The organism is Flavobacterium sp. H122, from assembly GCF_004959765.1.
GTDB lineage: Bacteria > Bacteroidota > Bacteroidia > Flavobacteriales > Flavobacteriaceae > Flavobacterium.
In genome coordinates, this window is record NZ_SJZD01000002.1 from 346,030 (window position 1) to 403,700 (window position 57,671).

51 protein-coding genes and 2 tRNA genes (1 of these 53 running past the window's edge) are annotated in these 57,671 nt (G+C 35.1%); 31 read left to right on the forward strand and 22 right to left on the reverse strand.

Annotated elements, in window-relative coordinates; translation table 11 throughout:
* The 14 genes from sprA to EZM65_RS05120 all read left to right on the forward strand — a co-directional run.
* Positions 1–5,294 carry the 3' portion of a cell surface protein SprA gene (gene sprA, locus EZM65_RS05055; RefSeq protein ID WP_136667458.1) on the forward strand. 1,954 nt of this gene lie to the left of the window's left edge, so 5,294 of the gene's 7,248 nt are visible here — the last part of the coding sequence; its start codon lies off the left edge, out of view; it ends in the stop codon at positions 5,292–5,294.
* A 68-nt stretch (positions 5,295–5,362) separates the two neighbouring features.
* Positions 5,363–5,743 (forward strand): glycine cleavage system protein GcvH, encoded by a 381-nt coding sequence (gene gcvH, locus EZM65_RS05060; RefSeq protein ID WP_136667459.1) that lies wholly within the window; start codon positions 5,363–5,365, stop codon positions 5,741–5,743.
* On the forward strand, positions 5,715–6,104 hold the full coding sequence (locus tag EZM65_RS05065; protein WP_136667460.1) for a VanZ family protein: 390 nt from the start codon (positions 5,715–5,717) through the stop codon (positions 6,102–6,104). Before gcvH ends, EZM65_RS05065 begins: the two co-directional genes overlap by 29 nt.
* 56 nt (positions 6,105–6,160) lie before the next feature.
* On the forward strand, positions 6,161–6,904 hold the full coding sequence (gene deoC, locus EZM65_RS05070) for a deoxyribose-phosphate aldolase (protein WP_136667461.1): 744 nt from the start codon (positions 6,161–6,163) through the stop codon (positions 6,902–6,904).
* 15 nt (positions 6,905–6,919) lie between these two features.
* Positions 6,920–9,019 (forward strand): gliding motility protein RemB, encoded by a 2,100-nt coding sequence (locus EZM65_RS05075; RefSeq protein WP_136667462.1) that lies wholly within the window; start codon positions 6,920–6,922, stop codon positions 9,017–9,019.
* A 52-nt stretch (positions 9,020–9,071) separates the two neighbouring features.
* Entirely contained in the window at positions 9,072–9,488 is a 417-nt protein-coding gene (locus tag EZM65_RS05080) for a hypothetical protein (protein WP_136667463.1), read from the forward strand.
* Positions 9,489–9,653: 165 nt separating this feature from the next.
* Entirely contained in the window at positions 9,654–10,556 is a 903-nt protein-coding gene (gene cyoE, locus EZM65_RS05085; protein WP_136667464.1) for a heme o synthase, read from the forward strand.
* Positions 10,557–11,138 carry a cytochrome c oxidase subunit 3 gene (locus EZM65_RS05090; protein ID WP_136667465.1) on the forward strand — a complete coding sequence of 194 codons (582 nt, stop codon included), beginning with the start codon at positions 10,557–10,559 and terminating at the stop codon, positions 11,136–11,138.
* Positions 11,139–11,178: 40 nt separating this feature from the next.
* Positions 11,179–12,156, forward strand: a complete 978-nt coding sequence (locus EZM65_RS05095; RefSeq protein ID WP_136667466.1) for a cytochrome c oxidase subunit 3 — start codon at positions 11,179–11,181, stop codon at positions 12,154–12,156.
* 19 nt (positions 12,157–12,175) lie between these two features.
* Positions 12,176–12,526, forward strand: coding sequence for a cytochrome C oxidase subunit IV family protein (locus EZM65_RS05100; RefSeq protein ID WP_136667467.1), 351 nt, complete (start codon positions 12,176–12,178; stop codon positions 12,524–12,526).
* Between the two features lie 75 nt (positions 12,527–12,601).
* Positions 12,602–13,276, forward strand: coding sequence for a hypothetical protein (locus tag EZM65_RS05105; protein ID WP_136667468.1), 675 nt, complete (start codon positions 12,602–12,604; stop codon positions 13,274–13,276).
* A gap of 1 nt (position 13,277) precedes the next feature.
* The gene (locus EZM65_RS05110) at positions 13,278–13,961 is read left to right on the forward strand and encodes an SCO family protein (protein ID WP_136667469.1); all 684 of its coding nucleotides are present in this window, start codon (positions 13,278–13,280) and stop codon (positions 13,959–13,961) included.
* Positions 13,961–14,503, forward strand: a complete 543-nt coding sequence (locus EZM65_RS05115) for a DUF420 domain-containing protein (RefSeq protein WP_136667470.1) — start codon at positions 13,961–13,963, stop codon at positions 14,501–14,503. Before EZM65_RS05110 ends, EZM65_RS05115 begins: the two co-directional genes overlap by 1 nt.
* Positions 14,493–14,729, forward strand: a complete 237-nt coding sequence (locus EZM65_RS05120) for a hypothetical protein (RefSeq protein WP_136667471.1) — start codon at positions 14,493–14,495, stop codon at positions 14,727–14,729. Before EZM65_RS05115 ends, EZM65_RS05120 begins: the two co-directional genes overlap by 11 nt.
* A gap of 5 nt (positions 14,730–14,734) precedes the next feature.
* Here EZM65_RS05120 and EZM65_RS05125 read toward each other — a convergent pair whose 3' ends face one another.
* The gene (locus EZM65_RS05125) at positions 14,735–16,045 is read right to left on the reverse strand and encodes a DUF4403 family protein (RefSeq protein ID WP_371682987.1); all 1,311 of its coding nucleotides are present in this window, start codon (positions 16,043–16,045) and stop codon (positions 14,735–14,737) included.
* A gap of 193 nt (positions 16,046–16,238) precedes the next feature.
* Here EZM65_RS05125 and EZM65_RS05130 point away from each other — a divergent pair, with 193 nt between their 5' ends.
* From EZM65_RS05130 to tsaB, 3 genes are all read left to right on the forward strand, one after another.
* Positions 16,239–17,561 carry a TolC family protein gene (locus EZM65_RS05130; protein WP_136667473.1) on the forward strand — a complete coding sequence of 441 codons (1,323 nt, stop codon included), beginning with the start codon at positions 16,239–16,241 and terminating at the stop codon, positions 17,559–17,561.
* Positions 17,562–17,567: 6 nt separating this feature from the next.
* Complete coding sequence (locus EZM65_RS05135; protein WP_136667474.1) at positions 17,568–18,893, forward strand: efflux RND transporter periplasmic adaptor subunit; 1,326 nt, start codon at positions 17,568–17,570, stop codon at positions 18,891–18,893.
* Positions 18,894–18,985: 92 nt separating this feature from the next.
* Entirely contained in the window at positions 18,986–19,648 is a 663-nt protein-coding gene (gene tsaB / locus EZM65_RS05140) for a tRNA (adenosine(37)-N6)-threonylcarbamoyltransferase complex dimerization subunit type 1 TsaB (RefSeq protein ID WP_136667475.1), read from the forward strand.
* A gap of 1 nt (position 19,649) precedes the next feature.
* Here tsaB and EZM65_RS05145 read toward each other — a convergent pair whose 3' ends face one another.
* The 4 genes from EZM65_RS05145 to EZM65_RS05160 all read right to left on the reverse strand — a co-directional run bounded on the left by EZM65_RS05145 (position 19,650) and on the right by EZM65_RS05160 (position 22,066).
* The gene (locus EZM65_RS05145) at positions 19,650–20,399 is read right to left on the reverse strand and encodes a mechanosensitive ion channel family protein (protein WP_136667476.1); all 750 of its coding nucleotides are present in this window, start codon (positions 20,397–20,399) and stop codon (positions 19,650–19,652) included.
* A gap of 110 nt (positions 20,400–20,509) precedes the next feature.
* Positions 20,510–20,860: a hypothetical protein gene (locus EZM65_RS05150; protein WP_136667477.1), complete on the reverse strand. Its 351-nt coding sequence runs from the start codon at positions 20,858–20,860 to the stop codon at positions 20,510–20,512.
* 49 nt (positions 20,861–20,909) lie between these two features.
* A complete protein-coding gene (locus EZM65_RS05155; RefSeq protein WP_136667478.1) occupies positions 20,910–21,110 on the reverse strand; it encodes a dodecin family protein in 201 nt (66 codons plus the stop codon).
* Between the two features lie 62 nt (positions 21,111–21,172).
* Entirely contained in the window at positions 21,173–22,066 is an 894-nt protein-coding gene (locus tag EZM65_RS05160) for a NifU family protein (protein WP_136667479.1), read from the reverse strand.
* Positions 22,067–22,236: 170 nt separating this feature from the next.
* Between EZM65_RS05160 and EZM65_RS05165 the strand changes: the two genes are divergently transcribed.
* Both EZM65_RS05165 and EZM65_RS05170 read left to right on the forward strand, forming a co-directional pair.
* Positions 22,237–23,226, forward strand: a complete 990-nt coding sequence (locus tag EZM65_RS05165) for a type IX secretion system membrane protein PorP/SprF (RefSeq protein WP_136667480.1) — start codon at positions 22,237–22,239, stop codon at positions 23,224–23,226.
* Between the two features lie 41 nt (positions 23,227–23,267).
* On the forward strand, positions 23,268–23,786 hold the full coding sequence (locus EZM65_RS05170) for a gamma carbonic anhydrase family protein (RefSeq protein ID WP_136667481.1): 519 nt from the start codon (positions 23,268–23,270) through the stop codon (positions 23,784–23,786).
* Here EZM65_RS05170 and murI read toward each other — a convergent pair.
* From murI to EZM65_RS05210, 8 genes are all read right to left on the reverse strand, one after another.
* The gene (gene murI / locus EZM65_RS05175; RefSeq protein ID WP_136667482.1) at positions 23,783–24,562 is read right to left on the reverse strand and encodes a glutamate racemase; all 780 of its coding nucleotides are present in this window, start codon (positions 24,560–24,562) and stop codon (positions 23,783–23,785) included. The genes EZM65_RS05170 and murI overlap by 4 nt on opposite strands.
* A gap of 69 nt (positions 24,563–24,631) precedes the next feature.
* Positions 24,632–25,129 (reverse strand): OmpH family outer membrane protein, encoded by a 498-nt coding sequence (locus tag EZM65_RS05180; RefSeq protein ID WP_169051637.1) that lies wholly within the window; start codon positions 25,127–25,129, stop codon positions 24,632–24,634.
* 26 nt (positions 25,130–25,155) lie between these two features.
* On the reverse strand, positions 25,156–26,184 hold the full coding sequence (locus EZM65_RS05185; protein ID WP_136667484.1) for an OmpH family outer membrane protein: 1,029 nt from the start codon (positions 26,182–26,184) through the stop codon (positions 25,156–25,158).
* A gap of 40 nt (positions 26,185–26,224) precedes the next feature.
* Positions 26,225–28,966, reverse strand: a complete 2,742-nt coding sequence (locus tag EZM65_RS05190; protein WP_136667485.1) for an outer membrane protein assembly factor — start codon at positions 28,964–28,966, stop codon at positions 26,225–26,227.
* A complete protein-coding gene (locus EZM65_RS05195; protein ID WP_136667486.1) occupies positions 28,899–29,639 on the reverse strand; it encodes an isoprenyl transferase in 741 nt (246 codons plus the stop codon). Before EZM65_RS05195 ends, EZM65_RS05190 begins: the two co-directional genes overlap by 68 nt.
* On the reverse strand, positions 29,640–30,323 hold the full coding sequence (locus EZM65_RS05200) for a DUF6089 family protein (protein ID WP_136667487.1): 684 nt from the start codon (positions 30,321–30,323) through the stop codon (positions 29,640–29,642).
* A gap of 129 nt (positions 30,324–30,452) precedes the next feature.
* Positions 30,453–31,337, reverse strand: coding sequence for an NAD kinase (locus EZM65_RS05205; RefSeq protein ID WP_136667488.1), 885 nt, complete (start codon positions 31,335–31,337; stop codon positions 30,453–30,455).
* Positions 31,337–31,996, reverse strand: coding sequence for a CBS domain-containing protein (locus tag EZM65_RS05210; protein WP_136667489.1), 660 nt, complete (start codon positions 31,994–31,996; stop codon positions 31,337–31,339). The genes EZM65_RS05205 and EZM65_RS05210 overlap by 1 nt, the downstream gene beginning before the upstream one ends.
* A 143-nt stretch (positions 31,997–32,139) precedes the next feature.
* On the opposite strand from EZM65_RS05210, the gene EZM65_RS05215 reads away from it, so the two are divergent.
* From EZM65_RS05215 to clpX, 6 genes are all read left to right on the forward strand, one after another.
* Entirely contained in the window at positions 32,140–32,865 is a 726-nt protein-coding gene (locus EZM65_RS05215) for a pyridoxine 5'-phosphate synthase (RefSeq protein ID WP_136667490.1), read from the forward strand.
* Positions 32,866–33,639, forward strand: coding sequence for an alpha/beta fold hydrolase (locus EZM65_RS05220; RefSeq protein ID WP_211196194.1), 774 nt, complete (start codon positions 32,866–32,868; stop codon positions 33,637–33,639).
* A gap of 18 nt (positions 33,640–33,657) precedes the next feature.
* A complete protein-coding gene (locus tag EZM65_RS05225) occupies positions 33,658–33,996 on the forward strand; it encodes a phage holin family protein (RefSeq protein ID WP_136667491.1) in 339 nt (112 codons plus the stop codon).
* A 95-nt stretch (positions 33,997–34,091) separates the two neighbouring features.
* On the forward strand, positions 34,092–35,420 hold the full coding sequence (gene tig / locus EZM65_RS05230) for a trigger factor (RefSeq protein WP_136667492.1): 1,329 nt from the start codon (positions 34,092–34,094) through the stop codon (positions 35,418–35,420).
* A 153-nt stretch (positions 35,421–35,573) separates the two neighbouring features.
* Positions 35,574–36,230 (forward strand): ATP-dependent Clp endopeptidase proteolytic subunit ClpP, encoded by a 657-nt coding sequence (clpP, locus tag EZM65_RS05235; protein ID WP_136667493.1) that lies wholly within the window; start codon positions 35,574–35,576, stop codon positions 36,228–36,230.
* A 71-nt stretch (positions 36,231–36,301) separates the two neighbouring features.
* Positions 36,302–37,534, forward strand: coding sequence for an ATP-dependent Clp protease ATP-binding subunit ClpX (gene clpX, locus EZM65_RS05240; RefSeq protein ID WP_136667494.1), 1,233 nt, complete (start codon positions 36,302–36,304; stop codon positions 37,532–37,534).
* 57 nt (positions 37,535–37,591) lie between these two features.
* Here clpX and EZM65_RS05245 read toward each other — a convergent pair whose 3' ends face one another.
* Both EZM65_RS05245 and EZM65_RS05250 read right to left on the reverse strand, forming a co-directional pair.
* The gene (locus tag EZM65_RS05245; RefSeq protein ID WP_136667495.1) at positions 37,592–39,169 is read right to left on the reverse strand and encodes an OmpA family protein; all 1,578 of its coding nucleotides are present in this window, start codon (positions 39,167–39,169) and stop codon (positions 37,592–37,594) included.
* A gap of 190 nt (positions 39,170–39,359) precedes the next feature.
* Positions 39,360–40,877 (reverse strand): GH3 auxin-responsive promoter family protein, encoded by a 1,518-nt coding sequence (locus EZM65_RS05250; protein WP_136667496.1) that lies wholly within the window; start codon positions 40,875–40,877, stop codon positions 39,360–39,362.
* An 89-nt stretch (positions 40,878–40,966) separates the two neighbouring features.
* Between EZM65_RS05250 and EZM65_RS05255 the strand changes: the two genes are divergently transcribed.
* On the forward strand, positions 40,967–41,761 hold the full coding sequence (locus tag EZM65_RS05255; protein ID WP_136667497.1) for a DUF2797 domain-containing protein: 795 nt from the start codon (positions 40,967–40,969) through the stop codon (positions 41,759–41,761).
* Between the two features lie 105 nt (positions 41,762–41,866).
* On the opposite strand, the gene EZM65_RS05260 is transcribed toward EZM65_RS05255, so the two are convergent.
* Positions 41,867–44,491, reverse strand: coding sequence for an AsmA-like C-terminal region-containing protein (locus tag EZM65_RS05260; RefSeq protein ID WP_136667498.1), 2,625 nt, complete (start codon positions 44,489–44,491; stop codon positions 41,867–41,869).
* An 82-nt stretch (positions 44,492–44,573) separates the two neighbouring features.
* Positions 44,574–46,340: a signal peptide peptidase SppA gene (sppA, locus tag EZM65_RS05265; RefSeq protein ID WP_136667499.1), complete on the reverse strand. Its 1,767-nt coding sequence runs from the start codon at positions 46,338–46,340 to the stop codon at positions 44,574–44,576.
* A 121-nt stretch (positions 46,341–46,461) separates the two neighbouring features.
* Here sppA and folK point away from each other — a divergent pair, with 121 nt between their 5' ends.
* The gene (folK, locus tag EZM65_RS05270) at positions 46,462–47,598 is read left to right on the forward strand and encodes a 2-amino-4-hydroxy-6-hydroxymethyldihydropteridine diphosphokinase (RefSeq protein ID WP_136667500.1); all 1,137 of its coding nucleotides are present in this window, start codon (positions 46,462–46,464) and stop codon (positions 47,596–47,598) included.
* Here the strand turns inward: folK and EZM65_RS05275 are convergent.
* Genes EZM65_RS05275 through EZM65_RS05290 form a run of 4 tightly spaced genes read right to left on the reverse strand, consistent with a single transcriptional unit; the run spans position 47,595 to position 50,581 of the window.
* Positions 47,595–48,557, reverse strand: coding sequence for a hypothetical protein (locus EZM65_RS05275; RefSeq protein WP_136667501.1), 963 nt, complete (start codon positions 48,555–48,557; stop codon positions 47,595–47,597). The genes folK and EZM65_RS05275 overlap by 4 nt on opposite strands.
* Before the next feature lie 28 nt (positions 48,558–48,585).
* Entirely contained in the window at positions 48,586–49,119 is a 534-nt protein-coding gene (locus EZM65_RS05280; RefSeq protein WP_136667502.1) for an RNA methyltransferase, read from the reverse strand.
* 14 nt (positions 49,120–49,133) lie between these two features.
* Complete coding sequence (locus EZM65_RS05285) at positions 49,134–50,009, reverse strand: hypothetical protein (RefSeq protein WP_169051638.1); 876 nt, start codon at positions 50,007–50,009, stop codon at positions 49,134–49,136.
* 50 nt (positions 50,010–50,059) lie between these two features.
* On the reverse strand, positions 50,060–50,581 hold the full coding sequence (locus EZM65_RS05290) for a DUF1573 domain-containing protein (RefSeq protein WP_136667504.1): 522 nt from the start codon (positions 50,579–50,581) through the stop codon (positions 50,060–50,062).
* Between the two features lie 99 nt (positions 50,582–50,680).
* Here EZM65_RS05290 and mutS point away from each other — a divergent pair, with 99 nt between their 5' ends.
* The 4 genes from mutS (at position 50,681) to EZM65_RS05310 (ending at position 56,944) form a co-directional block, all read left to right on the forward strand.
* Entirely contained in the window at positions 50,681–53,284 is a 2,604-nt protein-coding gene (gene mutS, locus EZM65_RS05295) for a DNA mismatch repair protein MutS (protein ID WP_136667505.1), read from the forward strand.
* Between the two features lie 137 nt (positions 53,285–53,421).
* Positions 53,422–53,494 (forward strand) — tRNA-Gly (locus EZM65_RS05300).
* Between the two features lie 22 nt (positions 53,495–53,516).
* Positions 53,517–53,601, forward strand: a tRNA-Leu gene (locus EZM65_RS05305).
* Positions 53,602–54,130: 529 nt separating this feature from the next.
* The gene (locus tag EZM65_RS05310) at positions 54,131–56,944 is read left to right on the forward strand and encodes a pitrilysin family protein (RefSeq protein ID WP_136667506.1); all 2,814 of its coding nucleotides are present in this window, start codon (positions 54,131–54,133) and stop codon (positions 56,942–56,944) included.
* A 113-nt stretch (positions 56,945–57,057) separates the two neighbouring features.
* Here the strand turns inward: EZM65_RS05310 and EZM65_RS05315 are convergent, their stop codons facing one another.
* Positions 57,058–57,645: a hypothetical protein gene (locus EZM65_RS05315; protein ID WP_136667507.1), complete on the reverse strand. Its 588-nt coding sequence runs from the start codon at positions 57,643–57,645 to the stop codon at positions 57,058–57,060.
* Positions 57,646–57,671 lie beyond the last annotated feature (26 nt).

Genomic DNA, 57,671 nt, shown 5'->3' on the forward strand with positions numbered 1-57,671 from the left:
CTAAATATAATGCTAACCAAAGAAACTTTGTTTTTACAAGTTTATATAAAAAAACACAGGCTGCAGCTCTTCAGGACAGTGAGAAAAATAAGTTCCAGTTAAAAGGGCGTTTCAAATCTTCCGGAGGTGAGGGTATTTCACTGGGAGCCTCAAATGTGCCCAGAGGTTCTGTGGTTGTAACTGCAGGAGGCAGAGTGCTTCAGGAAGGAGTTGATTACAGTGTAAATTATCAAACAGGTCGTGTTCAGATTTTGGATCCGTCATTACAGGCATCAGGAACTCCTATACAGGTCTCTGTTGAAAACAATTCTGTTTTTGGTCAGCAAACAAGAAGATTTATCGGATTAAATCTTGAGCATAAATTTTCTGATAAATTTCAGATTGGCGGTACTTTATTGAATATGTCTGAAAGACCGTTCACACAAAAAACAAATTACGGTCAGGAATCGGTGAACAATACCATTTTTGGAGCAAATGTAAATTATTCTACAGAAGTACCATTTTTAACCAGATTGGCAAATAAACTCCCAAATGTGGATACAGATGTGCCTTCGAACCTTTCATTCAGAGGAGAAGTAGCCTTTTTGAAACCCGGAGCTTCAAAAAATGACAGGTTTGAAGGAGAGTCAACTGTTTATGTTGATGATTTTGAAGGGTCGCAGTCAACAATTGATATGCGTTCCCCTTTAAGCTGGACTTTATCCAGTGTGCCTGCCGATTTTCAGGATGCTACTGATCCGGATTTAAGCTACGGCTATAAAAGAGCGAAATTATCATGGTATACTATTGACCCAATATTTTATACAGGTCAGCGTCCGGCTGGAATAGATAACAATGATATTTCCACATACGACGGACGTAGAATTTATTTAAACGAACTATATCCTAATACCAATGTAGCGGCAGGTGAGCCAACGGTAATCAACACACTGGATTTAACGTATTATCCAAAAGAGAGAGGGCCTTTCAATTTTAATCCGGCAGCAACTAATAATCAAATGCCGATACCACAGGATTCATTTGGCGGGATTATGCGTTCTATCAATACGACAAATTTCGAACAGTCCAATGTTGAATATATTCAGTTTTGGGTTTTGGATCCTTATCATAATAATCCTAATGTTTCACCGACAAATTCAGGTAAACTGACTATACATCTTGGTGAAGTTTCAGAGGATATATTAAAAGACGGAAAGAAACAATATGAAAACGGTTTACCGGCTCCTGGGTCAAATACTAAAACATATCAGACAGATTGGGGTAAAGTTCCGGCAAATCAATCGCTTATTTATGCTTTTGATGCAGATAATGCCAACCGTAATGTTCAGGATGTTGGTTTAAACGGTCTTAATGATATTGAAGAGAATACTCAATTTCCGGATTTTTCAGGTGATGACCCTGCTCAGGATAATTATCAGTATTATTTGAATGCCTCGGGTACGATTACTGAACGGTATAAAAAATATAACGGTACTGAGAAAAATTCACCAACAGATGTTTCTGATAATAACAGAGGGAATACCACCACTCCTGATGTTGAGGACATAAACCGCGACAATACAATGAATACTATTGAAGGTTATTATGAATTTTCATTAGATATTAAACCAAATGTAAAGGAAGGCGATCCTTATGTAGTTAGTGTAATGACAACAACACCTCCTAATAAACTGCCTAATGGAGACAATCCGGAGGTAAGATGGATACAGTACAAAATTCCAATTAGTGACGGTGTGCCTGTAGGAGGAATTTCTGATTTTCGTTCAATCCGTTTTATGCGTATGTTAATGCATGGCTTTAATGATCAAGTTACATTGCGTTTTGGAGCGCTTGATCTGGTTCGGGGTGAATGGAGAAGGTATCTTAGCCAGCTAAATCCATCAATTCCTGCAGTAAAAACAGGTTTTGATGTCCAAGGTGTCAATCTGGAAGAAAATTCTGATCGCAGACCTGTTAGATATGTAATGCCACCGGGAGTGCAGCGTGAACAAATTAATAATAACAACACGGTTGTAAATCAAAATGAGCAATCGCTGGCTTTAAGAGTGTATAAAGGAAGTGGTCCGGATGGGGAAGCATTAGTTGACGGTGATTCAAGAGCAGCATTTAAAAATGTAAGCGTGGATATGCGTCAGTATAATAAACTCAAAATGTTTTTGCATGCTGAAAATTTCCCGATGATAAAAAATGATGCAGAGGTTAATGATGATCTTAAGGATGAAGAGTTGGTAGCTTTCTTACGTTTTGGTAATGATTTTACGAATAATTATTATCAGGTGGAATTGCCTTTAAAACTGACAAAGATTACATCTGTGAATAATGTTATCAGTGATCCAAATTTAATTTGGCCTTCTGAAAATGAAATTGATTTGAATTTAGCAGCATTGTCTAAACTAAAATTGGATAGCTATAAAGCGTTACCGGGTGATCTTGATCCGGATGATAATACTTTTGCTAAGCTGGCATCTGAATATGGCGGATCATCAAATCCTAAATTGAAGATACGTGTAAAAGGTAATCCTAATATTGGTTATGTGCGTACTTTAATGGTAGGTTTGAAAAACCCTAAAGATTCTGCGCCTAATAACTTGCCTGAAAGCGGTGAAGTTTGGTTCAATGAGCTTCGTCTGGCCGATATGGACAATAAAGGTGGTATGGCCGCTATTGCCAGTCTTGATACTAATATGGCTGACTTACTGACAATGTCGGCAACGGGCAGAATGGGGACAATCGGTTTCGGTAGTTTGGAACAGACACCTAATGAACGCAGCCGTGAGGATATGTGGCAGTATGATATTGTGACCAATGTTAGTTTGGGTAAATTATTACCCAAAAAATGGGGAGTAAACCTGCCGTTCAACTATGCTGTAGGAGAGCAGACTATTACACCTGAATACGATCCTTTATTCCAGGATTTAAAATTAAAAGATGTACTCGATAATGCTGCAAATGATCAGGAAAAAGAAGCGATAAAAAAACGAGCGGAAAATTATACAAAACGTAAGAGCATCAATTTTATTGGGGTTAAGAAAGAAAGAGGTGCTGAACAGAAACCGCATTTTTATGATGTGGAGAACTTAACATTGTCATATTCATATAATGAAACGCAGCACCGTGATTTTGAAATAGAAAACGCCTTGGATCAGCAGGTAAGAACATCAGCTGATTATAATTATGCATTTAAACCAAAAAGTATCGAGCCTTTCAAGAATGCTAAATTCATGAAAAAAAGTACCTATTGGAAAATGTTAAGCGATTTCAATTTTAATTTTATGCCTAATAACATTAATTTTAGTTCGAATATTTTACGTCAGTTTAATAAACAACAGTTTAGGCAAGTGGATGAAACCATCGTGGTTGGTTTGGATCCGCTTTATCGCAGAAATTTTATGTTTAATTATAATTATGGTTTAAATTTTAATCTGACTAAGTCTTTGAAGTTGAATTATACTGCAGCTTCGGGGAATATCATCAGAACTTATTTGGACGAAAATAATAATTCCAGCAATGACTTTACCGTTTGGGATGATTTCTGGAATATTGGAGAGCCTAATCAGCATAACCAACAGCTTACAGTAAATTATGAATTGCCTATAAATAAGATTCCTGCACTTTCTTTCATCAAGTCGGATTATACTTATACCGGGGATTACGCATGGAACAGAGGGAATATAAATCTAAGGGAATTCCGTCCGGATCCAACGAATAATCCAAGTTTAGTTTACGATTTAGGAAATACCATTCAAAATGCAAACTCACATAAGTTGTCCACCGGATTTACGATGTCTGCTTTGTATAAATATATCGGACTGGTAAAGTCTTCGGAAAGGGTTAAAAAACCTAAAACGCCTATTACTCCTCCGGTAGCTCCTAAACCAGGAGAAAAAGTAGTGGCAAAACCAAAAGAAAAACAGGAAAAGCCAAGTGTTTTAGTTGATGGATTAATCGGTCTGGCTACAAGTATTAAAAACGTTCAGGTGAATTATACGGAAACAAATGGAACAATGTTGCCGGGATATTTGCCTTCTGTAGGGTTTTGGGGATCATCCAAGCCGTCTTTAGGTTTCGTGTTTGGTATGCAGGATGACGATATCAGGTATGAAGCAGCAAAAAGAGGCTGGCTTACGAATTATCCTGAATTCAATCAAAATTATACCGAAGTTACCAATAAACAAATTCAGGCTACAGCAAATCTTGAGCCTTTCCCTGATTTAAAAATTGATTTGACTGCTGATAGAACTGTTGCCCGTAACTATACGGAACAATATGATGCTGAATTTGATGAATATGAGCCTCGCTCACCTTATAATACAGGGAATTTTTCTATTTCCACCATTATGATAGGGACTGCATTCCTGCAAAGCGATGAGAATGGGTCTGTTGCTTTTGAAGCATTCAGAAACAATCGTTTGGAAATAGCTGATAGGCTTGCTCAACGAAGAGCTTCTTCTGATTTTACTTATGATCCTAATGTGCGTGATGCTGATGGTTTTCCTATTGGTTATGGTAAAAACAGTCAGCAGGTTTTGCTTCCGGCCTTTTTGGCGACTTATACAAGTGATTTTAGAAACGCTTCAAATGTCCCTTTAGGTTATAACAGAAACTTTCCGCTTCCTAACTGGAATGTGAAATATACTGGTTTGATGCGCTATAAGTTCTTTAAGGATAAATTCCGTCGTTTTTCTTTGCAGCATGCCTATAAAGCGGCCTATACTTTAAATGCTTTACGTTCAAATTTTGAATATGATAAGAATCCTGATGAAGTTGACGATAGTAAAAATTTTGTTAGCAAAACATTAATCGGTAATGTTAACCTGACTGAGCAGTTCAGTCCGTTGGTTCGTCTGGATTTTGAAATGAAAAACTCAATAAAGATCTTGGCTGAAATGAAAAAAGACAGAACTTTATCGTTGAGTTTTGATAACAATTTACTTACTGAGGTGAAAGGTCTTGAATATGTTGTTGGTTTGGGATACAGAATCAAAGATGTAAGAATAAGATCCAGACTGGCTGAAAATGCTTCGGGTGTAGTGAAGAGTGATATTAATCTAAGAGCCGATTTTTCATACAGGAATAATAAAACCATTGTAAGGAATCTGGATTATGACAATAACCAGCTTGGTGGTGGTCAAAACCTTATTTCTGCTAAGCTGACAGGTGATTACAAATTTAGTAATAACCTTACCGCATTGTTTTATTTTGACTATAATTTCAATAGAGCTGTTATATCCACAACATTCCCTATTACCAATATAAGATCGGGGTTTACACTGAGATATAACTTTGGAAATTAATTTGTGAAATACTATTGATATTAAAGTAATAGTTATACTTTTGTTTCAAATTTGAAAAAATTAACACAATGAACATACCAACTAATTTAAAGTACACAAAAGACCACGAATGGGTTAGCATTGAAGGCGATGTTGCAACAGTAGGAATTACAGATTTTGCTCAAAAAGAGCTGGGTGATATCGTATATGTTGAAGTGGATACTTTGGATCAAACTTTAGCTAAAGATGAGGTTTTTGGAACTGTTGAAGCAGTAAAAACTGTATCTGATTTATTTTTACCGTTATCAGGAGAAATTATTGAATTTAATGAAGAATTAGAGTCAAACCCTGAATTGGTAAATTCTGATCCTTATGGAGCGGCTTGGATGATTAAAGTTAAAATCTCCGAAGCTTCAGAAATAGAGTCTTTATTGTCAAGTGATGATTATAAAAGCCTTATCGGAGCCTAATAAAAATTCGGTTTGGCTGGCTTTAGGATGGACAGTCATGATGCTTTTGCTTAGTTTTAAAGCACCTTCTGTAAATCCAAAATATATATTTCCTAATCAAGACAAAGTGGTGCATTTCATGTTCTACTTTGTCTTTGTTTTTTTGTGGTACAGGTATCTTTATTTTTTAAAGCAAAAAGGAGTAAAAATAATTGTATTTGTTGTTGCTCTGGCGGTAATGACAGGTATTGGAGTGGAATTCCTTCAGGGGGCGCTCACCCGGGACAGGCATTCGGATATTTACGATGTTTTGGCCAACTCTCTGGGAGCAATTACCGGAGCGTTTTTTTCTCTTTCAATTTTAAAGAAAGAAAAACCATAGAAACACTTCCCACCTCGGTGGGATTTTTTATTTTTATAGTCTTAAATTTTTGAATCATGGATATCAGACAATATTTAGACTCTACTTATTTAAAAACAGCGTATCAGGCCAATCTTACTGAAGAAGAGAACACTCAGGTTGTGAAAAATACTATTCAGGAAGCTATTGAAGAGGATTTTAAATTGGTTATGATTCGTCCGGAGCATGTAAAAATGGCCCGTAAAATGATTGATGAGACTAATTCCAGAGTTGTTGTGGGTACTGTAATTGATTTTCCATTTGGTTCTTCCTCAATTGAAAATAAAATAAATGAAGCCGAAATTGCCATAAAAGATGGTGCGGATGAGCTGGATTTTGTTGTTAATTATGAAGCTTTCAAAAAAGGGGATGTCCATCTTATAAAAGAGGAGGTACTGTCAGCTACGCGGTTAGGACTGCTTAATCATAAAATTGTTAAGTTTATAATTGAAGTGGCGGCTTTGTCTGATGATCAGATTATTCAAATATCTTCATTGATTAAGAATACCGTTGTTGAAAATTTTGGAAAAAGTGATTATCCTAAAATATTTGTAAAATCATCAACAGGTTTCTATAAAACACCCGAAGGAATGCCCAACGGAGCCACAATTCCAACGATTACTCTGATGATTGAAAATTCGCACCCGCTTCCGGTGAAAGCGGCCGGTGGAGTAAGAACTTTGGAAGAGGCTTTGGAAATGATCCGTTTAGGAGTCAAACGTATAGGTACCTCTGCAGCAAAAACCATTGCTGATGGTAAAACTTCTGAAGGAGGATATTAAAATTAATCGACTTAAATGAAAAAAATACTTTTCGCTTTATTTATAATAGCTTTTCAAAACGTTTTTGCACAAGTAAATAATCAGGAAAAATTTCCGGTTTTTCCGGCTTGCCAAAATACTTTAAATAAGGATTTGGAGCTTTGTTTTTATAATCAACTGGAAGATTTTGTGTATAAAAATTTCCAGATACCCGATGTGGTTAAAGAGAAAGATTTTAAAGGAAAGGTTATTACGCTTTTTGAAGTGGACACAACAGGTATTTTTAAAGTTTTGTATGTTGACGCCATTTATCCGGAATTGATTGAAGAGTCTAAAAGGGTATTTTCTGTTTTGCCAAAAGTTGAACCTTCAACGTATAACGGAAATCCTGCATATGCAAGATATACTTTGACAACCTATATTCCACTAAAGAATCCCGCTGAAAAAAAAGAAGATGTAATTACTTCTGAAAAAATTCAGGTTGGACTGAAAGATGAAAGTAATGAATTTGAATCTGTAAAAAAAGAATATAAAAAGTTTGATAATCCTCAGTTTAAAAGTCATTTGAATATTCCTTTATCGCACAGTTATTATGCGCAGTTCGACGGATTTATGAATCAGGTAGGTACCAACAGTCATACGGGTTCCAGACCATTTACGTATAATGAGGTTGTAAAATATTATGATTTTAATGCGGTAAACGATAAAATCAAATTGAATAAAACAGGCTGGTGGGGCAGGAAATTGTTTAATGAAAATCTGGTTGCTATTCAGGGGGAAGACTATTGGTTTACAATGAATCCTGTCTGGGATTTACGCTTAGGTAAGACTTCTCCGGAAACTGATGGTTTTACTTATAATAATACAAGAGCAATTCAAATACAAGGAGGTTTAGGTGAAAATCTGACATTTACTTCTTCTATTTTTGAAAGTCAGGGTTTCTTTGCCGAATATTATAACAGACTCTCAATTTCACAAAAGCCATCCGGTGGTAATCCTGCGATAATTCCTGGAATTGGTATAGCCAAAGATTTTAGAGGGAACCAATTTGATTTTCCTTCTGCAGATGCCAATATTTCATATACGCCCAGTTCGCATTTGAATCTTCAGTTAGGATATAGCCGGAATTTTATAGGTGATGGTTATCGTTCGTTGTTGGAAGGAGATGGGGCCAGTCCTTATCCGTTTGTAAAGATTAATACAACTTTCTGGAAAATTAAATATACCAACACCTATATGTGGCTTAAAGATGTCCGTCCGGCAGTCACTGCCGAAAAGACTTACGCCACAAAATATATGGCGAATCATTATTTGAGCTGGAATGCATCCAAAAGGCTGAATATAGGTTTCTTTGAATCGGTTGTATGGTCAAATACAAATAACAGAGGGTTTGATATTAACTTTGTGAATCCTGTGATTTTCTACCGTTCCGTTGAATTTTCCTCTTCTTCAAAAAGTGGAAATGCGGCATTGGGATTGACAACAAAATACAAATGGAGCAACAGTGTGAATTTTTATGGACAGTTGCTGATAGATGAATTTGCGGTTGGTGATATGTTTGGCAGTGATAAAAGCTGGCGCAATAAGATGGCGTATCAGATAGGAGGAAAATATTATAACGCTTTCGGTGTGCCGAATTTATATCTGCAGGCGGAATATAATATTGTGCGGCCTTACGTGTATTCGCATAGTGAAGTGCTTACGAATTATGGTCATAACAATCAGAGTATGGGGCATAACTGGGGATCAAACTTAAGTGAATTGGTGGCGATAGCGCGTTATAATAAAGGGAGATTGTTTGGAGAGGCTAAATTGAATCTTGGAGTCAGAGGTTTTGATTTTGATACAGCATCAGATACTAAAAACTATGGATCAAATATCTATAAAGATTATGATGATCAAAGATTTGCTGACAAAGGTGTGAAAGTTGGTCAGGGAAATAAAACGAATATTTTTATGGCAGATCTAAATGCCGGTTATCTGGTGAATCCAAATGCTAATTTGAAGCTTTTTGCTAATTTTATTTATCGAAATTTCAGCCCGGCTGCAAACACGGCCACTGTGTTTAAAGAAAATACAACCTGGTTCTCAATCGGACTGCGTTCAGATGTGTTTAACTGGTATTTTGATTATTAAAAGGAAATGGGAAGAATGATTTTTATGGATTATTGAAATAGGATTTGATTTGATGTTTTTGAAAGTAGAAATCAGGAAAATTGTTGATTATATTTTTAACGATGGTCACCACGATAATGATGTTAAAGAAATTTATGATAATTATTTTACATCTTGTGATTTTGAAGTTTTTTCAAAATCATTTGTAAAAGTTTGTGGTGAAAAAATTATGCTTTTTGGGTCAAATAATATCAAATTGAAAAATGAAGTAAATTCAGATGATTCTTTTTTAAGTGAAATTGCTGATAAATTTGATTTAATATTAAAAATAGATGGTTTTAGTTTAAAATGTGTTGTTGAGAATCATTTTTTTGATGATTTTTTCTTTCTTAATTACGATGAAAAATATATAATCATATACGGCCTAGGAGGAAGTAAATTTGTAGAAAGTATATATATACATGGGCTTTGGGAAGTTTTGAAAGATTAAAGTTTAAAATTCCCGGGTTTATAATCAAAATATTATTTTCGATTTTTTGCTAAAATTTTTTGTTTCTTCAAATTTGGAATGTTTCTCTAGTTAATTAATCTCATGCAAAACTTTTAAACTTTTAAACTAAAGACTATCTTTGCATCGATTTTTAAAAATATTGCCTTGAGCACTGTAAATTCTACTTTTTCATTAAAATCTATATTTCTTGACTTCAAAGAGATCACCAAAGCGGGTCTGGCTGTCAGTGTGGTATTTTCCTCAGTGGCCGGATATTTGCTTGGAGTTGAGGAAATCAATCAGCAAAGTCTGATAACGCTGGCTATGCTTGCTGTTGGCGGCTATTGCATGGTGGGAGCCTCTAATGCTTACAATCAAATCATAGAAAAAGATCTGGATGCCTTAATGGATAGAACTAAAAACCGTCCTATTCCTTCCGGCAGAATGACAGTTACTGCTGCTTTTGTAATTGCTTCGGTTCTCGCGGTTCTTGGAGTTGTGATTTTGTATAATATCAATGAGAAATCGGCTATGTTTGGCGCGATTTCAATATTTTTATATACCAGTGTCTATACGCCTCTAAAAACCAAAACACCGCTTTCGGTTTTTGTTGGAGCATTTCCCGGAGCAATTCCGTTTATGTTGGGGTGGGTTGCCGCTACAGGTGAGTTCGGGATTGAAGCCGGTACTTTGTTTTTAATTCAGTTTTTCTGGCAATTTCCCCATTTCTGGTCTATTGGCTGGTTTTTATATGATGATTATAAAAAAGGAGGTTTTTTTATGCTGCCTACAGGAAATAGAGATAAATCAACGGCTATGCAGACGATATTGTATACTTTGTGGCTGGTGGTTGCTTCGGTATTGCCTAGTTTCGGATATACAGGCCAGTTATATTTAACAGGTGTTTCTGCAATTATAGTTTTGCTTTTAGGTTTTTGGATGCTGTATTTTGCTGTCAAACTCTATCAGGAACAGACTGATAAGGCTGCCAAACGATTAATGCTGGTGAGTGTTTCGTATATCTCACTGCTTCAAATAGTATATATTTTAGATAAATTTTTACGATAAATGGAACTTTCTATACAAGAAGAGAAACAGAAAAAAGCGCGTTCATACAAGCTTATTCTGTTGTTTGGAATGCTGAGTATGTTTATGATGTTTGCGGGATTAACCAGTGCTTATCTGGTGAGTGCTTCCCGTAAAGACTGGATTCATGAAATGATTTTACCTCCGGCTTTTACAATTAGTACGATTGTGATTATTATGAGCAGTGTGACTGTTCACTTTGCTAAAATGGCAATCAAAAAGGACGACCGGAAAAATACAACAATATTTTTATTGGCTACTTTGCTTCTTGGGTTGACATTTGTATTTTTTCAATTCAAAGGCTTTAGTCAGGTAATTGATATGGGGTATTATTTTACAGGAAGTGAAAGTACTGTGACTACTTCGTTCTTGTATATGCTTACATTATTGCACCTGGTGCACCTTTTTGCAGGCGTTATTTCGCTTTTAATTATAATTTATAATCATTATAAACAAAAATACAACTCATCTCAAACCACTGGAATTGAGCTAGGTGCGATGTTTTGGCACTTTTTGGACTTTCTTTGGGTGTATTTGTTTTTGTTTTTGTATTTCGTAAAATAAGAAAAAAACGTACATTTGACAACTTTTTAAAATGAATTCTATGGCAACGACAGTTACTACAAGTACTGAAGGTAAAGTTTGGGGCGGCGGAAACGAGCCTTTGAAAGCGAGCTATGGTAAACTGATGATGTGGTTCTTCATCGTATCAGATGCTCTAACTTTCTCTGGATTCCTTGCTTCTTACGGTTTTTCAAGATTTAAATTTATCGAAACTTGGCCTTTGGCCGATGAGGTGTTTACACACTTCCCATTCATGCACGGAGTTCCTGCGCCAATGTACTACGTTGCATTGATGACTTTTATCCTTATCTTTTCATCAGTAACTATGGTGTTGGCAGTTGATGCCGGTCATCAGATGAAAAAAGATAAAGTGGCGGTTTACATGTTCTTAACTATCATTGGTGGTTTGATTTTCGTTGGTTCTCAGGCTTGGGAATGGAAAAACTTCATCAAAGGAGAATATGGAGCTGTGGAGACTAAAGGCGGGTCAATTCTGCAATTCGTTGACAAAAGCGGGAAAAGAGTTGCTTTACATGAATTTGCGGTTGCTTTGCCGGAAGAACGTGTGCAGCACAAACGCAGCAATGGTTTGTGGTACGAAGATGAGCCTGCATTGACGTCTGTGTCAGTTGCTGAAGTAGTGGCTGGTTTTAAAGCTAATGAGAATGTTTTAGTGCGTTCTGAAAAAATAGATCAGACTACTAAACAAAAAATAGTTTTATCCCGTGAAGAGTCACTTGCTCATTTGGAATCAGCTGTTTCTGTAATTGAAGGGGCTAATCTTAAGCAAAATGAGTACGGAAATAAGTTGTTTGCTGACTTCTTCTTCTTTATTACAGGATTCCACGGATTCCACGTATTTTCAGGGGTAGTTATCAATATTATCATCTTCTTGAATGTGCTTTTAGGTACTTATGAGAGAAGAGGTAGTTATGAAATGGTTGAAAAAGTAGGTTTGTACTGGCACTTTGTAGATTTAGTTTGGGTGTTTGTATTTACATTCTTCTACTTAGTATAATAAAAAAATATTAGATCTTATGGGACACGCACACGAATCTAACGTAGGTAGAATTTGGAAGGTTTTTGGAATTTTATCTTTAATCACAATAGTAGAAGTTGCTTTGGGTATTTATAAGCCGCATTCGTTACTTTTTACAAACGTGTTGGGAATGAATTTACTTAACTGGATATTCATTATTTTAACAGTAGCAAAAGCATATGGAATTATGTGGGCATTCATGCACTTGGAAGGTGAAGTGGCAGCACTTCGCTGGTCTGTTGTAGGTCCGCTGGTATTTCTTATCATATATTTAGTGTTCATCTTATTGGTAGAAGCTGATTATGTATTTGAGGTGTTTAGAGATTCAACTATCAAGTGGAATTTTTAACAACATATTAATTCATAAAGAATCCCGATTTAGTCGGGATTTTTTTATTTTTGTACTCTCTTAAATTCCTCTCTAATGAATAAGAAACTTATATTGATTGTATTGTTGGTTTTGCCAATAGTAATATATCTTATCTTCGCATCTGCGACTCATAATCAGCTGTTTTTGCCTACTTTGTCAAAAAATAACAGGGAATTGCCTGACTGGAAATCGTTGAATGGCGAAAAAGTTTTTTTAAAAAATAAAATCACAGTAGTCGGATTTATTGGTGACAATATAAAAGAAGCTCAAGGAAACATATTTAATTTGAATCAAAAAATATACGATAAGTATGTTGGTTTCAAAGATTTTCAGATTGTTTTGATTGCTGTTGACGGAAGTCAGGACAAAGTCAAAGCGCTGTTTGAAAAACTAGCCGGATTTACTGAAAACTTATCTGGTTACAAAGTTGTTTTTGCGTCTAAACCTGAAATACAAGCCTATTTCGATTCTTTTAATCTGAAAGGAAAACTGGATGCCAACTGTGCAACGTCAGAAGTCTATATCATGGACAAAGACATTAATCACAGGGGACGAAAAGGGAAAAATAAAGAAGGTAAAGAAGAATACCGTGAAAGTTATAATGCTGTTTCTGCAGCAGATTTGCATAACGAAATGACCGACGATGTTAAAATTCTATTACGCGAATACCGTTTGGCATTAAAACGCAACAAGAACAAAGAGAACTTCCGTTTACACGAAAAGAAATAATATGAAAAATAAATCCTACATAGGCGTAAGTTTTATAATTCTGATTTTTGGAATTTTAGTGATTCCAAAAATTGTCCAAAGAATTAAAAATGGAGAGATTGTAAAAGATGAAAGGTTAGGGAAAGTCGCGGACCAAGGCACTGGTAAAAGTGATCTTTATGAAGTAGGGAAATCTCCTTCTTTCTCGTTAATCAATCAAAACGGTAAAAGTATATCAAATGAGGATTACAAAGGTAAGGTATATGTGGTTGAATTCTTTTTTACTACCTGTCCTACGATTTGCCCCATTATGAATAAAAACATGAAATTGGTTCAGGACAGTTTTGCATCCAACGCAAATTTCGGGATTGCTTCAATAACAATCAATCCTGAAAATGATACACCTGAAGTATTGAAGGAACATGCCGAAGGGTTACAATTAAACGGTATGAACTGGCATTTTTTAACTGGAGAGCAAAAATATATTTATGAAATAGCTCAAAAAGGTTTTAATCTTTATGTTGGTGAAAACAAAAAGGCGAATGGCGGTTTTGAACATTCTGGAATGTTTGCTCTGATCGATAAGGAAGGAAATATCCGTTGCCGTAAAGATGATTTTGGCAACCCTATTGTATACTATGATGGTTTAAAACCTGAAGGAATCAAACAAATTAAACAAGATATATCAAAACTTTTAGCAGAATAATGGAAAATACTAATATCGAAAAAAAATATAACGTTTGGATCGTAATTTTATCAGTGGCTATTCCTCTGGTGGTTGCATTATTATTTAAGGTAAAGCTAAAAGATTTTGGATTTGATGTCAAACCTTTGTCTTTTTTGCCTCCTATTTATGCAACAATCAACGGAATCACTGCTGTGCTTTTAGTCAGTGCAGTAATAGCTGTGAAAAACGGCAACAGAGTATTACATGAGCGTTTAATGAAATCTGCTATAGCATGTTCTGTTGCATTTTTAGGGATGTATGTAGCGTATCATATGACTGCGGAAGCAACTCCTTATGGCGGTACTGGATTAATGCGCGGTATCTATTTCTTTATCCTGGTTTCGCATATAGTACTTTCTATCGGTATTATACCATTGGTGCTGGTTACTTATGTAAGAGCGCTTGCACAACGTTTTGACAGGCATAAAAAAATTGCAAAAATTGCATTTCCGCTTTGGTTATATGTGGCTGTTACAGGAGTTATTGTATACTTAATGATTTCACCTTATTATGTTAATTAGTCAAAAATTGAAAATAAAATTTACATTTCTTATTTCTTATTGCCTATTGCCTATTGCTTCAAATGCCCAATGCGCCATGTGCCGTGCTTCATTGGAAAGTACAGGAGACACTGCTCAGGCTGAAGCAGTGAATGACGGAATAGTTTACCTTATGGCAATTCCGTATATTTTGGTTGGAATTGCAGCTATTTATATATATAAAATGTATAAGAAAAAAAGAGCTTAAAACTTTTACATTCCATTTACATTAACACGGATAGTTCCTGTTATATTCAGGAAGCCTATAATGGCATGATTAGTCAGGTGCACTTTGCCAAAAGTGATTTCGCCCAGTTTTCCATTCACAAACACCCCCTGCATAGGAGAATAGTTGTTCAAATAGTGTAAAATGTTTTTCTTGCCTTCTTCTAAATTAGGTATAACCGAATAACGGCAGTTCTCTTTAAGTTTTAATAAAATCATACTCTGAAACATCCAATTGGCTGTTTTCATGAGTTTGCTCTTTGTTTCTAAAGCATAATCAAGATCCTCAAAATAAAATTCTTTCTTTTCACTGTCGTATTTAGGAAATCCTGACAAATAGATTCGGCCGTTTAAACTTCCCAGCATATCCAGTGCAATAATCATTTTTCCGTTTTTGTGCCAGATTTCAACATTTTGAATGGTTACTTTTCTTTTACCCGAAGTAAATTCTTTTCCTTTAAAATTGGCATTCATTAATCTGGAAGCGTCCTGATATGTGGATACGGCTGCGATGTTGGCCAGAACCTTGTCCGGTAAATTGCTTATCGGTTTCAGTGCAATTTTATTTTTGTCAAAAACAGCTTTCGGTTTATGGCCTACATACGATTCCATCAGGCATTTTAGTCCCACATTCATGCTCACCGCGTTTTTTTCAAGCTTTGCTTCAGTTGCATATAATTCCTGTGGAGTAACTTTTAACCAGGTTTGATAGGTTTTACTTATTTCTACGGGTTCACTGGTCTTTTGCATCATCTCTAAAATATTGGATTTAAAATCTAAAGTTTTGGCTAAAGAATTATCGATGAGTCTCTCAATCTTGGATTTGAAAATACGGATTGCCGGATTGATTAGATAAGTGATTTTTACATTACTGCCGGCTATAGTAACAGTGGGGCTTTCATTCCATGAAATGGTTTCTAATTCTGTTTCAGTTGTGATTTTCCAGTTAGACATGCTTACAAAACTTGTCAAATCTACATTGCCGTTAAGGTTAAATTCTCTTATATCGTATAAATCCAAACCAAGTGCTGATGTTCCATATTTAACTTTAGCCCATATTTTTAAGGGAACTATAGTTTTAAGTTTTCCTTCTTTTTCCTGAATGGTAATAGGAGCATTCTTCCATATTTTAATTTCTATCTTGTCATCTTCAAGATTGTTATCCTCATAGATTAAACCATTTAAAGCTTTGTTGGTCTGGTTTTCTATGTCTTTTACAGATAGATTGATGGGGAAACTTATATAAGAAGATGTGATAGGGTAGGTAATCGGAGCCGCTTCGTCAGGTTCAGGTTTCATGAGTTCTATTTTTTGTGTGGATGAGCAGTTTTGAAGCAAAAAAGCAAGTATGGAAATTCTAAAAACGTTAGAAAGCTGTTTCATCTGTTTGTGTGATTTGACACAAAAATAAAATTATTTTCTTTCAGGTTGTAACAAATCAACAGCGTAGTAGTCTAATTGTTAAAATTATCTAAAGCGAGATTTCAAACTAATGAAAAAACAAACTATATTAATTGCATTACTTTCCTTCTTTGCGATATCATCTTTTGGACAAACAAAAAAATGGAGCCTGGAAGAATGTGTAAGTTATGCGTTGCAAAATAATATTAGTATCAAGCAATCTGAATTGGACATAAAAGATACAAAAGTGGATGATTTAGAAGCAAAATCATCTTTTTTACCTACTTTAAATGCCAATGCAAACTATAACGTGAACACAGGTGCGAATATTAACCCAACTACTAACCAGTTTTCAAATGAAACTTTTAAATCATTTTCATCTGGAGCTTCTGCTGGTATAAACTTGTTTAGTGGACTTCGTAACTGGAAGAATGTTCAAAGAGTTAAATTAAATGCTATTGCCACTTCGTATAAGCTGGATAAGATGAAAGATGATATTTCCTTGAATATCGCGAATGCTTATTTGCAAATATTGTTCAATAAAGAACAGTTGAAAGTGATTCAGAATCAGAAAAATATAACTCAAGAAAATATTAATAGAACAAAAGAGTTAATTGAAGCAGGGACTTTGCCTAAAGGAGATATGTATGAGCTTGAGGCTACGCTGGCTAATCAAGAGCAACAATATGTTACAGCAGAGAACACCTTGTTTATTGCTAAAATCAATTTAGCACAAATTTTAAACTTAAAAGACTATTCTAGTTTTGACATTGCAGATACAGATTACAGCGTAAAACCTACTGTGGTGTTAGAAGAAAAGCCAGAAACCATATTGAGTAAAGCTAAGAGTATAGTGAAAGATATTAAAATAGCTAGTTCAAATCTTGAAATAGCAAAAAAGGATGTTGAAGTTGCTCGTTCTTCTTATTACCCTACATTATCCGCTTTCTTAGGTTACAATAACAGATGGTCTAGTAATTTTCCTATGAGTTTTATGGATCAAATTACTTTATTTGATGGTACTGCTTATGGTTTGCAATTAAATGTCCCTATTTTAAACGGATTAGCATCAAGAACAAGAGTAATGCGAAGTAAACAAAACGTAGAGAGAACAAATTTACTTTTACAGCAATCTGAATTGGATTTGGAAAGAAATGTTTATCAGGCGTATAACGATGTTTTAAATGCCAAAAAAACATATGAATCAGCTTTGAAAACATTAGAAGCACGTCAGAAAGCTAATGAGTTTTCAAAGGACAGATACGAAGTAGGAATGTTAAATGCCTTTGATTATTCTCAATCTACTTCGGCGCTTGAAAATGCGCAATCAGAACTTCTACGAACAAAATACGATTATATTTTCAGAACTAAAATTTTAGAATTCTATTTCGGGATTCCTATTATTCAAAAATAAAAAAACATGACAAGCAGAACTAAATATATTTTAATTGGAGGTGCAGTAGTTGTAATTGCCGGTCTCGTAGGATTGAAAAAAGCGGGTATTTTTGGAGAGAATACTGATGCGGTTGAAGTTGAATTTGCAAAGATTGAACAACGTACAATTATCGAAACAGTTTCAGCCACCGGGAAAATACAGCCGGAAATGGAGGTTAAAATTTCTTCAGAAGTATCGGGGGAAATAATAGAATTGCCTGTAAAAGAAGGACAAACTGTTCAAAAAGGCGCTTTGCTGGCGCGGGTGAATCCTAAGTTATATGTGCAGGGCGTAAACCGTTCACAGGCTGGGTTGTCAAATACTAAAGCAGGACTTTCACAGGTAGATGCTCAATATAAAGAGGCTAAAGCGAATTATGAGCGTAATAAAAAGCTTTTTGATAAAGGTATTATTTCCGGCGCTGAATGGGATAAAGTAGCGGCTGCCTTTGAGGGGGCTAAAGCAGCTAAAGATGCAGCTTATTATAATGTGGCTAGCGCAGCGGCAACAGTGAATGAATCAAAAGAAAGTCTTGGTAAAACAGCTATTTATGCACCTATGAGCGGTACAATTTCGAAACTTGCTGTTGAGTTGGGTGAACGTGTTTTAGGTACACAGCAAATGACTGGTACAGAATTAATGCGTGTGGCGGATCTTGATAACATGGAAGTCGAAGTTGATGTTAATGAAAATGATATTGTTAAAATTGAAATTGGTGATGAAGCTAATGTTGAAGTGGATGCCTATCTGAAAAAAGAATTTAAAGGGATTGTGACAAGTATTTCTAATTCTGCCAATAATGTAGTATCAGCTGATCAGGTGACTAACTTTAAAGTTAAAGTCCGTATTGTAAAAGAATCATATGCTGATCTGATGAAAGGCAAGCCCGCTGATTTTTCACCTTTCCGCCCTGGAATGACAGCAACTGTTGACATTATAACAACGCGTAAGGAAAATGTTGTGGCCGTACCTATCAGTGCTGTTGTTATGAGAACTGATACAACTTCTGCAAGAAAAGCTTATTTGGAATCTGATGATGATGAAGAATTTCAAACAGAGCAAAATACACCGGCTAAAAATGAAAAACGTTATGAATGTGTATTTGTTAAAAACGGTGATAAAGTAAAACTTCAAATTGTTACAACGGGAATTCAGGACGACAATTATATTGAAGTGTCCGGAGGATTGAAAAATGGAGATGTTATTGTTACCGGACCGTATTCAACAGTTTCAAAAGATTTGAACCCTGGTGATAAAGTGAAGCAAAAAGTAAAGGAAAAATCTAAAGATAAAGGGGACAAGAATAGTTAATCGAATAACAGACTGATTCTTGAAAATCTCATAATCAATTTGATTATGAGATTTTTTTTATGTGTTGTACCTTTGTCGCACAAATTAATTTTATGGCATATATACTTCATATAGAAACAGCAACTAAAAACTGTTCGGTGGCATTGGCTAAAGAAGGGCAGCTTATTGCAGTTAAAGAAATAGCTGAAACAGGTTATACCCACGCAGAAAAACTGCATGTCTTTATTGAAGAGGTATTGCAGGAAGCCAAAATAACATTTAAAGATTTGAATGCGGTTGCTGTGAGCCAGGGCCCAGGTTCCTATACAGGATTACGAATTGGTGTTTCTGCAGCCAAAGGATTGTGTTATGCCCTTTCGGTTCCGCTGATTGCTATAGATACTTTAGAAGCTTTGGCAAGAAAGATTTCAGTTTCAGAAGGAATAATAATTCCAATGATAGATGCACGCAGAATGGAGTGTTATACTGCTGTTTTTGATTCACAGTATAATAAATTTAAACCTGTTGAAGCTCAGGTTATAGATGGGAATTCTTTTGCTGATTTTAATCAGACAATACATTTTGCTGGCGATGGTGCAGAAAAGTGTAAAGCGGTATTGAATTCAGCTCAATTTATTTATCACGATGATGTTGTTTATCCTTCAGCTTCAGAAATGTGCTCTGTTGCTTATGATAAGTACAAAAAAAGCGACACTGTTGATGTCGCTTACTTTGAGCCTTTTTATTTAAAGGAATTTATGTTGAATACTAAATAGTTTAACTATTTATCGCACTTAGTAATTCTGATTTGATTTTTATCGAATTGTCACTGTCGGACCAAAAACGGATTAAAACGGTAAAGTTTTCTTCGTTCACTGCTGAAATAAAGACTTCCGGTTTTTGATCTTTTAAAATCAAAGAATTGCCAAGTAATAATTGTTCTGTTTTTGATTTTATCTGGTTAATGTTTTCTTCTTTAGCGAAATTGACTTCAAAATCGGTTCTGACAATTTTGCGCTGTGAGAAGTTTTTGATTTTTCCGTTAGACAGCATACCGTTTGGTATATAAACAACATGGTTGTTTGACGTTATAATTTTCGTCGAAAAAATCTGGATGTCTTCAACTTTTCCAATTTCCCCCTGAACATCTATTTTATCCCCGACTTTAAAAGGTTTGAAAAGGATGATTAAGATTCCTCCTGCGAAATTTGCCAGTGATCCCTGCAGTGAAAGTCCCACAGCTAATCCTGCTGCTCCAAGTATGGCTACAAATGAAGATGTTTCTACTCCCAGTTCTGAGATTACTGCTATAAAAACAAGACCTCTGAAAGTCCAAAAAGTTAAATCTTCTAAAAATTCCACTAATGTGATTTCAACTTTACGGCTTTCCAGTATTTTTCGTAATGTTCTGCTTAGAAATTTAGACAGCCATAAACCCACCAAAAGAATTACAGCTGCTGTAATTATGTTTGTTGAATAGGTTATTGCAAAAGTTTTAATGCTTTCCAGGTAATTTAGATTTTTCATTCTTCGAGCTTAATTTTCATGCAAAAATAAACAGTTGATTGGATACTTGAAAAATTTAGGCATAAAAAAAGTCAGAGTTTTCTCTGACTTTAAGATTATTGGATGCAGTGTTATTTTGTTTCTTCCTTCGTGGTTTCTTCGGTTGAATCAGTTACATCAGTAGCTTTGTCTTTTGCAGAATCAACAATATTGTGTGTTATTTCTTCGATTTTGTCTACTGCCATTTCAGCTTTTTCTTTAACTGTTTCAACTAAATTATCTATTGATTCAGCAGCTTGCGGAATGAATTCTTTAACTTTTTCACTAGCTTGTTCAGCTAAATCTTCAACTTTGTCTACTATTGGTGCAGCAGTTTCTCTAGCTTTTGTAATTGCATCATCAGCAAAATTTTCGGCTTGTTCTACAGCTTGTTCTGCTTTTGCAGAACCAAATAAATTTTTAAAAAAACTTCCAATTCCCATGTTTATAAATTTAGTGTTAGTAATAGTTTGATTGTTACTTCCTGAAAAGTTATTCTATTTCGAATGTTACTTTTAGGTTTACTCTAAATTCAGTTATCTGTCCGTCTTTGACACTTGCACTTTGCTCCTGAACATATACAGAACGAATGTGTTTTACAGATTTTGAAGCTTTTTCTACTGCTTTTCTAGTAGCATCTTCCCAACTGGAAGTTGAGTTTGCTAAAATTTCAATTACTTTTAATACTGACATAGTTTTTTAGTTTAAATGTTAACTTATTTAAAGTTAGTTATTTAAACTTAAAAAAACAAGGATTAGCCATTTAAGGCTTCTACTTTTATGTCTTGGTCGTGAAGCATTTCTTTCAGCATGTTTTCAATACCGTTTTTTAAAGTAAATGTTGAAGACGGGCAACCGCTGCAGGCACCTTGTAAAACAACTTTCACTTTTTTATCTTCTTCTGAATAGGAATCAAATAAAATATTTCCTCCATCAGAAGCTACCGCAGGTTTTATGTATTCTTCAATGATGTTGATGATTTTTTGTGAGGTTACGTCTAAATTGTCAAAGTCTGCAATTTGCTGTTTGTCTTGTTTTGATGAAGTATTTACTTTTGTTTCATCTACTGCGATATTGCCATTTTCAATGAATTCTTTGATAAATGAACGCAATTCATTAGTTACTTCCTGCCATTCATTTACCGCGTATTTTGTGATAGAAACGTAGTTTTCATCAATAAAGACTTCTTTTACGAAAGGAAATTTAAAAAGTTCCTTAGCTAAAGGTGAAGCTTCCGTTTCATCTATGTTTTTGCATTCCACAATAGTTTTAGTCAGCATACGGCTGGCAACAAACTTCATTACTGCCGGGTTGGGAGTGCTTTCAGCATAAACAGTCACGGCAACTTTTTTGTTTTCTTTTGCTTTTACTACCTCGCCGCCTGCATTAACATAATTTTCCAGCTGTTCAGCTACGTCATGTTTTACATCATCCCATTCTACGATACTGAATTTTTCAATTGCTATGAAATTTCCTGAAATATAGACTGTTTTTACAAAAGGCAGGTAAAATAACTGTTGTGCCAGTTGAGAATCTGCACATTCATCAATGTTTTTGAATTCATAGCTTTGATTGGGACTAATAAAATAGCTGAATTCAAATTTTAATATACTTGGGTTGTTGGTTTCTTTTATCGTAATCAGTTTCATCGTAATTTTTTTGCAAAGGTATGAAACTCTGTTTTTATGAAGTAATTCTAAGTGCTTTTATGTAAAAATTAACTTTTTATGTTCTTATTTATTGTGTTATGGGACTTAGAGTTACAACAAAAAGGTTAACTTTGGCATCTGTTTTTTTAATTTGACTTGAGGTTATATAAATGAGATATTTTTACTTTTTATTACTGCTGCTGTCATTCAATTCTTTTGCTCAGATTGATATACCGGTATATTCTGATTATTTGACTGATAATTATTACCTTCTTCATCCATCTATGGCAGGTGCCGCAAACTGTGCTAAAATAAGAGGTACAGCACGTCAGCAATGGTTTGGAAATGAGGACGCACCATCACTTCAGACTTTGAGTGTTAACGGTAGTGTGGATCAGGATGGGAAATCCGGTGTGGGAGTGATTTTGTTTAATGATAAAAATGGTTACCATTCTCAAAAAGGAATAAAAGGGACGTATGCGCACCATATACGTTTTTCAAGAAATGATATCGATTTGAACCGACTGTCGTTTGGTGTAAATATTGGTTTGACACAACTCCAGTTGGATGAATCTGACTTTGGTAATGAATATGATCCTATTATCTCCGGAGGAGTTCAAAGTGCAACATATTATAATATTGATTTTGGAGCTTCCTATAATTTTTTGGATTTTTATGCTCATGTCACAGTTAAAAATGCTATTTTCAAAAGCAGAAACATTTATACTGATGTAGAATCTGAAAATCTTCGTAAATATATTTTCAATTCCGGATATGTTTTTGGAGAACAGGACAGAATCATGTATGAACCATCTGTGATGTTTCAATTTACAGAATTGACCAAAGAAAAAACATTTGATGTAAATTTTAAAGCATATAAGTCGGTTGATTTTGGAAAAGTATGGGCTGGGCTGTCTTATAGAAGAAGTTTTGACAGAACTGAGTATCTCGCCAATTCAAGTGATGTGAAAGCTCAGAGTCTGCAGTATATTACACCGCTTGTTGGTGTGAATTATAAAAAATTTATGATTGCTTATACTTATTCAAACGTGATGGGCGATGTAAAATTTGAAACTGGCGGTTTTCATCAGATTACATTAGGATTTGATTTTGGCTGCAAAAGAGAAAAATACGAGTGTAACTGTCCTTCAGTGAATTAATAATTATCCCGTTTTTTCGGGATTTTTTTATAGATAAAATTATGGTAATTAAAGAAGTTAACGGGAAAGCCCCTCAAATCCCATCGGATTGTTATGTTGCTGAAAATGCAACTATTGTGGGAGATGTTGTTTTTGGTGAAAGCTGCAGTGTTTGGTTCAATGCAGTAGTTAGGGGAGATGTTCATTTTATACAAATTGGGAATAAAGTAAACATTCAGGATGGAGCGGTGATACATTGTACTTATCAAAAACATCCTACGGTTATAGGTAATAATGTGTCTATCGGGCATAATGCCATTGTTCATGGCTGTACCGTTAAAGATAATGTTTTAATTGGTATGGGAGCAATTGTTATGGATGGCTGTGTTATAGAAAGTAATTCAATAGTAGCGGCGGGTTCCGTTGTGACGCAAAATACAATTGTTGAGTCGGGAACGATTTATGCCGGTATTCCTGCCAAAAAAGTCAAAGATATTGATCAGAGTAATTTTGCAGGTGAAATCGAACGTATATCCAATAATTACGTTATGTATTCCGGATGGTTTAAAACTGAGGATTAAAAATCCTTTTCAAAGACGTTTTCTGAAAAACCTAAAATATTCTTAAGTACAGAGGCATCACTATTTGTATAGAAAATAGTTTTGCCTTTTTCTTTTGAAGAATTGATAAGTCCGTTGTCTTCCAATATTGATTTTGTCTGTCTCGCAACAGCTTCTCCCGAGTCAATTATTTTTACTGTTGAAGGGATAATTTTTTTAATTTCCGGTATTAAATAGGGGTAATGGCTGCATCCTAAAACCAAATAATCCATGCCCGCTTCAACCATGGGGCGTAAGTATAGTTTCAGCAGGTTGCGCATTTCTTCTGTCTCTATTTTGCCGTTTTCAATCAATTCCACCAGACCGTAGCCAACCTGTTCCATTATGCGGACATTTGAGTAGTTTTCGACCTGACGGTTGAACAGTTCGCTGTTTAGAGTTCCTTTGGTTGCGAGAATGCCTATGGTTTGAGTTTCTGTTTTATTCGCTGCCGGTTTAATGGCGGGTTCAATTCCAATAAAAGGGACATCGTATTTTTCACGCATTTCCTTAATTGCGTTTGTGGTTGCGGTATTGCAGGCCACAACAATGAGTTTGCAATTTTGTGCCAACAAAAAATCTACGTTTTTGAAACATAAATCTACTATCTCCTGCTTGGTTTTTTTGCCGTAAGGAGCATTTTTGCTGTCTGCCAGATAAACGGTGTTTTCGTGTGGTAATAAGGCATGGACTTCTTTCCAGATTGATGTGCCGCCTATTCCTGAATCAAATAGTCCTATTGGGTTTTTGTTACTCATAAAACAAATGTAAAAAAAAACTGCCTCGAAGAAAACAACGAGGCAGTTTTTAAGTTTATTTTAATAAAATTAGAATTTTAATTCTTTTTTTACATCTTCAAATAAGTTTGGACCGTCAGCAACAATTAATGATGAAGCATCCATTACATATTGGTATCCTTTAGCTTTGGCAACTTTTACAACTGCGGCTTTAGCTTTATCCATAATAGGCTTAACGATTTCAGCTTCTTTGTCGGAAATTTGTTTTTGAGCAGAGTCACGGTATTGTTGTATTCTTTGTCCCATATCCTGCATTTCTTTCGCTCTTTTTTCATTTTCAGCTTCACCTGCAGTTTGTGCTTCACTTTCGTATTTTTTCATCTTAGTCTGGTATTCGTTTACCATTTTAGAATACTCAGTATCCAAAGTTTTGCTTAATGTTTCCAACTGTGCTTTTGCAGCAGTCATTTCAGGCATTTTTGAAAGTAATTCTTGTACGTCAATGTGAGCCACTTTTGATTGTGCATTCATTTCGCTAACTCCAAAAAACATTACTGCAGCAATTAATAAAGATTTAATTTGTTTCATCATTTTAGTATTTAGTAAAATTAAAATTAGTTATTATTTTTTTTCTCTTTTAGTTTCTCTTCCTGTGCTTTACGTAAAGCTTCTTTTTCTTCCAGTATTTTTTTCTTCTTTTCTTCCAGAGCTTTTCTTCTTTCTTCCAGTGCTTTTTTATTTTTTTCTATCAGAAGCTGTCTTTCTGTTTCACGGGATACTTTAACCGAATCCTGTACTGTTTTTTTATCTTCTGCTTTGGTTGAATTTTTCTCTTGCGTTGAAGAAGTTTTACTTGCATCCGGTTTTGAAGAATCAATTGTCGTGCCAGTTTTTTTGGCTTGTTGTTCCTCTAAAAGTTTTTTTCGTCTGTCCTCATAGTCTTTCCGTTTTTTTTCAGTTTCCAAACGGCGTTGCTCAAGTATCTGTTCTCTTCTGGATTTTTTTTCGTCTAATAATTTCTTTCTTTCAGTCAGAGCAGGATTGTCTGAAACTTCATCCTGTTTTGTCTGTTTTTCTTCCAAAGCCTTTTGTTGTTTTTTGGAAAGTTCTTCTCTTTTTTCAGCTCTTGTAATCACTCTGACAACCTGATCGCTTATGTCATATCTCTTTGCGGAAAACAGCATAGTCATTTCGGCTGAGGACTTGTCAAATATAAAGTCATACTGTTTGGCTTCGGCAATATCCTGAACAGCTGTAAAAACCTGATCCTGTACAGGCTTTACAATGGCTTCTTTTTGAATTGCCAGATCGCCTCTGGGACCAAAACGTTTTTGCTGATAATCCAATAATTCAGCTTCGTGAAATTTAATTTCTGCTTCACGCTCTTCAATCAGCTCTTTGGTGAGGAGGGCTCTTTCGTTTTTTAAACCTTCTTTAATCTTGGATATTTCATTCTTTTTTGTTTCAATATCCTGTTTCCATTTTTGGGCTTTTTGGTCAAGTAGATTTGAAGCTTCTTTATAATCAGGCGTGTTTTCAAGGATATATTCCATGTCAATATACCCGATTCTGATTCCTGTTTTGGTTTGTGCGATTATATTAGTAACCGAAAGTAAACCAATTAGTAAGAAGATTCTTTTCATATTTTTTAATTTGGTTATATAAATATAACGTCAAATATAGTTAAAATTGTTGACCTATGATGAAATGTGTTTCCCAACCATTTTTAGGACCTCCCGGTATTATAGAATCAAAACCATGTGCAAAGTCGATTCCCAGTAATCCGAAAGCAGGCATGAATACACGTAAACCAACACCGGCTGAACGTTTTAAAGCAAATGGATTGTATCCTTTGAAATTTTCAAAAGCGGCACCACCTTCTACAAATGTCAGTGCATAAATTGAAGCGGCCTGTTTTAAAGTAATCGGGTAACGTAACTCCAAAGAAAATTTGTTGTAAACAGTAGCACCAACCTGAGCATTATTCACGGTAGGTGTCAGTGAGTTGTTAGGGTAGCCTCTCAACTGAATAGTTTCGCGCCCGTCCATTGAGAAATTGGCCATACCGTCTCCGCCAAGGAAGAATCTTTCAAAAGGTACCAGACCTCTGTCTTGGTTGTAAGCTCCCATGAATCCAAATTCACCTAGTGTACGCAGGGTTAGTTTTTCATATATTTTATTGTACCAGTCTACTTTAAATTTAATTTTATAGTACTCCAGCCAGTTGAATTTCTTTTGGTCAATTTTTGGTTGATTTGCATCTGCTTCCTGATAAGTATCAACTTTTACATAACCGCTGCCGGCGGGATCATATTTGATAGGTGTGCCTTTGTCAATCTTACCGGCATTAACTGATATAGGCTGCGTACCGTCATATTTTAACTTGTATTCTTCCTGGTTTTGCAGATTTGCATAATCAACCCCGTTAAATAATGAGTAAGGAGGGGTGAATTTTGCAGTTATACTAAACTCAGAGCCGTAAGTCGGGAATATTGGGTTAACCCCTTTGTTGTTTCTTGTTAAACCTATCGTGTAAGATAAGTTTCTTGAGGCACCGTTACCAAAAGTAAATAATCCAACGTTGTAATTGTTTAAGTCGTAATGCTGATAGCTTAATGCGTTTGATAATACGAAGAAATCGTCCGGTTTTTGCAAACGTTTGGCTAAGCCCAGTGAAACAGTGAAAATGTTAAAGCTTTTTGATTTGTCAACTTGATTTCTGACAAAATCGTTTGAGAACTGTTTGCTGTATGATATTGAACCTGAGAACTGAACAGGTTTTTTTCCTCCAAACCACGGTTCTGAAAATGAGAAGCTGTATGTTTGGAAATAGGTACTTGCCTGCAAACGCAAAGAAAGTTTTTGCCCGTCTCCCATTGGAAGAGGTTTATAAGCTTCTTTTTTGAAGATATTGCCAATAGAGAAATTGTTGAAAGATAAACCCAGTGTTCCTATGAAGCCACCGCCGCCATAACCTCCCTGAAGTTCAATCTGACTTGCTCCTTTTTCAACTACATTGTATTTAATATCTACAGTTCCTGCAGCAGGGTCAACATTTTCAAAATCCGGTTTTATGGCTTCTGCATCAAAAAATCCTAACTGACCTATTTCACGAATAGTTCTTACCAGATTTTCTTTACTGTAAACTTCTCCCGGCTTTGTTCTTAGTTCACGATAAATAACCTTGTCATTTGTCTTGTCATTTCCTACTACTGAAATTTTGTTGAAGTACGCTAACGGACCTTCAACTATACGTATGTCAAGGTCTATTACGTTGTTTTCAGTGTTTACTTCTACAGGGTTGATGTTAGAGAAAAGATAACCGTTGTTTTGATACAGGTTTGTAAGATCTTCTCCGTCAGGTTTGGATTTGTCGGCAATTCGTTTGTCTAATAAAACGCCATTATAAATATCTCCTTTTTTAATGCCTAAATATCTTGATAATATTTGGTCAGTATATACCGTATTTCCTAAGAAATCAATATTGCCGAAATAATATTTCTTTCCTTCCTCAATTTTTAATTTGATGGTAATTTTGTTTCTTTCTTTGTCAAATGTTACCGTATCTGAAATTACGCGTGCATCACGAAATCCATTTTCTTTGTATTTATCTACAATAAGATTTAAATCTTCTTTGTACTTGTCACGGATAAATTTAGTCGATTTGAATGTCAGAAAATTTAAAACGCTTTTTTGTTTGGTTTTTTTCATAGCGTTACGGACTTTGTTGTCTGTAAGTTCTGAATTGCCGTCAACAATAATTTCTTTTACTTTTATTTTTTTGCCTTTATCAATATTTACAACCATGTTCACGTGGTTAATAGTTGCAGTATCTTCTTCAGTTGCAATATTAACTTTAGTGTTGTAATAACCTTCTTTTTTGTATTTGTTTTCTATATAGTACTTAGTAGTTGTAAGTAGATTTTCATTTACAATTTTTTCAGGAGTTAAATCGTTGTCTTTAATTAAAGATTCAACAGCGCCTTTTTTTACGCCGACAATTTTTACTTCTTTAAGTTTAGGAAGCTCGTTTAGGTTTAATTCCAGTGAAATACTGTCGCCCTCAATCTTATCTACATAGTAATTAACATTGTTGTACAGGCCAAGTTTCCAAAGTTTTTTAATAGAATTGCTTATTTCCTCACCTGGTACAGTGATGGTCTGGCCTTTTTCAAGGCCGGCAAAAGTTACAATTGTTTGTTCATTGTAGGTTACTTTTCCGGTAACAGTTACTTTTTTCAGAACATAGGGTTTGCCCTGTTCAATTGTAAGTCTTTCCTGTGCGTTTGAACTCGTAATATAACCGGTAAATAAAAATAACAGCATTACCTGGATGCTGTTTCGGAATTTTAAAATATTATTTAATTTGTTCACTTGTCTTTCCAAATCTTCGTTCTCTTTTTTGATAGCTAATAATTGCTTCATATAAATTGTCTTCACTAAAATCCGGCCATAACACATCAGTAAAATAAAATTCGGCATAAGCTATCTGCCAAAGAAGGAAATTACTGATTCTATGTTCGCCGCTTGTTCGTATTACTAAATCAACATCAGGTAAATCATGTGTGTAAAGATGATTATTAAATATTGATTCGTCAATACTGTCTGTTGAAATTATGTTATTTTTAACTTTATCGGATATTTTTTTAACAGCATTTAAGATTTCTTCGCGTGAACCGTAACTTAAGGCAAGTGTAAGGGTCATACGGTTGTTGTTCTTGGTTTTTTCAATAACTGACAAGAGTTCTTTCTGAACCCCTTTTGGCAGCATGTCCAAATTACCTATACTGTTTAAGCGGATGTTGTTTTTTGTGAAAGTTTCCAGTTCTTTTTTAAGAGAAGAAATCAGAAGTTTCATTAAGGTTTCTACTTCAAGTTTTGGACGGTTCCAGTTTTCAGTGGAAAACGCATAAAGAGTAAGGTTTTCTATCCCTAAACGGGCGCAGATTTCAACAGTAGTTCGCACAGATTTGGTTCCGTTTTCATGTCCGAAAACACGTAACATTCCTTTTTGTTTTGCCCAACGGCCATTCCCATCCATAATGATGGCTAAATGTTTTGGGAGATTGTCTGTGTTAATTTTGTTTAATAAGCTCATTTATTCTTTACAGTAACAAGGGTTTTGACCAAAAGTGTACGTTAATGTTGCCCCTGTAAACACATACCAGTCATTGCTGTTAGTATTTCCAAATTTGAAGCCGTCTAAACCACTGTTTTTTGGTAAACTTCCATCAATATCATCTACAAATGTATAACGCGCGCCAGTTTCCAGGCCAAGGACAAAATGATTGCTTATTTTCATTTTTACTCCTGCTGTTATTGGAATGGCAAAATTCCATGAACGGCCGTCTCTTCTTAACTGGCCAGCATCAAAATACAGGTTTTCATGTTTGAAATAACTTAATCCTGTATATAAATACGGTGTGCCGAAAAAGGGCTGCTCATGCAGATCAAAATCGAAAAAGTTGAATTCCAGTCCTGCCGAAAGTTCTGTAATCCGGTTTTCAAAACGATAACCTCGGTCTCTTCTTGCAGATACATCAGAATCCAGATCGTTCCCGGTGACTTTTGAGGTCATTGCTGAGAAACGCCATGAATGTCTTTTGCTTTTATTCCATTTGTATAACAAGCCTAATGTCAGGTTGTTAGGAGCGACGTAGTTTGTTTTTCCTACATCACCAATAAAGTTACTGCCGCCACCAAATACACCTATTTCATGTAACTGGGCGTTTGTCTGGCCTGCTGCCAAAAGGAATAAAAAGATGTAAAAAAACTTTTTCATTTTTATAATAGGTTGCAAATATACTAATTATGACCACTCCACAAAGTGAAATGTTACTTTCCTTAGTAAATGTTAGAAGATTTTACTAACTAAAACGAAAAAGTAATAAATGTAGTATTTGTATTAAGTTTAATTACGTCTGTCTTCTCCAAATAATAATTTGTTGCGAAGGGTTTTTAAGAATGTCGCTTCGGTGATTTCAACCATGTTGATTTTGAAAGGTGTTTTTTTTATAATTAATTCACTTCCGTTGCTTGCTGAGGCTATTCTTGAATCCAGTGAAATAAGGTAATTTTCTTCTCTACCTGTAACTTTTAATTTAAGTGTCGATTTATCTGGAATGACTATTGGTCTTGCATTTAAATTATGTGGTGCAATGGGTGTAATTACTAAACTGTTGGCATCTGGTGTTAAAATAGGCCCGCCGCAGCTTAATGAATAGCCTGTAGATCCTGTAGGTGTTGAAATAATTAGTCCGTCAGCCCAGAACGAAGTTAGATATTCATCATTTATATAGGTTTCAATGGTAATCATCGAAGCGGTGTCTTTACGGCTTACGGTGATTTCATTCATTGCAAAGTTTAAATCTTTTATAGCGTCTATCTTTGGGGAACAATTCAAACTCAGTAAAGTCCTTTTTGAGATTTTGTATTCTTTTTTAATAACCAGCTTTAATATCTTTTCGATATTTTCCTGCTGTACATTAGCCAAAAAACCTAATCTTCCTGCGTTAATTCCTAAAATTGGGATTCCTGAATTTCTTACATAAGTTGCTGCTCTTAAAAATGTACCGTCACCACCAACGCTTAAAAGCATGTCGTAGGATTTGTTTAAATCACTGTGAGATGAGAAAGTAGGTAAGTCAATCGTGATTACTTTATTGTCTTGAAGCATTTTTAAAAAATTGGCTTCTATGGTAAAATCCACTTTATTGATTTCTAAAAAATGTAAAAGGCGCTCCATGATGGGCGAAGTAGCGTTTTGATAATACTGTCCGAAAATTGCGACTTTCATTATATGTTTAAATATTTATCCAGATAATCAGATCGGTCTTTCAAAGTTTTTAAATAGTCGTCTTCCTGATGTTTGGAAATGATTTCGTATTCATAACGGCGAAACGTCTGAATGATTTCATTTAAACTGCCTTCTCCTATTTTTACAGTTATCTGGACACGTTCTGCTTCAATATTTGAAATAAATGCTCCCAAAAATTTTCCGTTATTACCTTCTATAATTTGGGCGATTTGGCTGAAAGAATAACTATTGATCTCTTTTTCAATGATGATAATGCCGCCAAGCTCTTTTAAGAAAGGGGTTTCGTTAAATACTCTGATGACATCTTCCAGTTTATAATAACCTATATAGTTGTTGTTCTCGTCAAGAACCGGTATAATATTACTTTCGTTTTTTGCAAAATCATCCAGAACATCTAATAAAACCGAGTTGGCTCTTGTGAAAAAACCTTCAAAAGTGTATTTGTATTCTGATAAATTTTTACTGAAATCAAATCCGTCAATATCTTCTGCAGAAACGTTACCGACAAATATTCCGTTTTCTACCACAGGGAAATGTGAAAAAGTTACATCAATAAAAAAATCCTGCGCAGATGCAATAGTGTCTTTTCCGTCCAGCGGTTTAAAATCGTGGTTAATATAATCTGAAAGAATATTCATGTTTTAAAGATATTCATTCTGTATTAAAGTTTCAGAATGGAGGGACAATAGTTGTTGTTATTTCATGCAAAATAATTAAAAAATAAGATACCGACCTTGTTTAAGTTTGTATTTTTGTCAAATCTTATTAAAATATCGTCAAAATGACTCATAATAATTGTAAACTAAGTGTTAATATCAACAAGATAGCGACTCTGAGAAATTCACGTGGCGGAAATACGCCAAATGTGGTAGAAGCTGCAAAACGTATCCAAAGTTTCGGAGCTCACGGCATTACAATTCATCCCCGTCCTGATGAACGTCATATAAAATATCAGGATGCCCGCGACTTGAAAGAGGTAGTTTATACCGAATATAATATTGAGGGGAATCCCCAGCATAACTTTATTGATTTGGTATTGGAATGCAAACCCACACAGGTTACTTTGGTTCCGGATGCTGTTGGAGCGTTGACGTCTAATGCCGGTTGGGATACAATTACCCATCAGGCTTATTTAAAAGAAGTGATTGCCGAGTTCCAAAGAAACGGAATCAGAACTTCAATATTTGTGGATCCTGTTTTGAAAATGATTGAAGGTGCAAAAGAAACCGGAACAGACAGGATTGAGTTGTATACTGAAAGTTTTGCGCATGAATATGGTTTGGGTAATAAAGACGGAATTTTACCTTATGTTGATGTGGCTAAATTAGCCAATGAATTGGGTTTGGGAATTAATGCCGGCCATGATTTGAGTTTGGACAATATTGAATTTTTTAATCAAAATATACCGGGATTACTGGAAGTGTCTATTGGGCATGCTTTAATTTCTGAATCGTTGTATTTGGGATTGGAAAATGTGGTGCAGATGTATCTTCAAAAATTAAGATAAATGACTTCAATTTTGCATAGTAATATTATAGGTCTAGGAAAGCCTTTGGTAATTATTCACGGCTTTCTCGGAATGTCAGACAATTGGAAAACTTTGGCAGGGCAGTATGCAGAGCAAGGTTTTGAAGTGCATGCAATTGATTTGCGTAATCATGGGAAGAGTTTTCAAACTTCAGACTGGAGTTATTCTTTTATGGTGCAGGATGTGGTGGATTATTGCAAACACCATAATCTGACAGAAATCTCAGTAATTGGGCACTCGATGGGAGGTAAGGCAGCTATGCTTTTAGCGACGACTTATCCTGATTTAGTAGAAAAATTAATTGTGGCGGATATTGGACCAAAATATTATGCGCCACACCATCAAACAATTCTGCAGGCGCTTAATGCGGTTGATTTTTCTGTAAAGCCTTCCCGTGCTGAAGTAGAACAGATAGTGTCGCAATACATAACCGATTTCGGGACTAAACAATTTTTGCTTAAAAATCTTTACTGGGTTGAGCCAGGACAGTTGGGTTTCAGGTTTAATTTAAAAGTGTTTACTGAAAATCCTTCGGTTATAGGTGAAGCTTTGCCATTTGAAAATCAGTTTGTAAAAAAAACCTTATTTTTGCGAGGTGATAAATCGGATTATATTTTGGATTCCGATTTTGAAACTATTTATCATCATTTTCCAAATGCGGATGTTGAAACAGTTTCAGATGCAGGACATTGGCTTCATGCTGAGAACCCATCAGAGTTTTTCGAAAAAACGACACGTTTTTTGACTAAATAATTAACAAAAACAAATAGAATGAAAATTTTACAAAGACTTTTAATTTCAACAATCATAGTAATATTGTTGTCTTATTTTTTAACAGGTGTGCAGGTAGATAAAATTACAACCGCAGTAATTGTAGCAGTAGTTTTAGGTTTGCTGAATACTTTCCTGAAGCCAATTTTGGTTTTCTTCACATTACCTATAACGGTTTTTACACTGGGCTTGTTCCTTTTGGTGATTAATGCAGGTATGGTGCTGTTGTGCAGTAAGTTGGTCGATGGGTTTACTATCGAGTCTTTCGGTACTGCGTTTATTTTTAGTATCCTTTTGTCGGTTTCGCAATGGATATTATATAAGTTTATAAAAGACTAAAAATTAGCAAGTTAATTTTAATAAAATAAAATTTGTTGGGTGGTATAAAATATGTAATTTTGCCACCCAATTTTAGTACGTAAAAAATCTACATAATGAATATTACAAAAACGAATATCGATGCGTTAAACGCAGTGGTAACTGTAGAAGTTGCAAAGAATGATTATGCTGATCAGGTAGAGAAGGTTTTGCAAAACTACCGTAAAAATGCTAATATCCCTGGTTTCCGTAAAGGAGCTGTGCCTATGTCATTAGTGCAAAAGCAATATGGTAAGGCTGTTCTTGCTGAGGAAGTTAACAAGTTGATTCAAGAAGCTTTAAATAAATTTTTAGTTGAAGAAAAATTAGATATTTTAGGAAATCCACTTCCAAAATTTTCTGAAGAATTAGATTTAAATGCAGATGATTTCAAATTTGAATTTGAAATTGGTTTAGCTCCTGAATTTGATGTAAAACTTGACGGTAAAAACGATTTGACTTACTACAAAATTGTAGCTGATGACAAATTGTTAGATGAACAAGTTGCTAGAATTCAAAAGCAATTTGGTAAAATGATTGCTAAAGTAGAAATTGCTGAAGGTGACGATATCCGTGGTACTTTCGTTAATGAAGAAAAAGGAATCAACAAACCGGCTCAAATCACTTTAGATATTTTTGAAAATAAAGCTGTAGCTAAATCATTCATCGGTAAAAAAGCAGGTGACGTTGTTGCAGTTCCTACTAAAGGTTTGTTCAATGATGATCATAAATTAATGGATTATATGGGTGTAGGTCATGATGATGTACACGGTTTGGATATTACTGTTGATTTTACAATTGAAGAAGTTACTACAACTGAACCAGCTGAATTAAACCAGGAATTATTTGATAAATTATTTGGTGCTGGTAATGTTTCTTCAGTAGAAGAAGTAAAAGCAAAAATTAAAGAAGATGCAGAGAAGACTTTTGCGCAACAAGCTGATCAAAAATTCTACAACGATACTACAGAATATTTAATCAATGCTCACCAAGTTGAGTTACCAGCAGAATTCTTAAAAAGATGGATTCAAACTGTAGGTGAAACTCCGTTGTCTGCTGAGCAGGCTGAAGCAGAATATGCAAAATCAGAAAATGGTTTACGTTACCAGTTAATCGAAAGTAAAATCATTACTTTAAATAATTTACAAGTTACTTTTGATGATTTAAAAGCGTATGCCGGTGATATCATCAGAAAACAAATGGCACAATTTGGTCAGTTGGATCCTTCACAGGAAGATGTTGATAACATTGTAAGCCGAGTAATGACAAACCAAGAAGAAGTTCGTCGTTTATCTGAGCAAGTAATGAGCGAAAGAATATTAAATGTGTTTAAAGATAAATTAAACGCTGCAACAAAAGAAGTTACTTACGATGAGTTCATCAAAGCAATGTATGGTGAAATCTAATACATAAAATTCTTATATTTGAGCGTCAAATGAAATATTTGGCGCTTTTTTTATAGACAAAATGGCATAGTTTTAAAAACGGTACAACGTTTGACTTCTATTTTATATCTATAATAATAAATAAGAATTAACGTATAAAAATAAACTTCTACTATGAACTACGGAAAAGAATTTAAAAAATATGCTACCAAGCATCACGGAGTTAACAGTATGTATTACGACAAAATCGTAAATAGTATGACTCCTTATGTTATTGAAGAACGTCAGCTTAATGTATCTCAGTTAGACGTGTTTTCGCGTTTAATGATGGATAGAATTATCTTTTTGGGTACAGGGGTTGATGATTATGTGGCAAATATTATCCAGGCACAATTATTGTTTTTAGAAAGTGTTGATGCTTCTAAAGATATACAAATTTATATTAACTCTCCGGGTGGAAGTGTGTATGCAGGTTTAGGGATTTACGATACGATGCAGTTCGTAAAACCTGATGTGGCAACAATTTGTACAGGTATGGCCGCTTCAATGGGAGCAGTATTGTTATGTGCAGGTGCAGATGGGAAACGTTCGGCTTTACCGCACTCAAGAGTAATGATTCATCAGCCGTCAGGTGGTGCACAAGGTGTTGCAACTGATATGGAAATCAACTTGAAAGAAATGTTGAAGTTGAAAGACGAATTATATGAAATCATTTCGAAACACTCAAAACAACCTTTTGATAAAGTGTTTAAAGATTCTGAACGCGATTATTGGATGAAAGCCGATGAAGCAAAAGAATACGGAATGATTGACGAAGTTTTAAGAAGATAATTTTAAAGTAATTAGTGAATAGTAAATAGTGAGAAGCTAATTACTAATCACTTTTTACTAATTACTAAAAAATGGCAAAAGAAATTTTAGAATGTTCCTTCTGTGGAAGAAGAAAACCTGAAACAAATTTGTTGATTGCCGGTATTGACGCTCATATTTGTGATCGTTGTATCGAGCAGGCTCACGGTATTGTTTTGGAAGAATTAAAAGCAAGCGGACTGTCTAAACAGGTTTCTGATTTGGTGTTGAAAAAGCCAAAAGAAATCAGAGCTTTTTTGGATAAATATGTAATCGGGCAGGACCAGACAAAAAAAGTGATGTCGGTTGCAGTATATAATCACTACAAAAGATTATTGCAGCAGGATCACGGTGATGATGTTGAAATTGAAAAATCAAACATCATTATGGTCGGACAAACTGGTACAGGTAAGACTTTAGTGGCTAAAACTATTGCAAAAATGCTTGATGTGCCTCTTGCTATTGTTGATGCAACAGTGTTGACAGAAGCTGGTTATGTAGGTGAGGACGTGGAAAGTATTTTAACACGTTTGCTGCAGGCTGCCGATTATGATGTGCCTAAAGCAGAACGCGGAATCGTTTTTATTGATGAAATTGATAAAATTGCCCGTAAGAGTGATAATCCGTCAATTACACGTGATGTATCCGGTGAAGGAGTGCAGCAGGCCTTGCTGAAATTGTTGGAAGGAACAGTAGTGAATGTACCGCCTAAAGGTGGGCGTAAGCATCCTGATCAAAAATTTGTTGAAGTTAATACCAAAGACATCTTGTTTATCGCAGGAGGTGCTTTTGATGGTATCGAGCGTATTATTTCAAAACGTTTGAACCGTCAGGCAATGGGATTTGGTGCTTCAAAAGAAACAGATAAAATTGATGAAACCAATTTGCTGCAATATATTGTGCCAAAAGACGTAAAAGATTTTGGATTGATTCCTGAAATCATTGGTCGTTTACCTGTTTTAACACATATGGATCCTTTAGACAGAGAAACATTACGTGCTATTTTGACAGAGCCGAAAAATGCTTTGATCAAGCAGTATAAGAAACTTTTTGCTATGGATGAAATTGAGTTTTCAATTACTGATGAGGCATTGGATTATATTGTCGATAAAGCTTTGGAATACAAATTAGGGGCGCGTGGACTGCGTTCGCTTTGTGAGGCTATTTTAACTGATGCTATGTATGAAATACCAGGTTCTGATGAAAAAGAGCTTCATATAGATAAGCATTATGTGGAAACTGCCTTGACAAAAAATTTATTAAAGCGTTTAGAAATCGCATCATAAAAAAAGCCCTGATCATTCAGGGCTTTTTTTCCAATCAAATAAAAAAAACTTAAAGATTTATTTAGCAATCAAAAATTCAATGCGTCTGTCTTTTTCGTATTCCGTGTCAGTACAATTTCCGGTACATTTGGATAGAAGCTGTGTTTCTCCGTAGCCTTTTGAAACAATACGGTCTTTGGAAATCCCTTTCTTTATTAAATACTCCAATGCGGCTCCAGCTCTTTTGTCAGATAAAATCAAATTATATTGATCAGAACCTCTGGAATCTGTATGTGCGTTGATGGTAATTTTCATTTCAGGATTAAGAGTCAAAACATCATAAACTTTGTTTAAAGACAAAGTAGATTCTTTTTTTAATGAAGCTTTATTGTAATCGAAATAAATGTGTTCGATTAAAATGTTTGTTGTGGTTACTTCAGCTTTCTTTTGTTCCAATGCTATGTCTGTTTGTGTATTTCCGACTGTGCTTTTCACAGGTAGTGTAAAATCAAGATAGCCGTCTTTTTTTGCAGTTATGGTATAGCTTTCCAATGGAACCACATCAAAAGCAAAGCTTCCGTTTTCAGTAGTAAACTGTTTTGCAATTTCATTGCCGTCTGCGTCAATTAAGGAAACCAATGTATTGGGTAGGGCTATTTTGCTGTTTTTTTCATAAGCAATACCGTTTAGTCCATTGGTTTGCTTTTCAAATCCAAATTTGTAAATATCGTATGATCCTTTAGAATTATTGCGGTTGGATGTCACAAAACCCATTTTTTTTGTTGCCAGTATGAAAGCGACTTCATCAGCTGCAGTATTTAATGTTTTGCCAAGATTTATAGGTTGTGTGAACGATTTTTTTCTGATTCTGGAAACAAAAACGTCCTGGCCTCCATAACCGGAATGTCCGTTTGATGAGAAAAACAAGTCGTTGTCAGGCGAAGTGTAAGGAAACTTCTCGTCAGCAGCAGTGTTTATTTCCTTACCTAAATTTTTTGGGTTGGAAGGTGTGCCGTTTTCATCTAAATCAGCTGTGTATAGATCATACCCGCCAAAACCTCCTGGCATATTTGATGAAAAGTAAATTTTCTTTCCGTCAGCAGATACGCAAGGATTTTCAATGGAATAATCAGTGTTGCTGAAAGTAACTAATTCTTTTTTTATCCAGGCGTTGCTGCAACGGCATGTCTCGTCAAAAGAAGCTTTATATAATTGATAGTTTTTTGAATTTCCCGGTTTGCTGTTTGTATAGTAAACTGTTTTTTGGTCAGGTGAAAAAGAAATACCGGCTTCATTTCCTTCCTCATTTAAAACGGATGCAAAAAAGTAAGGGTGCGATAAATTTCCTTTATTGTCTATGTTTATGCAGTAAAGACTGTTGTATGGTGAATTGGTGTTTGCATCTTTGCCCGCGCCTATAGCGCCGGTTTTTCTCGATGAATACATAATGTATTTATTCATGAAGAATGTGGCTCCGATATCGGATAATGGTGAGTTGATTCCAGTAGAAAAAACGTCAAACGTATCGTTTAGTTCGATAATAGTTTTTTTGGTTTCAGATATTTCTTCGGGAAGATCTGAATTAATAAAATTATCCTGACTAAAAAGATTAGTACTTATCAGCAAAAATATTGCTGAAAAAACTAAATTTTTCATTTGCTTTTGGGAGTTTAAGTTTTTGTTTTTGAGAAACTTCCGCAAAAGTATGGCAATGAAGCAGTTAAAACCAATTTAATGGATTAAAAACTAAAATAATCGATAAAGTGCCAATTCTCTTTAATGAGACTGGGTTTGAGATTTATTTTGTCGACGAAATGATGATAATTATCGATAAAATGCAAAAGGTTTATCTGGTTTGCAAAGCAAGAAGATTTTCAAGATAATCTCGTGAGTTGGATAGTCTTGGTATTTTGTTTTGACCGCCTAATTTTCCTTTTTCTTTCAGCCAGTCATAAAAAAGATTTTCACGGGCAATATTTATTTTCAGCGGATTCAAAGTCATGTTGTTGTAACGTTTTGCCTCGTAATCCGAATTTAGTGTCTGAATAGTCTCATCAAGTACTTTACTGAAGTGTTCTATGTTTTCGGGTTGTTTCTTGAATTCAATTATCCATTCATGTGCTCCCTTTTCTTTGCCGTTCATAAAAATAGGAGCTACAGTGTAATCAATTACTTCAGTATTGGTGATTTGGCATGCCTTTGCCAGTGCCATATCAGTATTTTCAACCATCAGCTCCTCTCCAAAAACATTGATATGATGTTTGGTACGTCCCGTGATTTTTATGCGGTAAGGTTTTAAAGAGGTAAAACGGACAGTGTCGCCTATCATATATCGCCATAAACCGGAATTGGTTGTAATTACAACAGCGTAATTTTTATTAAGCTCTACTTCAGCCAGTCTTATTACTTTTTGATAAGGAGTGCCAAAAGTTTCCATAGGGATAAACTCATAGAAAATTCCGTAATCGAGCATTAATAATAAATCATTGGAATGGTTCAGATCCTGAATGGCAAAGAAACCTTCCGATGCATTGTAGATTTCATAATATTTGAAATCATCATTTGGCAGTATCTTTTTGTATTGTTCGCGATACGGTTCAAAACTTACACCGCCATGAAAATAAACTTCTAAATTCGGCCAGATTTCAAACAGATTCTCTGTTTTCGTTTCTTCCAGAAGTTTGTTTAATAATACCATCATCCAGGAAGGAACACCTGCAAAACTGGTCACATTCTCTACTTTTGTTTCGTTGACAATAGCCATCAGTTTGGTTTCCCATTCGCTCATCAGCGATGTTTTGTTGCTGGGAGTACTGCTGAATTCAGCCCAGAAAGGCATGTTGTCAATTAATATAGCAGACAAATCCCCGAAGAAAGTGTTGTTGTCCTCGTACAATTGTTTGCTGCCGCCTAATCGAAGACTTTTTCCGGTAAATAGCTGCGAGTTCTCATTATTGTTTAAATACAAACACAGCAAATCTTTACTTCCTTTGTAATGGCAGTTTTCCAAGGCATCACTGCTTACCGGAATAAATTTGCTTTTAGCATTGGTTGTACCGCTTGATTTCGCAAACCATTTAATAGGCTGGTTCCAAAAAACATTCTGTTCTCCTTTGCGGGTGCGTTCAATAAGCGGCTCTAAATCTTCATAACTGGATACCGGAACACGCTCCTGAAAAGTGTGGTAACTCTTAACCGATTGAAAATCGTAATCCTTTCCCAATATCGTATTTTCTGCCTGACGGATTAAATTCATCAGCAGTTCTTCCTGTACTTCATTTGGGTATTTTAAGAACAGTTCAATTTCATGAATACGTTGTTTTAAGACCCAGGAAGCGATAGAATTTATTATTGGTAGAGGCATTTTAATTATGAATTTTGAGTTATGAATTATAACTTTACGCTAAAATAGCAATTAAATCCAATATCTAAAATCTAATATCTAAAATCTGCATGCAATACGAAGGTGTACTGACGAAAATGCAAACGGAGTTTGCGAATCCTATTGAGTATTATTTAGTGTTTGAAAACTCTTTTTTAAATCTTAACCAGTTGTTAGGTAAGGAATTAGAAATTGTTCATCAAGGCTATCAGTGTCTGGAATGCGGTAAGGCAAAAAAAATTTTCCGTCAGGGTTTTTGTTATGATTGTTTTATGGGGAGTGCGTCGGCTGGTGACTGGATTATGAAGCCTGAATTAAGTACGGCACATTTAGATATGGAAGACAGGGATTTGGAATACGAGAAGAAGGTGCAGCTGCAGCCTCATATTGTCTATTTGGCTCTTTCAAGTGAGGTGAAAGTAGGTGTGACCCGTAAAACGCAAGTGCCTACCCGTTGGATCGATCAAGGAGCGATTCAAGCAATTCCAATAGTAGAAGTGCCTAATCGTTATTTAGCCGGTATCACGGAGGTAGCGCTCAAAAGTTTATATGCAGATAAGACCAATTGGCAGAAAATGCTCAAAAACGAAGTTCCATCCGTAGATTTGATAAAAGAGCGGAACGGTCTGCAATATGTGATACCCAAAGAAGTTCAGGAGTATTATCATCCTGAAAGTTCCGATTTGTATGAACTGAAATATCCTGTGTTGGAATATCCTAAAAAAGTTACAAGTCTGAATCTGGAAAAATCATCTGATTATACCGGAAAGCTGACAGGAATAAAAGGACAGTATTTATTGTTTGAAGATGGGACCGTATTTAATGTACGTACTTTTGAAGGGTATGTAGTTAAAATTAACCTGTAAGAAGAGACTGTTCTTAAAACACAATCTTGTCATTTCGACCAAAGGAAGAAATCTCATTGTGTGATTATGAGATTCCTCCTGTCGTCGGAATGACAAATTGTATTACTATTCTTGTTTCTTCTTTTTACCGAATAATCCTTCTATTACCTGACCGGCTGTGTTTTTTACAGCATCTTTTTTAGGGTCTGTAGTTTTAGCAGTATCTTTTTTCTTATTGCCAGTAAGGATGTTGCTCAAGGCATCTGTTCCTTTGTTTAAGTATTTTTCTTTTTGTAAGTTGGCAACCTGCATAGCTAAGTTGGTAGTAGCCTGTTTTAAATCGGTTGTGACTTTTGGTGATTTGAAATTACCCGTCATCAAAGCAGTTACAGGGACGTTTTCAATTTTTGAAGCTTCGGCAGGAGTTAATTTTGCCAATATCTTGTTGGCATCAGTGCCTAAATATTTTGCAGGAACATCCATTTTGATGTTGTAATTCATGCTTTGGTCAAAACCATGCGTTCCGCCTATTTCAGCTGTAATATCCTGATATTTTATTTTGAAAGGTTTCACAGCCACTCTTCCTTTTTCAAAAGAAACGGCCGCTTTAATATCATTTAAATTTATCTTTTTCATGTCGATAAATTTCAACTGTGAACCTAAAGCCGTCAGCATTTGTGAATTGTTGGCGTTTATTGTTGAAGACAGTAACTGACCCATTAAATCACCGGTAATGGTTTTTAAATCCGGAGTCATTTCAACAGCATCCAGATTTCCGTTTAATTTAATGTTTGAATTTAATTTTCCTGCTACAGCACCGGCAATTGGAGCAATGCTTTTCAGCATATCCAGTTGTGTGAATGATTGTCCAATATCAACTTTGTCCAGATTCAGGTTCATGTTGAATGTAGGAGTGTTTCCTTTTGTTGAAACCACACCATTCAGACCGATTTGCCCTTGAAAAATATCGGTTTTTACATTTTGAAGTGTTACAGCTTCGTTACGGATAATCATTTTGCCGCTTACATTTTTTAAGTTCAGATTGTCATAAACCACTGTGTTGGCTTTTGCAGTAATGGCACAGTCTAAGAAAGCAGGGATTTTTACCGCTTCTTTTTTAGCAGCTGTGCCGCTTCCCGAAGCTTTGTCTGAAGAAGAAGTATTTTCTTTTTTAGTGCTGTCAGCCGAAGCCATAAAATCAGCCACAAGAAGTTGGTTCGAATTCATGTTGAAGTTTCCTTTTAAGATTTGATTTCTGAAAAGGAATCCATAGAAATTATCCAATGTGCCATTCACATGAATGTCAGAACTTCCTGTTTTCATGTCTAATTGGTTTAATTTTATCTGGCTGGTATTGAAAGCGACTTGAGCAATTTTAATCTGTACAGGTTTTGCCATTTCAGGACCTGCATAATTAAATCCTGTCAGGCTTATTGTTCCTGAGTTTTGGATATTTTGGTACTGACTTTTTTCTACTGACTGCATGTCGAATTTAGTCACGACATCGGCTTTTAAAATACCGGAAAGCGGTTGGTCAAGTTTTACAGGATACGCTTTTGTGAAGTTCCCTAAATTAATAGTTCCTTTTAGAGCTGCATTTACAAGTGCATTTGTAGCCGCGTTTTTAATATTTGCTTTGGCATTAAAAACATCCTGGTCAATTCTAAACGAAAGCTTGTCAAGATTTACATAAGTGTCATTCAGTACACCGCTGTCATTAATGATTTTTGTATCAATCACAATATCCTGAACCGATTTAGGCAGGTCAGGATATTGAAAAGAAGCGTTGTTGGATGCGATACCAATATTGAACGTAGGAATAAGATTGTCGTTTAGTGTCCCTTTTACTTTTCCGTTTACCGTGAAATCTCCTGTTGTTTTTACAGTTTCCAGATTGCCTGCATATTGTGCGGGAACTAATCCTAAGAAGTTTTTAAAAGATGAGGTTGGCGTTTTAAAAGTCAAATCATACAACTGACCATCTTTCAGCATCTGAATAAAACCATTAAATTCTAGTGGAAGTTCGTTGATTTTGGCTTTATTGTCTTTAAAAGTATACTTACTGTTTTTTAGATCTATTCCTAAAACTGCATCAAGACTGATAGCTACATTTTCCATGTAGTTCATTTTGTCCATGTCTAACGATATCTTGGTTGTGGATTTAGTGTCTAAATCCAATACTTCTGATGCAAAGTTACCGGTTCCCTCGTGGTTTAACTCGCTTAAAACCAATTTGATTTTTGAACGGTCATCGTAATATTTGAATTTAAAATTTTCAACTTTATAATTCTGAATATTTAAAGAAAAAGGCTTGCTTTCTTTGGTTTGTTCTTCAGGTTTTGGTTCTTTTATAGCGATGTCAAAGTTTCCAATACCATCCTTGTTGAAAAGAATATTGGCTTTCCCGTTTTTAACCGAAATAGCTTCCAGGGTCATGGGTTCTTTTTCGCCATTAAACAATTCCATAACCGACATTTGGAGGTGCAATTCATCAAAAGCTACTAATGTATCTCCCGCAAAAGGAGCATTGTTAACAATTAATAATTTTTCTATGGCAACCGTAGCATCCGGAAAGTTTTTGAACAAACTCAAATCGGCATCGGCAAACGATGCTTTTGCGTTAATGTTTTCGTTGATGGATTGCTGAATTTTAGCCTTGATGGTGTCTTTAAAAAATAAAGGGATACTGGCTAATGCTCCCACAATAACAACTAATGCAATACCTAAACCTATTAAAATTTTTTTCTTCATTTTAGAAAATGTTTATAACACAAATTAAATAAAAAATCCGCTTTATTACTAAAACGGATTTACTTATTTGTGAATTGTGTTATTAATTTATTTTTATGTCATAAGGCATAATTACTTGCATTCCCTTACGTGCGTTCATGCGCTTAATTTGGTTAATCATTTCATAGCCTTCTTCGCCAAGTTCTTCTTTTAATAAAGTTTCACGTGTTTTTAAGAAACTTAAAAATCCGCTTTTTTCAAGTTCTTCAAAAAAGCTCTTTTCAAATTCAGGATAAGAAACCGTGTCGTAATCTGTAGTTTTTGTAATGTTGGCTGCATAAGCAATTGCATCATCCATCCCGCCAATTTTATCTACTAAACCTAATCTTAAAGCATCACTACCGCTCCATACACGTCCTTGAGCAATGGCATCAACCTGTGCGAAAGTCATCTTACGTCCGTTTGCCACACGATTAACAAAAGTTTTATAAATAGTTTCCACACCTTCCTGAGTGAAATTTCTAAAATCATTGTCCATTGGTTCAAAAATACTGTAACCCGAAGCGTTTTTATGTGTTTCAACAGTTTCTGTGTTTAAACCATAACGATCAGCTATTTGAGATAAATTTGGCAGTATTCCAAAAACACCTATAGATCCTGTAATAGTACTCGCCTCAGCAAAAATTTTGTTTGCATTACAAGCAATATAATAGCCACCTGAAGCTGCAAGATTACCCATAGAAACTACAACCGGTTTCACTTTTTTAGTTAACTCAATTTCTCTCCAGATTAAATCCGAAGTCAGCGCACTACCGCCAGGGCTGTCTATACGTAAAACAATTGCTTTTACATCATCATCTTCACGGGCTTCTTTTAAAGAACGGCGCATTGAGCCTTCACCTACCGTATTTAGATCACCTTCACCGGAACCTATTTCGCCCTGCGCATAAATGATTGCAATTTTATCTTTTACAGAAAATTCAGCGTCTATTGCTAAGTCTTTCGAATAATCCATGATGTCAACTGTGTTGTAATCTTCATCATCAGCTACTTTTAAACGCTTTTTGATATCATTATGGTATACATCTTCATAAGCAACCACATCAACTAAGTTGTTTGCTTTTGCCATTTCGGGTGTACGGGCTGCTAAATCAGTTGCGATAGCATTTAGTTTTTCAGTAGAAATGTTTCTTGATTTTGAAATATCGGCTGCGACAGCGTTCCATATCGAATTTAAAAAAGTAGTTATCTGTTCGCGGTTTTCAGGACTCATTGTGTTTGTCAGGAAAGGTTCCACTGCACTTTTGTATTTTCCATGGCGGATTACTTCCATTTTAATTCCTGTTTTATCCTGGAAATCTTTAAAATACATAATCTGACTTGCTAAACCTTTGAAATCTAAATCACCCACCGGGTTTAGATATACTGTATTGGCAACCGAATTTAAGTAGTATTCCTTTTGTGAAATAACATTCCCGTATGCTAAAACAAACTTTCCTGATTTTTTAAAATCTTCCAATTGATCACGTAGAGCTTTTGTTTGTGCAACACCTAAGTTCAATCTATTGTTGAGAATTGAAATTCCTTTTATATTGTCGTCTGTTTTTGCTGCTTCAATAGCTCTTAAAATGTCAGTCAGACCTTCACCCGTTCCTTTCTCGTTTAAAAAAGGCATGTCTTCGTAATTGAATTTTCCTCCATAGTCATTGGTTACTCTTTCCAAATTCAACTCTAAAACAGAGTTTTCTTTTACTTTTATTTTTTCTTCACCTCCAAATAAAGCTCCTAAAAGGATTATTCCGAAAAAACATATAAAACAAAAGACAAATAGGCCTACAATAGTCGCTAAAACGTTCTTAAAAAAGTTCATCGTTATTAATTTTATTTACTCATTAGTATCTATATACATAAAATTGTTACAACAAATAAGTTATTAACAGTCGCGCAAATATACTTCTATTCTACAATTCTTTTTAGTTACTTTGCCCCTCATGGGAATTCAGAAAAAAGTCATTCTTTCATTAGGCAGTAATCAGGGGAACCGCCTTGAAAATATTGAAATGTGTATCCAGTTAATTCATAATCAAATTGGATTGGTTTTACGTGTTTCAAAGCTGTATGAAACTCCTTCCTGGGGATTTGAAAGTGATGCTTTTTATAACTGTGCCATTTTGATTCATTCTTCCTTTTCTGCTGAAAAAATTCTAAGGAAGATAACTTCCATCGAAAAAGAAATGGGCCGAACCAGAAAGAAATCTGTAGGCTATGAAGCCCGAATGATTGATGTGGATATTGTGGCGATGGAAGATCAAATCTTAACGACAGAACATCTAACAATTCCTCATCCTCATATGCAGGACAGAAAATTTGTACTTCAGCCTGTCCTGGATTTGCAAATGGATTGGGTTCATCCAATCTTTAAAAAATCGATTCGCCAACTTCTTCAGGAATGTCAGGATAACAGTGATTGTAAAGCTGTGGCTGAATTGACTGCGCCAACAATGAATTACAATGTCAATAAGATTAATTATATAGCGATTGAAGGAAATATTGGGGCAGGGAAAACCACTTTGGCTACTAAAATTTCAGAAGATTTTAATGCGAAATTAGTATTGGAACGTTTTGCAGACAATCCTTTTTTGCCGAAGTTTTATAAAGACCAAAACAGATATGCTTTTCCTTTGGAAATGTCTTTTCTGGCTGACAGGTACCAACAATTAGCGGATGATTTATCACAATTTGATTTGTTTGCCGATTTTGTTGTGGCTGATTATCACATTTTTAAATCTTTGATTTTTGCCAAAGTAACTTTGCAGGAAGATGAATTCCGTTTGTATAAGACCCTATTTGATATTATTTACAAGGAAATGCCTAAACCGGATTTGTATGTCTATTTATATCAAAATACGGATAGACTCTTGAAAAACATCAAAAAAAGAGGAAGAAGCTACGAACAGGAAATCCCTGCGGAATATTTAGACAAAATCAACCAAGGTTATTTGGACTACATAAAAACGCAGTTGGATTTGAATGTATTGGTTATTGATGTTTCGGATAATGACTTTGTAAAACGCCAAGAGGATTATATTGCTATTTTAGAGCAAATACAGGAAAAATTGGATTGTTAAGATTTTTCCAATAAATCCAATATCCAGTTTAAACAAACTTCAGAATTCATGATTGACCAGGAATGTGGGTTTTTTGTTCCATCCAGTTTAAAACCTTTTCCCTGACTTACAATTACTTTTGCATTGTTATTCCCCTGTATTTTTAATTGATTTATCATTGAAATGATGTCAATTCCGTTCCAGTCATTCAAATCACGATGTCTTTGATTAATTAACCACTCTGTATCTAAATCAGTAAACATTAATAGAGGCATGTTTTTTAAATATTTTGCATTTCCTCCGTCTTTAGCTCCGTAAGAATAAATAGAATTTTCTATATATTTTTCAGGAAATAATTGTGGGGAACCACCATAAATGCTATCGTATCTGTTTTTTATCCATTTTGCTTCCTCGACAGCCGGTTGGTAAATGTTTTTTTCTATTTCCCTTTCACAATATTTATAAAACCTTGCCTGATCCAAAGGTGCATCAAGAGCAAATATTCCTTTCGGGATTAAGAAAAAGTTTTCGGGATTTTTTACAGATTTTTCAGCATAAGTTAGTGAGAGCATTGCTCCACTGGACAAGCCTCCAATGATGAATTTATCTTTTGATATTTTATGAGTTTCCGCAATACTGCTGAATATTTTATTTAAGAGCTTGAATTCAGACTCTCTGCTGTCTGTTCCCCAATTTATTGAAGGAACCACGACTAGAATTCCTTTTTTTACAGCTAATTTGTGAAGGTTGATTTGTTTTAGCGTGTTTTCAATTACTTCGCCTCCCGAAGGTAGAACTACCAGTACGCCTTTTATGGCTGTTTTGGGAACAAACTTATAATAAAAAAGATTTGTTGCATCTTCATCATTTATATATAAATCGGATGGGTCAGTTTCTGATAGTAATATTTTTTGAAAATTTTGTGCTTTTAATTCAATAAGCGAAAAGAATACAAGCAAAATTGTTATGGTGTTTTTCATTGTTTAGTTTTCAAAGAATCTAAATAATCTAATTTTTCTTCAATTTGCAAAACAAATCCCAAATAACAATTCCCGTACTTACCGAAATATTCAAAGAATGTTTTGTGCCTAACTGCGGGATTTCAATGGCACCATCACATAATTTTACCGCTTCCTGATTTACACCAAAAACTTCGTTGCCAAAAACCAGAGCATATTTTTTAGTGGCTTCAGGTTTGAAATTGTCTAAGAAAATAGCATTTTCGACCTGTTCAATGGCATATACCTCAGTATTGTCAGCTTTTAAGCTTTTAATAACATCAAGTACATCTTTTTGATATTCCCAAGTTACCGTTTCAGTTGCTCCTAAAGCAGTTTTATGGATTTCTTTATTAGGTGGAGTTGCGGTTATACCGCACAAATAGATTTTTTCAATTAGAAAAGCATCACTTGTTCTAAAAACTGAACCGATGTTATGTAGACTTCTTATGTCGTCAAGTACAATTATAATTGGAGTTTTTTCAGCTTGTTTGAATTCTTCAACCGATTTACGCTCTAATTCGCTGTTTTCTATTTTTCTCATGGCGCAAATTTACATTATTCTTTCAATGCAGAAAAAGGTATATAGAATAGAGTTGGCTTTACTTTGAAAATACTTTTTGAAAACCCTTCGGCAGATATGTAAATTCCGTCCTGATTAACTGCAATTCCTTCAATTTGACCAATTGTTAAAACTGAGCCTAAGCGAAATTTTTTGGAATGTTCTTTAAAAAATAATCCGTTTTCGCTTTTATTGAAAATCTGTAAAAAGCATCTTCCTTTTCTGGTGTAACCAATTGTGTATAATTGGTTGTTGTAAAAGAAGGCGTCGCTTACAAAGAATTTAGTTTTGAAAAATTCCGGAGGAGCTAATTTTTGTTTGTTTGCTGCAGCTGTTTCAATAGTGTAATGAGAAGTGCCTTTTGTTTTCCATTCTTTGGTGAAAATATGGAGTTTGTTTTCTAAGAAAATCATCGATTCCACATCAAAATTATGTTTTGTGATTTGAGAAGAGAAATCGGTTTGATTTGAAAATTCAAAAGGAATTTCAGCTATTGTTTTGAGAGAATCATTTTCTAATTTTAATTGATAGACAGCCAAATCTTTTCTGGTTCCTGAATTATTACCGAAGTCACCTAAATAAAAATATTTTCCGTCAGTTATAATGGCTTCCCAGTCTTTATTAGGAATAGCTGTAGGAATAGTTTTTGAAATTTCACCATTAATTGTATTCACTTCATAAACAACATTCCGGTTTCCTCCGTCATTAATTGAATAAAGCCTGTTGTTTAGAAAGCACAGGCCGGAAGTTTCTATAAGTTTATTGTCTAAAGTTGTTACTTTAAATTTTTTAAGTCTGAGAGTCTTGATTGTCTGTCCGTTGAAATGGTAGGCATTCAAAAAGAAAAGGAGTGAAATGATAAGCCGCATCATAAAATAAAAAAAGCTCTCATAAAGAGAGCTTAATATATATGTTCTGAAAATTATTGAACTGTAGGTCCGTTAGGTTTTGCTTCAAGCGGACTAGCCGGTACTGCTTTTGCGTTTACCATACCTTTGATGAAAAGGATTTTAGATGGGTTGTCCTTGATATTTGTTGAAACTGTAACCGATTTGTTGATAGCTCCGGGTCTGTTAGTATCATATTTTACACTAATAACCGCTTTTGCTCCGGGTGCAATTGGTTCTTTAGGAAAAGAAGGAACAGTACATCCACAAGATCCCTGAGCATTTGTAATTATTAAAGGTTCAGTACCATTGTTTGTTAAAACAAAATCTCTTTTACCGTCAGCTCCCTGGTCAATTGTTCCATAGTCAATTGTTTCACGTTCAAAAACCATTCCTGGTCCCTGCACCTTTGTTATTTCAAATTTTGGAGCTTCTTCTTTTTTAGAGGCTTCCGTTTTAGCTTTTACTTTTTTTGATTTTTTTGCTGTCTCCTGAGCTGTAGCTTGTAAGTTCCCAAAGAACACCACTGCAGCTGTCATAAGTATCAATTTTTTCATAATTATCTAAAATAAGTTAAACACAAATGTAAAAATATTTAATCAAATATTGAGCCAAAATAAGTAAATTCGTCGCCAATAATCAAAAAATTTAACGTTTTGTCAGCAAAAGAAAAAGCACCGAAGGAAACTCCGTTAATGAAGCAGTATAATGAGATTAAGGCTAAATATCCTGATGCCTGTCTGTTGTTTCGGGTAGGGGATTTTTATGAAACTTTTGGGGAAGATGCTGTCCGTACATCCAAAATTCTTGGAATAACATTGACAAAACGTGGCGCAGGGAGTGAATCTGAAACGGCTTTGGCAGGTTTTCCACATCATTCTTTAAATACGTATCTGCCAAAATTGGTAAAAGCAGGACTCCGCGTGGCGATTTGTGACCAGCTGGAAGATCCTAAAATGACAAAAACCATTGTAAAACGTGGAGTCACCGAGCTGGTTACGCCGGGTGTTTCGATGAATGATGAGGTTTTGGTTTCCAAGTCGAATAATTTCCTGGCGTCGGTTTATTTTGGAAAAAAGCAATTAGGTGTTGCATTTCTTGATGTTTCAACCGGTGAGTTTTTAACTTCCGAAGGGAATTCGGAGTATGTAGATAAATTATTGCAAAATTTTAGTCCAAGCGAAATTTTGGTTCCTAAACAAAATAAAAAAGATTTTCTGGAAACCTTCGGTGATAATTTTCATGCGTTTTATTTAGAAGATTGGATTTATAAAGAAGATTATGCTAAAGAAAGTTTAATGAATCATTTTCAAACCAATTCTTTAAAAGGATTTGGAATTGAAGAATTAATTCACGGAATTATTGCTTCTGGGGCTATATTATATTATTTGTCAGAAACACAGCATAACAAAAACAATCATATTACATCTATTCATCGTATAGCCGAAGATGCTTATGTGTGGATGGATCGTTTTACCATCCGTAACCTTGAATTATATCATAGCTATAATCCAAATGCGGTTACATTATTGGATGTAATTGATAAAACGCTTTCGCCTATGGGTGGAAGGTTATTAAAGAGATGGCTGGCGCTTCCTTTAAAAGATATTAATAAAATTACTGCCCGTCACGAAGTGGTGGCTTATTTAAAAGACAATCAGGAAGTTTTACAGCAAATCCAATATCAAATCAAACAGATTTCGGATTTGGAGCGTTTAATATCCAAAGTGGCTGCAGGAAGAATTTCTCCACGTGAAGTAATTTATTTGAAAGAATCTTTAGATGCGATTGTTCCTATTAAAGAATTGGCTTTGAAGAGTCCGCAGGAAGCGGTAAGAGTAATAGGTGACAGTTTACATGCCTGTGATTTGCTTCGCGAAAAAATTACCACAACTTTAAATCAGGATGCTCCGGTTGCTGTCAACAAAGGAAATGCGATTGCTTTTGGGGTAAATCCGGAATTGGATGAATTGCGCAGTATTTCAAATTCAGGAAAAGAGTATTTGGAAGGAATTGAAAAACGCGAATCAGAAGCTACGGGAATTCCGTCATTAAAGATTTCCTTCAATAATGTTTTCGGATATTATATAGAAGTTAGAAATACACACAAAGATAAAGTGCCTTCAGAGTGGATTCGTAAACAGACATTGGTAAATGCTGAACGTTACATTACGGAAGAATTAAAAGAATATGAATCCAAAATTCTAGGTGCGGAAGAAAAAATCCATCTGCTGGAAGCACAATTGTTTGAACAGTTGGTAGTTTGGATTGCTACCTATATCAAACCGGTACAGCATAATGCCAATTTAGTGGCTCAGTTGGATTGTTTGTCTTCATTTGCACAGCAGGCCATTGATCATAATTATGTTTGTCCTGAAATTAATGATTCATTTGAACTGGATATTAAAAATGGCCGCCATCCTGTAATTGAAAAGCAGCTGCCTATTGGCGTGCCTTATATCGCTAATGATGTATATCTAAATAGAGACTCGCAGCAGATTATCATGATTACCGGGCCTAATATGTCGGGTAAGTCGGCTATTTTGCGCCAGACCGCTTTAATTGTATTACTGGCTCAGATGGGGAGTTTTGTGCCTGCTGATGCGGTTGTAATGGGTGTGGTGGATAAAATCTTTACCAGAGTAGGAGCCAGTGACAACATTTCGATGGGTGAATCGACATTTATGGTTGAAATGAATGAGACAGCTTCTATTTTGAATAATATTTCTGATAGAAGTTTAGTCTTGCTGGATGAAATCGGCCGTGGAACCAGTACGTATGATGGAGTTTCTATTGCGTGGGCTATAGCTGAATTTTTACATGAAAATCCGGCACAGCCAAAAACTTTGTTTGCTACCCATTATCATGAATTGAATGAAATGACCGAGAGCCTGCCTCGGATCCAGAACTATAATGTCTCAGTAAAGGAATTAAAGGATACGGTTTTATTTATACGTAAACTGGAAAAAGGTGGGAGCGCGCACAGTTTTGGTATCCATGTGGCTAAAATGGCCGGTATGCCTCAAACGGTAATTCAAAAAGCAGGTAAGATATTAAAGAAATTGGAGAGGAATCATTCAGGTGAGGTTTTGAGCGGAGATAAGATGCAGGATGATTTACAGTTGAGTTTTTTCAATTTGGATGACCCTTTATTGGAAGAAATCAAAGAGGAAATCGTGAATTTAGACATCAATACGCTGACTCCTGTTGAGGCTTTGATGAAACTGAATGAGATTAAGCGTATGTTGTCAAAAAAATAACAATTGTAAATTTTTGGTAATCAATATTTTGAAAAATATTTTTAATTTTTTTTCAAAAGTACTTGTGAAACCCGATTCTTGTTGTATATTTGCACTCGCAATACGGAAGTAAAGCGAAGTTCTTTAAAAAACGCAATGCGAAAATAGCTCAGTTGGTAGAGCGCAACCTTGCCAAGGTTGAGGTCGCGGGTTCGAACCCCGTTTTTCGCTCGACTACCAAGTTAAAATATTTGCTCGAGTGGTGGAATTGGTAGACACGCTGGACTTAAAATCCAGTGAACATTTCGTTCGTGCGGGTTCAAGTCCCGCCTTGAGTACAAGAGGCTTTCTAAAAAAGAAAGCCTCTTTTTTTTGTTTATAATGTTCGGATTATTTCTTCTCTTTCCGGATAATGCTTTCTGTTAATTTCGAAATGGATGTGATAGGGTGGTTGAATGAATTTTCAAAACACCAAACCCTTTGGCCTTTTAATTTAAGAAATGAATTCGGCTTCGGTTAAATCTGAAGATTTCCTCCGCAATTGCAATGATAAGCGAGTTCGGAAAAGGTGCTGTTCTGCTTTGCCATATAAATCATTTTAATCTGAATTGAATTTTTTTTAATCACTAAGCATGTGATTTTTTTGTGCTTTTGTGCAGGCTTTGTTGATATTGTTGGTTTTGTCTTTAAAAGAAGCGTAACTGACAGTGGTTAAGTGCAGAAGTTTAAATGGTTTAATTGAAATTTTTTCTGTCCTTTAAAAATGGCGCTTTTTGTTGGGAAAAGTTAATCATAAAAAATACTTAATAAGTACTTTTCTTACATGTTAATTTTTAGATTTGCGATTGAATTAATTATAACTAAAAAATGAAAAATTTTAAATTACTCACTTTTGGGGTTGTTATGTTTTCAGGTTTGGTTCAGGCACAGGAAATAGATTATTCGAAAACTATTCCATTTGATGCTTCAATTAAAACCGGAAAACTGCAAAATGGATTGACGTATTACATTAAAAAAAATGCAAAACCGGAAAAAAAGGTTGATTTACGTTTGATTGTTAATGCGGGTTCTGTTTTAGAGGATGACAACCAATTGGGGTTGGCTCACTTTATGGAGCATATGTGTTTCAACGGAACCAAACGCTTTCCTAAAAATGCATTGGTGGATTATCTGCAAAGCATAGGTGTGAAATTCGGACAGCACTTGAATGCTTATACAAGTTTTGACGAAACGGTTTATTTTTTGCCAATTCCGGCAGATAATCCTGAAAAAGTTGAAAAAGGGTTTCAAATCCTGGAAGATTGGGCGTTTAATGCTGTGCTGACTCCTGAGGAAATTGATAAAGAAAGAGGAGTGGTATTGGAGGAGTACCGTTTGGGGTTAGGTGCTCAAAAAAGAATGATGGGTAGGTTTTTGCCTAAAATCATGAACAATTCTAAATATGCTGAGCGTTTGCCAATCGGGAAAAAGGAGATATTGGAGAAATTTAATTACGAGACTTTGACTAAATTCTATAAAGACTGGTACCGCCCCAATTTAATGAGCGTGATTATTGTGGGGGATATTGATGTTGCAGAAATGGAGAAAAAAGTCATTGAGCATTTTGGTTCTTATCAAAACCCTAAAAATGAAAGAGTAAGACAGTTTTTTGAAGTTCCAAACCACAAAGAAACTTTTGTGGCCATAGAGTCTGATAAAGAAGCTTCAAGTACACAGGTGCAGTTAATGTATAAGGATAAGGAGGCTGTGAAACCAATTGTTACTGTGGGGGATTTTAAAAAATATATAGTGGAGGAGTTGTTTACCAGTATGATTAATGCCCGTTTGGATGAATTAGCTAATTCAGCAACTCCTCCGTATACATACGCTTATTCATATCACGGTAAAACGTGGTCGAGAAATAAAACTGCTTATCAGTCTTTTGCAATGACGGGAGAAGACAAACAGCTGAATACTTTAAAAGTTTTAGTTCAGGAAAATGAAAAAGTTAAAAAATTTGGTTTTACACAGGGAGAGTTGGATAGAGCAAAAGCTGATTTTTTAGCTGGTCTTGAAAAACAGTTTAATGATAAAGACAAAACAAGTTCTGATAGATTTGTTAATGAGTTACAGTCTCATTTTCTGACACAGGAGCCGGTTCCGGGTATTGTCTGGACTTATGATCTGGCTAAAAAAATAACGCCGGTAATTTCGTTAAATGAAACAAATGAATTGATAAAAAAATTCATCTCAGATGAAAACAGAGTGGTTATTTTGACTGGTCCGGAAAAAGAAGGTTTGAAAAAAGTGACAGAAGCTGAAGTGTTTAAAATGCTTGAAGTAAATGAAGGTGATATAAAGGCTTATGAAGATAAAGCGGTTGCAAAAGCTCTTTTAAGAACTGAGCCAAAAGCCGGCTCAATCGTTAAAAAAGAAGTGAATGACAAAATCGGGACTACAATTTTAACATTGTCTAATGGTGCAAAAGTTACGTATAAAAAGACTGATTTTAAAAACGACGAAATTGTATTTGAAGCTGTGAGTTTAGGGGGTTCAAATTTATTTTCTGATGAAGTTCAGAAGAAAGTCGGATTTGCTTTAGGGGGATTGTCAGAGGCTGGTTACTCAGGTCTAAAGTTAAACGATATTACTAAATTCATGACCGGTAAAATTGCTTCTGTGAATCCTTATATCGGTAATGCAACAGAAGGCTTGAGGGGGTCGTCAACACCAAAAGATTTAGAGTATATGCTGCAGATGGCTCATGCTTATTTTACTGATTTGAATCAGGATAAAGAAGCTTTTGAGGCATTCAAGCAAAAACAGACCAATTTTTTCAAAAACATCAGTGCCCAGCCAAATTTCTTCTTTCAGCAGGAATTCCAGAGTTTTCTGAATAAAGACAATAAACGCTTTATGGGGTTAATACCTACTGAGGAAACTTGGGTAAAAATGGATTATGAATTAGCTTACAGGTTGTATAAAGAGCGTTTTAGTAATGCGGCCGATTTTGAATTTTTCTTTGTTGGAAATATCGAAGAAAAACAATTTGAAGCCCTTGTGGGTAAGTATATTGCTTCACTGCCTTCAATTGGTAAAAAGGAAACAACTAAAGATACGGGTTATAGAAATGTGGCGGGGTCACATAAAAAGGTAGTTAATAAAGGGAAAGATCCTAAGAGTATGGTGAATATTAACATCTATGGTGATGCACAATATTCTGCTAAGGACGCTTTAGCTTTACAGGCTGTTGGAGAGATTCTGACTATCAAATTAAACGAAAGACTGCGTGAAACAGAAAGTGGAGTTTATGGGGCGGGAGCAAAAGGTTCTATGAATAAAATTCCTTACGGATCTTATAATTTCTCGATTTCTTTCCCGTGTGGTCCTGAAAATGCAGAAAAACTTACTGCTTCTGCTTTAGATGAGCTTAATAAATTAATTGTGAATGGGCCTGAGGAAAAAGATTTGACAAAATTTAAAGAAGGAGAAATTCAGGATTACAGAAAAGAAATCAAGGAAAATAAAACTTGGTTGGGGTACTTTACTAAGTCTTATGTAAATGGCAGTAAAGCTGATGAGATTTTAACTTTTGAAGCTAAAGTGAATGCTTTAACGGTGAAAGAGCTTCAGGAAGCTGCTAAAAAATATCTTGCTAAAGATAAGGTTATTGGAATGTTGATGCCTGAAGCAAATAACTAATTGTAAAAAATAAAGAAACTGTCTTGAAAGGAAAATAGTTTTTTTGATATTTGTTTAAAGGCTTTATTAAAGCAATGAAAAAAGCTCAAGACTTGGTTTTGAGCTTTTTTGTTTTAATTATTTCTAAAGTAGATGGGGTTATTGAAAAAGGCTATTATTGATGTGTTTTCAATTGAAAAGCTGTTACGGTCATACATTTCAAGTCTTTTTAAGAGGATTAAATTGTCTGGGAAGTAAAACTTTATTTTTCCATAGATATCGCTTCTTAAATTTGAGCTTTTTTGGTTTTTTTTGTTGTCGAACAGATGTTGGTCGATAATGGTGTTGTTGAGGTTGATTATTAAAAATTCAAATTTTCTAACGCTTTCGTCATCTGAAGCTAACTCTCTGGTGATTAATCTGAATTTGCTGTTTTCTGCCATCACGAAATAGCCTTCATGGCTCTTGTTTCCTTCGAAATTGAATACTTCAAATTTGTTTACGCCAAATTCTGCCGAGTTAAAGTCCTGGAATTTTACCTTAATACTCGCGGTTGTGTTTTCGGGAGTGTAAGATATGGTTTTGTTTTCTAAATCTATTTTGAAGGTTTGTGGTTTGATTTGTGCTTTGTTTCCGTTCTTTAAGGTGATTTCATCCGATGGATTTTTTGAAAACAATGGATTTGTAAGTAACAACGTTATTGCAAGTAATAATTGTTTCATGCTTTTGAGATTTGTATACAAAATTA

Coding starts and splice junctions, on each gene's coding strand:
- gcvH (WP_136667459.1), top strand. CDS start 5,363: ATGAACATACCAACTAATTTAAAGTACACAAAAGACCACGAATGGGTT.
- EZM65_RS05065 (WP_136667460.1), top strand. CDS start 5,715: ATGATTATAAAAGCCTTATCGGAGCCTAATAAAAATTCGGTTTGGCTG.
- deoC (WP_136667461.1), top strand. CDS start 6,161: ATGGATATCAGACAATATTTAGACTCTACTTATTTAAAAACAGCGTAT.
- EZM65_RS05075 (WP_136667462.1), top strand. CDS start 6,920: ATGAAAAAAATACTTTTCGCTTTATTTATAATAGCTTTTCAAAACGTT.
- EZM65_RS05080 (WP_136667463.1), top strand. CDS start 9,072: ATGTTTTTGAAAGTAGAAATCAGGAAAATTGTTGATTATATTTTTAAC.
- EZM65_RS05090 (WP_136667465.1), top strand. CDS start 10,557: ATGGAACTTTCTATACAAGAAGAGAAACAGAAAAAAGCGCGTTCATAC.
- EZM65_RS05095 (WP_136667466.1), top strand. CDS start 11,179: ATGGCAACGACAGTTACTACAAGTACTGAAGGTAAAGTTTGGGGCGGC.
- EZM65_RS05100 (WP_136667467.1), top strand. CDS start 12,176: ATGGGACACGCACACGAATCTAACGTAGGTAGAATTTGGAAGGTTTTT.
- EZM65_RS05105 (WP_136667468.1), top strand. CDS start 12,602: ATGAATAAGAAACTTATATTGATTGTATTGTTGGTTTTGCCAATAGTA.
- EZM65_RS05110 (WP_136667469.1), top strand. CDS start 13,278: ATGAAAAATAAATCCTACATAGGCGTAAGTTTTATAATTCTGATTTTT.
- EZM65_RS05115 (WP_136667470.1), top strand. CDS start 13,961: ATGGAAAATACTAATATCGAAAAAAAATATAACGTTTGGATCGTAATT.
- EZM65_RS05120 (WP_136667471.1), top strand. CDS start 14,493: ATGTTAATTAGTCAAAAATTGAAAATAAAATTTACATTTCTTATTTCT.
- EZM65_RS05125 (WP_371682987.1), bottom strand. CDS start 16,045: ATGAAACCTGAACCTGACGAAGCGGCTCCGATTACCTACCCTATCACA.
- EZM65_RS05130 (WP_136667473.1), top strand. CDS start 16,239: ATGAAAAAACAAACTATATTAATTGCATTACTTTCCTTCTTTGCGATA.
- EZM65_RS05135 (WP_136667474.1), top strand. CDS start 17,568: ATGACAAGCAGAACTAAATATATTTTAATTGGAGGTGCAGTAGTTGTA.
- tsaB (WP_136667475.1), top strand. CDS start 18,986: ATGGCATATATACTTCATATAGAAACAGCAACTAAAAACTGTTCGGTG.
- EZM65_RS05145 (WP_136667476.1), bottom strand. CDS start 20,399: ATGAAAAATCTAAATTACCTGGAAAGCATTAAAACTTTTGCAATAACC.
- EZM65_RS05150 (WP_136667477.1), bottom strand. CDS start 20,860: ATGGGAATTGGAAGTTTTTTTAAAAATTTATTTGGTTCTGCAAAAGCA.
- EZM65_RS05155 (WP_136667478.1), bottom strand. CDS start 21,110: ATGTCAGTATTAAAAGTAATTGAAATTTTAGCAAACTCAACTTCCAGT.
- EZM65_RS05160 (WP_136667479.1), bottom strand. CDS start 22,066: ATGAAACTGATTACGATAAAAGAAACCAACAACCCAAGTATATTAAAA.
- EZM65_RS05165 (WP_136667480.1), top strand. CDS start 22,237: ATGAGATATTTTTACTTTTTATTACTGCTGCTGTCATTCAATTCTTTT.
- EZM65_RS05170 (WP_136667481.1), top strand. CDS start 23,268: ATGGTAATTAAAGAAGTTAACGGGAAAGCCCCTCAAATCCCATCGGAT.
- murI (WP_136667482.1), bottom strand. CDS start 24,562: ATGAGTAACAAAAACCCAATAGGACTATTTGATTCAGGAATAGGCGGC.
- EZM65_RS05180 (WP_169051637.1), bottom strand. CDS start 25,129: ATGAAACAAATTAAATCTTTATTAATTGCTGCAGTAATGTTTTTTGGA.
- EZM65_RS05185 (WP_136667484.1), bottom strand. CDS start 26,184: ATGAAAAGAATCTTCTTACTAATTGGTTTACTTTCGGTTACTAATATA.
- EZM65_RS05190 (WP_136667485.1), bottom strand. CDS start 28,966: ATGAAGCAATTATTAGCTATCAAAAAAGAGAACGAAGATTTGGAAAGA.
- EZM65_RS05195 (WP_136667486.1), bottom strand. CDS start 29,639: ATGAGCTTATTAAACAAAATTAACACAGACAATCTCCCAAAACATTTA.
- EZM65_RS05200 (WP_136667487.1), bottom strand. CDS start 30,323: ATGAAAAAGTTTTTTTACATCTTTTTATTCCTTTTGGCAGCAGGCCAG.
- EZM65_RS05205 (WP_136667488.1), bottom strand. CDS start 31,337: ATGAAAGTCGCAATTTTCGGACAGTATTATCAAAACGCTACTTCGCCC.
- EZM65_RS05210 (WP_136667489.1), bottom strand. CDS start 31,996: ATGAATATTCTTTCAGATTATATTAACCACGATTTTAAACCGCTGGAC.
- EZM65_RS05215 (WP_136667490.1), top strand. CDS start 32,140: ATGACTCATAATAATTGTAAACTAAGTGTTAATATCAACAAGATAGCG.
- EZM65_RS05220 (WP_211196194.1), top strand. CDS start 32,866: ATGACTTCAATTTTGCATAGTAATATTATAGGTCTAGGAAAGCCTTTG.
- EZM65_RS05225 (WP_136667491.1), top strand. CDS start 33,658: ATGAAAATTTTACAAAGACTTTTAATTTCAACAATCATAGTAATATTG.
- tig (WP_136667492.1), top strand. CDS start 34,092: ATGAATATTACAAAAACGAATATCGATGCGTTAAACGCAGTGGTAACT.
- clpP (WP_136667493.1), top strand. CDS start 35,574: ATGAACTACGGAAAAGAATTTAAAAAATATGCTACCAAGCATCACGGA.
- clpX (WP_136667494.1), top strand. CDS start 36,302: ATGGCAAAAGAAATTTTAGAATGTTCCTTCTGTGGAAGAAGAAAACCT.
- EZM65_RS05245 (WP_136667495.1), bottom strand. CDS start 39,169: ATGAAAAATTTAGTTTTTTCAGCAATATTTTTGCTGATAAGTACTAAT.
- EZM65_RS05250 (WP_136667496.1), bottom strand. CDS start 40,877: ATGCCTCTACCAATAATAAATTCTATCGCTTCCTGGGTCTTAAAACAA.
- EZM65_RS05255 (WP_136667497.1), top strand. CDS start 40,967: ATGCAATACGAAGGTGTACTGACGAAAATGCAAACGGAGTTTGCGAAT.
- EZM65_RS05260 (WP_136667498.1), bottom strand. CDS start 44,491: ATGAAGAAAAAAATTTTAATAGGTTTAGGTATTGCATTAGTTGTTATT.
- sppA (WP_136667499.1), bottom strand. CDS start 46,340: ATGAACTTTTTTAAGAACGTTTTAGCGACTATTGTAGGCCTATTTGTC.
- folK (WP_136667500.1), top strand. CDS start 46,462: ATGGGAATTCAGAAAAAAGTCATTCTTTCATTAGGCAGTAATCAGGGG.
- EZM65_RS05275 (WP_136667501.1), bottom strand. CDS start 48,557: ATGAAAAACACCATAACAATTTTGCTTGTATTCTTTTCGCTTATTGAA.
- EZM65_RS05280 (WP_136667502.1), bottom strand. CDS start 49,119: ATGAGAAAAATAGAAAACAGCGAATTAGAGCGTAAATCGGTTGAAGAA.
- EZM65_RS05285 (WP_169051638.1), bottom strand. CDS start 50,009: ATGATGCGGCTTATCATTTCACTCCTTTTCTTTTTGAATGCCTACCAT.
- EZM65_RS05290 (WP_136667504.1), bottom strand. CDS start 50,581: ATGAAAAAATTGATACTTATGACAGCTGCAGTGGTGTTCTTTGGGAAC.
- EZM65_RS05310 (WP_136667506.1), top strand. CDS start 54,131: ATGAAAAATTTTAAATTACTCACTTTTGGGGTTGTTATGTTTTCAGGT.
- EZM65_RS05315 (WP_136667507.1), bottom strand. CDS start 57,645: ATGAAACAATTATTACTTGCAATAACGTTGTTACTTACAAATCCATTG.